Origin of the sequence: Paenibacillus tyrphae (genome assembly GCF_000722545.1) — a bacterium.
Lineage (GTDB): Bacteria > Bacillota > Bacilli > Paenibacillales > NBRC-103111 > Paenibacillus_G > Paenibacillus_G tyrfis.
The window spans coordinates 230,687-288,357 of the sequence record NZ_JNVM01000017.1; the positions used below are offsets into that span (position 1 = coordinate 230,687).

General features: G+C 54.4%; 44 protein-coding genes (2 of these 44 running past the window's edge). 14 read left to right on the top strand and 30 right to left on the bottom strand.

The window, feature by feature from the left end; all coding sequences use genetic code 11:
• The 7 genes from ET33_RS21475 to ET33_RS21505 all read right to left on the bottom strand — a co-directional run.
• On the bottom strand, nt 1-2,140 hold the 5' portion of the coding sequence (locus ET33_RS21475; protein ID WP_036686448.1) for an alpha-amylase family protein. Its footprint begins 974 nt before the window's first position; the window shows 2,140 of its 3,114 coding nt (coding positions 1-2,140); it begins with the start codon at nt 2,138-2,140; its stop codon lies beyond the left edge, outside the window.
• Nucleotides 2,137-3,456: a glycoside hydrolase family 125 protein gene (locus ET33_RS21480; protein WP_036686450.1), complete on the bottom strand. Its 1,320-nt coding sequence runs from the start codon at nt 3,454-3,456 to the stop codon at nt 2,137-2,139. The genes ET33_RS21475 and ET33_RS21480 overlap by 4 nt, the downstream gene beginning before the upstream one ends.
• Nucleotides 3,457-3,700: 244 nt before the next feature.
• Complete coding sequence (locus tag ET33_RS21485) at nt 3,701-4,627, bottom strand: carbohydrate ABC transporter permease (protein ID WP_174806914.1); 927 nt, start codon at nt 4,625-4,627, stop codon at nt 3,701-3,703.
• Nucleotides 4,628-4,648: 21 nt separating this feature from the next.
• Nucleotides 4,649-5,584: an ABC transporter permease gene (locus ET33_RS21490; RefSeq protein WP_036686454.1), complete on the bottom strand. Its 936-nt coding sequence runs from the start codon at nt 5,582-5,584 to the stop codon at nt 4,649-4,651.
• Nucleotides 5,585-5,698: 114 nt separating this feature from the next.
• A complete protein-coding gene (locus ET33_RS21495; RefSeq protein WP_036686456.1) occupies nt 5,699-7,174 on the bottom strand; it encodes an ABC transporter substrate-binding protein in 1,476 nt (491 codons plus the stop codon).
• 149 nt (nt 7,175-7,323) lie between these two features.
• A complete protein-coding gene (locus ET33_RS21500; RefSeq protein ID WP_036686457.1) occupies nt 7,324-8,847 on the bottom strand; it encodes a response regulator transcription factor in 1,524 nt (507 codons plus the stop codon).
• On the bottom strand, nt 8,840-10,648 hold the full coding sequence (locus ET33_RS21505) for a sensor histidine kinase (protein WP_036686459.1): 1,809 nt from the start codon (nt 10,646-10,648) through the stop codon (nt 8,840-8,842). The genes ET33_RS21500 and ET33_RS21505 overlap by 8 nt, the downstream gene beginning before the upstream one ends.
• 249 nt (nt 10,649-10,897) lie before the next feature.
• Here ET33_RS21505 and ET33_RS21510 point away from each other — a divergent pair, with 249 nt between their 5' ends.
• Genes ET33_RS21510 through cydC form a run of 4 tightly spaced genes read left to right on the top strand, consistent with a single transcriptional unit; the run spans nt 10,898 to nt 16,781 of the window.
• Entirely contained in the window at nt 10,898-12,307 is a 1,410-nt protein-coding gene (locus ET33_RS21510; RefSeq protein ID WP_036686461.1) for a cytochrome ubiquinol oxidase subunit I, read from the top strand.
• On the top strand, nt 12,291-13,307 hold the full coding sequence (gene cydB / locus ET33_RS21515; protein ID WP_036686463.1) for a cytochrome d ubiquinol oxidase subunit II: 1,017 nt from the start codon (nt 12,291-12,293) through the stop codon (nt 13,305-13,307). Before ET33_RS21510 ends, cydB begins: the two co-directional genes overlap by 17 nt.
• A gap of 1 nt (nt 13,308) precedes the next feature.
• Nucleotides 13,309-15,036, top strand: coding sequence for a thiol reductant ABC exporter subunit CydD (gene cydD, locus ET33_RS21520; protein WP_036686465.1), 1,728 nt, complete (start codon nt 13,309-13,311; stop codon nt 15,034-15,036).
• Nucleotides 15,033-16,781, top strand: coding sequence for a thiol reductant ABC exporter subunit CydC (cydC, locus tag ET33_RS21525; protein ID WP_036686467.1), 1,749 nt, complete (start codon nt 15,033-15,035; stop codon nt 16,779-16,781). Before cydD ends, cydC begins: the two co-directional genes overlap by 4 nt.
• Before the next feature lie 263 nt (nt 16,782-17,044).
• Here the strand turns inward: cydC and ET33_RS21530 are convergent, their stop codons facing one another.
• A complete protein-coding gene (locus tag ET33_RS21530) occupies nt 17,045-17,275 on the bottom strand; it encodes a cold-shock protein (RefSeq protein ID WP_025849018.1) in 231 nt (76 codons plus the stop codon).
• A gap of 86 nt (nt 17,276-17,361) precedes the next feature.
• Nucleotides 17,362-17,562: a cold-shock protein gene (locus tag ET33_RS21535; RefSeq protein WP_036686470.1), complete on the bottom strand. Its 201-nt coding sequence runs from the start codon at nt 17,560-17,562 to the stop codon at nt 17,362-17,364.
• A 223-nt stretch (nt 17,563-17,785) separates the two neighbouring features.
• Here ET33_RS21535 and ET33_RS37620 point away from each other — a divergent pair, with 223 nt between their 5' ends.
• Entirely contained in the window at nt 17,786-18,121 is a 336-nt protein-coding gene (locus ET33_RS37620) for a sugar-binding domain-containing protein (RefSeq protein WP_036686472.1), read from the top strand.
• Here ET33_RS37620 and ET33_RS36550 read toward each other — a convergent pair.
• Nucleotides 18,039-18,539 carry an NUDIX domain-containing protein gene (locus tag ET33_RS36550; protein WP_051775495.1) on the bottom strand — a complete coding sequence of 167 codons (501 nt, stop codon included), beginning with the start codon at nt 18,537-18,539 and terminating at the stop codon, nt 18,039-18,041. The two genes, ET33_RS37620 and ET33_RS36550, sit on opposite strands and share 83 nt — an antisense overlap.
• 119 nt (nt 18,540-18,658) lie before the next feature.
• Between ET33_RS36550 and ET33_RS21550 the strand changes: the two genes are divergently transcribed.
• From ET33_RS21550 to ET33_RS21565, 5 genes are all read left to right on the top strand, one after another.
• Nucleotides 18,659-19,516 carry an Rpn family recombination-promoting nuclease/putative transposase gene (locus tag ET33_RS21550; RefSeq protein ID WP_036686474.1) on the top strand — a complete coding sequence of 286 codons (858 nt, stop codon included), beginning with the start codon at nt 18,659-18,661 and terminating at the stop codon, nt 19,514-19,516.
• Between the two features lie 193 nt (nt 19,517-19,709).
• The gene (locus ET33_RS21555; RefSeq protein WP_036686475.1) at nt 19,710-22,298 is read left to right on the top strand and encodes a YhgE/Pip domain-containing protein; all 2,589 of its coding nucleotides are present in this window, start codon (nt 19,710-19,712) and stop codon (nt 22,296-22,298) included.
• Nucleotides 22,299-22,705: 407 nt separating this feature from the next.
• On the top strand, nt 22,706-23,407 hold the full coding sequence (locus ET33_RS37625) for an alpha/beta fold hydrolase (protein ID WP_051775496.1): 702 nt from the start codon (nt 22,706-22,708) through the stop codon (nt 23,405-23,407).
• Nucleotides 23,404-23,796 carry an alpha/beta fold hydrolase gene (locus tag ET33_RS37630; protein WP_051775497.1) on the top strand — a complete coding sequence of 131 codons (393 nt, stop codon included), beginning with the start codon at nt 23,404-23,406 and terminating at the stop codon, nt 23,794-23,796. Before ET33_RS37625 ends, ET33_RS37630 begins: the two co-directional genes overlap by 4 nt.
• 44 nt (nt 23,797-23,840) lie before the next feature.
• The gene (locus ET33_RS21565; protein WP_200879229.1) at nt 23,841-25,379 is read left to right on the top strand and encodes a hypothetical protein; all 1,539 of its coding nucleotides are present in this window, start codon (nt 23,841-23,843) and stop codon (nt 25,377-25,379) included.
• A 65-nt stretch (nt 25,380-25,444) separates the two neighbouring features.
• Here ET33_RS21565 and ET33_RS21570 read toward each other — a convergent pair whose 3' ends face one another.
• The 12 genes from ET33_RS21570 to ET33_RS21625 form a co-directional block, all read right to left on the bottom strand.
• Entirely contained in the window at nt 25,445-27,355 is a 1,911-nt protein-coding gene (locus ET33_RS21570) for a beta-N-acetylhexosaminidase (protein WP_036686479.1), read from the bottom strand.
• Nucleotides 27,356-27,429: 74 nt separating this feature from the next.
• Entirely contained in the window at nt 27,430-28,290 is an 861-nt protein-coding gene (locus ET33_RS21575) for a 3-hydroxybutyryl-CoA dehydrogenase (RefSeq protein ID WP_036686481.1), read from the bottom strand.
• A 239-nt stretch (nt 28,291-28,529) separates the two neighbouring features.
• Nucleotides 28,530-31,787, bottom strand: a complete 3,258-nt coding sequence (gene icmF, locus ET33_RS21580; RefSeq protein ID WP_036686483.1) for a fused isobutyryl-CoA mutase/GTPase IcmF — start codon at nt 31,785-31,787, stop codon at nt 28,530-28,532.
• Nucleotides 31,788-32,046: 259 nt separating this feature from the next.
• Complete coding sequence (locus tag ET33_RS21585; RefSeq protein WP_036686485.1) at nt 32,047-33,177, bottom strand: acyl-CoA dehydrogenase family protein; 1,131 nt, start codon at nt 33,175-33,177, stop codon at nt 32,047-32,049.
• A gap of 17 nt (nt 33,178-33,194) precedes the next feature.
• On the bottom strand, nt 33,195-34,373 hold the full coding sequence (locus ET33_RS21590; RefSeq protein WP_036686487.1) for an acetyl-CoA C-acetyltransferase: 1,179 nt from the start codon (nt 34,371-34,373) through the stop codon (nt 33,195-33,197).
• Between the two features lie 95 nt (nt 34,374-34,468).
• On the bottom strand, nt 34,469-35,590 hold the full coding sequence (locus tag ET33_RS21595) for an acyl-CoA dehydrogenase family protein (protein ID WP_036686489.1): 1,122 nt from the start codon (nt 35,588-35,590) through the stop codon (nt 34,469-34,471).
• Nucleotides 35,591-35,967: 377 nt separating this feature from the next.
• On the bottom strand, nt 35,968-36,243 hold the full coding sequence (locus ET33_RS21600) for a toxin-antitoxin system TumE family protein (RefSeq protein WP_036686491.1): 276 nt from the start codon (nt 36,241-36,243) through the stop codon (nt 35,968-35,970).
• On the bottom strand, nt 36,227-36,859 hold the full coding sequence (locus ET33_RS21605) for a helix-turn-helix domain-containing protein (RefSeq protein WP_152570679.1): 633 nt from the start codon (nt 36,857-36,859) through the stop codon (nt 36,227-36,229). The genes ET33_RS21600 and ET33_RS21605 overlap by 17 nt, the downstream gene beginning before the upstream one ends.
• Before the next feature lie 162 nt (nt 36,860-37,021).
• On the bottom strand, nt 37,022-39,268 hold the full coding sequence (locus ET33_RS21610; RefSeq protein ID WP_036686494.1) for a M56 family metallopeptidase: 2,247 nt from the start codon (nt 39,266-39,268) through the stop codon (nt 37,022-37,024).
• 35 nt (nt 39,269-39,303) lie between these two features.
• Nucleotides 39,304-39,702 carry a BlaI/MecI/CopY family transcriptional regulator gene (locus ET33_RS21615; protein ID WP_036686497.1) on the bottom strand — a complete coding sequence of 133 codons (399 nt, stop codon included), beginning with the start codon at nt 39,700-39,702 and terminating at the stop codon, nt 39,304-39,306.
• Nucleotides 39,703-39,886: 184 nt separating this feature from the next.
• Nucleotides 39,887-40,819: a phosphotransferase family protein gene (locus ET33_RS21620; protein WP_036686499.1), complete on the bottom strand. Its 933-nt coding sequence runs from the start codon at nt 40,817-40,819 to the stop codon at nt 39,887-39,889.
• Nucleotides 40,820-41,172: 353 nt separating this feature from the next.
• Nucleotides 41,173-42,009: a helix-turn-helix transcriptional regulator gene (locus ET33_RS21625; RefSeq protein WP_036686501.1), complete on the bottom strand. Its 837-nt coding sequence runs from the start codon at nt 42,007-42,009 to the stop codon at nt 41,173-41,175.
• A 219-nt stretch (nt 42,010-42,228) separates the two neighbouring features.
• Between ET33_RS21625 and ET33_RS21630 the strand changes: the two genes are divergently transcribed.
• Entirely contained in the window at nt 42,229-42,978 is a 750-nt protein-coding gene (locus ET33_RS21630; RefSeq protein WP_036686504.1) for an SDR family oxidoreductase, read from the top strand.
• A 24-nt stretch (nt 42,979-43,002) separates the two neighbouring features.
• On the opposite strand, the gene ET33_RS21635 is transcribed toward ET33_RS21630, so the two are convergent.
• Entirely contained in the window at nt 43,003-43,896 is an 894-nt protein-coding gene (locus tag ET33_RS21635; protein ID WP_036686505.1) for an AraC family transcriptional regulator, read from the bottom strand.
• Between the two features lie 133 nt (nt 43,897-44,029).
• On the opposite strand from ET33_RS21635, the gene ET33_RS21640 reads away from it, so the two are divergent.
• Nucleotides 44,030-44,794 (top strand): phytanoyl-CoA dioxygenase family protein, encoded by a 765-nt coding sequence (locus ET33_RS21640; RefSeq protein WP_036686507.1) that lies wholly within the window; start codon nt 44,030-44,032, stop codon nt 44,792-44,794.
• 313 nt (nt 44,795-45,107) lie between these two features.
• On the opposite strand, the gene ET33_RS21645 is transcribed toward ET33_RS21640, so the two are convergent.
• The 4 genes from ET33_RS21645 to ET33_RS21660 form a co-directional block, all read right to left on the bottom strand.
• The gene (locus ET33_RS21645) at nt 45,108-45,449 is read right to left on the bottom strand and encodes a DUF1801 domain-containing protein (RefSeq protein WP_036686509.1); all 342 of its coding nucleotides are present in this window, start codon (nt 45,447-45,449) and stop codon (nt 45,108-45,110) included.
• Between the two features lie 14 nt (nt 45,450-45,463).
• The gene (locus ET33_RS21650) at nt 45,464-45,865 is read right to left on the bottom strand and encodes a VOC family protein (protein ID WP_036686511.1); all 402 of its coding nucleotides are present in this window, start codon (nt 45,863-45,865) and stop codon (nt 45,464-45,466) included.
• Between the two features lie 137 nt (nt 45,866-46,002).
• On the bottom strand, nt 46,003-47,283 hold the full coding sequence (locus tag ET33_RS21655; protein ID WP_036686513.1) for an RNA polymerase sigma factor: 1,281 nt from the start codon (nt 47,281-47,283) through the stop codon (nt 46,003-46,005).
• Nucleotides 47,280-47,711, bottom strand: a complete 432-nt coding sequence (locus ET33_RS21660; protein ID WP_036686516.1) for a YciI family protein — start codon at nt 47,709-47,711, stop codon at nt 47,280-47,282. The genes ET33_RS21655 and ET33_RS21660 overlap by 4 nt, the downstream gene beginning before the upstream one ends.
• Nucleotides 47,712-48,061: 350 nt before the next feature.
• On the opposite strand from ET33_RS21660, the gene ET33_RS36565 reads away from it, so the two are divergent.
• Nucleotides 48,062-49,705: a glycoside hydrolase family 19 protein gene (locus ET33_RS36565; RefSeq protein WP_051775499.1), complete on the top strand. Its 1,644-nt coding sequence runs from the start codon at nt 48,062-48,064 to the stop codon at nt 49,703-49,705.
• Nucleotides 49,706-49,825: 120 nt separating this feature from the next.
• Here the strand turns inward: ET33_RS36565 and ET33_RS21670 are convergent, their stop codons facing one another.
• Nucleotides 49,826-51,619 (bottom strand): helix-turn-helix transcriptional regulator, encoded by a 1,794-nt coding sequence (locus ET33_RS21670; RefSeq protein ID WP_036686517.1) that lies wholly within the window; start codon nt 51,617-51,619, stop codon nt 49,826-49,828.
• A gap of 301 nt (nt 51,620-51,920) precedes the next feature.
• On the opposite strand from ET33_RS21670, the gene ET33_RS21675 reads away from it, so the two are divergent.
• A complete protein-coding gene (locus ET33_RS21675) occupies nt 51,921-53,090 on the top strand; it encodes a serine hydrolase domain-containing protein (RefSeq protein ID WP_036686519.1) in 1,170 nt (389 codons plus the stop codon).
• 60 nt (nt 53,091-53,150) lie between these two features.
• On the opposite strand, the gene ET33_RS38535 is transcribed toward ET33_RS21675, so the two are convergent.
• Nucleotides 53,151-57,542, bottom strand: a complete 4,392-nt coding sequence (locus tag ET33_RS38535) for a fibronectin type III domain-containing protein (RefSeq protein ID WP_051775500.1) — start codon at nt 57,540-57,542, stop codon at nt 53,151-53,153.
• An 84-nt stretch (nt 57,543-57,626) separates the two neighbouring features.
• On the bottom strand, nt 57,627-57,671 hold the final stretch of the coding sequence (locus tag ET33_RS21685; protein ID WP_036686521.1) for a TetR/AcrR family transcriptional regulator. The gene runs 528 nt beyond the window's last position; only the last 45 of its 573 coding nucleotides appear in the window; its start codon lies beyond the right edge, outside the window — the gene reads right to left on this strand; its stop codon occupies nt 57,627-57,629.

Genomic DNA, 57,671 nt, shown 5'->3' on the forward strand with positions numbered 1-57,671 from the left:
TGTCCATATAGAAATTGGTGTTCCAAATCCAATGAACCGCCCCCGCGCCGCCCGTCGAGAAAGCATAAGCGTATTTGCGCTCCAGAATGCTGCGCAACTCCGTCTCCGAACGCTTCGCCCGCCCGTCCGGCGTCTCCACGTACATGATGCCGGTCTCCTGCACAAGATTCGGCTTATCCGGCGTCTTCGCGAAGATGCCGTCCCAGACCAGGTGATCGTTCAGCCACCACGAGTGAACGGTCGTGTAATCCGACGCCTCTGCATAGAAGAACGGCGACGGACGCTGCGCGCCCAAAGCTTCGTCCTGTCCGACGACGACCATATGGTCGGGGCAGACGTCCTTGATCGCGTCGTAGAGCTGCTTCGCCCACCGGTTGTGCATCTCCATCGAGAACAGCGCGTAGTCAAGCCAGCGGGTGCCTTTTTTCCCTTGGTGCATATCCTGCACGTTGAAGTTGATCTCTTCCGGCTCCGGCGGTACCGCCGCTTCAAAATCCGGCAGCTGCACCGGCGATATGTTCCAGCGCTCCTGCAGCACGCCGATCGATCCGTGCCGCTGCTTCAGCCATTCGCGGTAAGCCGCCAGCTCGAACGGGTCGCGGCACGACCGCGGGCCGTCGGAGAAAATCTGCGGCGGATCGAACATCGACGGCTCGTTGATCAGATCCCAGTCGACATGCTTCGTATCCTTATGCCGCGAGACGATCGAACGCACGAATCGTTTCTGCGCTTCCACACTGCGCGGGTCAAGGTAAGGATTGAGGCCCTCCCAAGGCTCCGGCGTGAACGAAAAGAACGTGAAGGTGACCTGCAAATCATGCTTCTTCGCTGTAAGCAGAAAGGCGTCGATCGAACGCAGCACCTCTTCGGAAGCGTGCCCGTCGACCTGCATAATGTTGCGGTACGCCGTCCAGATGCCGGTCCGAATCCAGTTGATCCCGGCCTTCTTCATCTGCGCCATGTCACGGTCCCATACGGCCGCGTTCGGCAGGAATAGAAACTTACGTGCCACGTCCGAGGTCATGTATGTCATCCCGACAACCGGAAGCGGACGGCCGTTCTTGACAAAATAATCCCGGCCGCAGCTTACCGGCGTGCCCTCAGCCAGCAGCTTGGTGTCCAAGCCCCAGAAGCCCTGACGCAGGATGCGCGTCTCCCCGTCCGGCGCTTGTGCCTGACAGACGATATGATAAAAGCCGCTCTGAATGTCAAGCGGGACGGAAATGCGGTGAATATTCAGCTCCTCCGTGACGTCCGCCTCAAAGCGGTGCTTCCAGGAGGCTTGCCCTGCCTCGTGCTCCAGGGAAACCAAGAATTTCCAGGTCCCGTCGCCCGATCCGGTCCCGCGCCCGATCCGCTGCGTTTGCAGCGTAAGCATCGCCCGCTCGCCCGGCTCGTACGAAGCGTAATTCGGCTTGATCCACAGCTCTGTCACGCCTTTGGCGCAAAACGCGGCCCATTCCTTCAGCGCTTCGGCCCCGCCCTCGTTCCAGAATGCCGCGGTCAGCGGCAAGTGGACGAACAGCCAGCGGCCTCCGGCGAAGGGGCCCTTCGTTTGCTCCCAGAGCACGACTGGCGCGGCTACCTCCCGGCCTTCGGCCGAGATGCCCTTCAGCAGCGGATAAATATGCGTGTCCATCGGTCCGGCGGAGCCCATCTGATGCGGCAAATCGCTGCTCTTCGTCACATGCGGCACCATATTCCACGTGTCCGCTATGGTAAGCAGTGCTTCCTTGCCGCCCAGCAGCGGGATGTTAGCTGTGGCCGCCAGCTTTTCTATCGGCGCCGCATCGACCCAGAGCGCCTCATGAATATGGAGCTGCTGATGGTAGGCGGTTTGCTCGGCTTCGACATGCCAGCCCCCGTTCTCCTCCCGGACCGGGTGCTTGAACGGCGCGCCGCCGGCGCTAATGAGCCCGCCGCCCTGCCGGAGAAAGCCGAGAATCGCGGACCAAGCGTTTTTCGGAAAATACGGCGCATGCAGGTTGACGAAGCAGCCGCCCTCGGCGGAGCTCAGCTCCTCCGCCAAGCGGTCCGCCGGGACGACCTGCCCTATCCCCTGCAGCAGTCCAGCATCGACCTGCATCCCTTCGCCGAGCGGAAAGCCCGGATCGTAGAAAATGACGATCGGCCGTATCATACAATCCCTTCCTTCATCGCTTCGTATACAAGCAGCGAGAACAAGCTGTTGGACCATGCAAACCAGCTGCGCGTGAAGACAGTCGGGTCGTCCGCATGGAAGCCTTCATGCATAAAGCCGGTATCCGCGTCCGTCGCCTCCAGCATCGCAAGCATTTCCAGCTTCTCCTCTTTCGTGACCGCCGTCAGCCCCTGCATCGACAGCGCCATGTGCCAAATGTAATCCGGCGGCGTGTGCGGGCTGCCGATGCCTTTGGCTACCTTGCCCTCGTAATAGAACGGATTTTGCTTGCTTAGTGCAAACCGTCTCGTATTTTGGTAAATCGGGTCGTCCGGAGTCGTATAGCCGATATACGGAATCGACATGAGTCCCGGCGTTCCGGCGTCGTCCATCAGGCAGTAATTGCCGAAGCCGTCTGTCTCGTAAGCGTAAATCGGACCAAACTCCGGATGGCGGTAAATGCCGTACAGCTGAATGCCGTGATCGACATCCGCTTCCAGCTTCTTCAATTCGTCGACGAACGCCAGATCGCGGAACACCCATTCGGCCATCTCGCGCATCTGCCGCAGCGTCACGACCGCGAACATGTTCGACGGAATGTTGTAATGGAAATCGCAGGCATCGTCGCTTGGACGGAAGCCCGACCAGATCATCCCTGTGTAGTTCACCGGCATGCCCAGCCCGTTGTTGCGCAGCGAATCCGTCGGCACGTCATTATTACGCATGAAGCGGTACGGCGACAGCTCGAAATGGCGCTGCTCCGTTTTCCACAGGTCGACCGTTTTGCGCATCGCGGACTTGAAGTTCGTATCGAAAATGTCCGTCCGTTCCGTTTCCTTCCAGTACTTGTAAGCTAAACGCATCGAGAAGCAGATCGAATCGAGCTCGAATTTGCGCTCCCATACCCACGGGGACATTTCGGTCTCGTCCGTCGTATTCCAGTGCCAATCGTTGGCCGATTCGTTGAAGGCGTTGGCATACGGATCGATATGGATATATTGAATGTGCCGTTTAATCAGCCCGGCGATCAGCTGCTGCAGGTCTGGGTCGTTCTTCGCCAGCGGCACGTAATGAATCACTTGCTCTACGGAATCGCGCAGCCACATCGCCGGAATATCGCCGGTAATAATGAACGTTGTTCCGTCTTCCATCCGTTTCGTTGTCGTCGCCAGCGTGTTCGGGAAGCAATTTTTAAACAATTGCAGCAGCTTGGGACGATGAGCCAGCTTGACCTCCGCTTCCGCCAGCACGTCCTGCACCGCCCGCGGCAGCTCCATCGCAGGAATCGGAATTTTAGGTAATCTGAATTGTTCCATCTCGTCCGTCAACCTCCATTTTTTCTACTACTCACCGAAGGAGAAGGAATGTTTTTGGGGTCGGGTACTCACACGGCTGTAGTAGCACGCGGTGGGGTATCCACTGGAGGAGCGATAGCGTTCGCCTTTGTCCGCGGGAAATCTCCGCTATCCAGCGGCTTCAAATCAAAATTTCCCGAGGACCACAGCGGCCGGAAGTGGATACCCCACCGCCCGCCGCCGCCTCTTACCCGAAAAAACTTCCTTACTCCTTCACCGCACCAACCGTCAACCCTTGAATAAAATACCGTTGGAAGAACGGGTACGCGAACACAATCGGCCCCGTCGCCAGGACGACCATCGCCATCCGCGACGTATCCTGCGGCAGCGATTGCAGTACGGCTACGCCCATCGACGGATTGCTCGTATTTTGCAAAATAAACTGCATGCTCGTCTCGATCCGCATCAGCATGGATTGCAGCGGCACCAAGCTCGGCTTGTCAATATAGAGCAGCGCGTTGAACCAGTCGTTCCAGTACCCGAGGGTGCTGAACAAGCCGATCGTCGCGAGCCCCGGAAGCGATAAGGGCAGAACCAAGCGGAAGAAAATCCCGAATTCGCCCGCACCGTCGATTTTTCCCGATTCGATAATGGCATCCGGTACGCTCGTAGAGAAGAACGTCCGCATAATCATGATGTAGAAGGCGTTCACGGCCAGCGGCAGAATGAGTCCCCAGATGGAGTCCTTCAGTCCAAGCAGCTGCGTGACGACGATATAGGTCGGGACGAGCCCGCCGTTGAACAGCATCGTGAAGAAAGCGAAAAACGAGAAGAAATTGCGGTATTTGAAGCTTTTGCGCGAGATCGCGTAGGCGAACAGCGCAATCATAATCATGCTGAGCAACGTACCAATGACGGTAACGGCAATGGTGACACCGTAGGACCGCAGCAGCTGATCCCCGGCTTTAAACACGTAGCGGTAAGCTTCCAGACTCCATTTTTCCGGAATGATCCGGTAGCCGTTGCGCGCCAGCGTCCCTTCGTCCGTAAACGAAATGATCGTAACGAACACGAAAGGAAACACGCACGCAATAGCCAAAAAGCCGGCAATCAGGTTAAAAATTACGTTCCAAGCCGGAGACAAATGATGAAAATCCCGGCTTCGTTTCATCGTTCGCGCAGACACGGTCATCCCCTCCTTTTTCCATATGGATTAATACAATGCGTTGTCTTTATTGAATCTGCGAACAATGGCATTGGAGGTAATGACGAGCACGAAACCGACGAACGATTGATACAAACCGGCCGCGGTACTCATGCCGATTTCCCCGGTAAACTTCAGACCCCGGTACACATACGTGTCGATAACGTTAGTAACCGAATACAGCGTTCCCGAGTTGCGCGGCACCTGGTAGAACAGCCCGAAATCCGCGTAAAAAATACGTCCGATCGCAAGCAGCGTCAAAATGGTAATCAGCGGCGTCAGCATCGGCACCGTAATGTGGCGGATTTGCTGCCATTTGTTCGCTCCGTCGATCATCGCCGCCTCGTACAGCGACTTGTCAATCCCCATGATAGCCGCCAAATACACGACGCTGTTGTAGCCGATCGACTTCCACAGAAAGACGAGCGTCAGAATAAGCGGCCAATACGTCGGATCGTTATACCACTGTGTGGCGGTAAGCCCGAACGCTTTGGCGATTTGGTTGATCATGCCTTTGTCGAAGCTAAGGAAGCTGAATACGAAATACCCGACAATAACCCAAGACAAGAAATAAGGCAGGAACATCCCGGTCTGATACAGCTTGGCCAGCTTCTTGTTGGCGATCTCCGCCAAGATGATAGCCAGCCCCACGGCCAGAATCAGGCCAATTACGATGAATACGGCGTTATACATCAGCGTGTTCCGCGTAATGAGAAAAGCGTCCTTCGTGCTGAACAGAAATTCGAAGTTTTTGAGCCCGACCCACTTGCTGTTCACAATGCTGGCCAGAAACCCGTCGCGGTGGTACCGGTATTCCTTGAAAGCGATAATCGTCCCGGCCATCGGCAGGTAAGAGAAGAAAAGAAACCAGATCGTGGCGGGAAGCACCATGAGAAGCAAGGCTTTGTTCCGACTGAGATCCTTGAGCACACCCTTCACATTCATCACCCCTCGCGTTCAAAGAGACGGGGCGAATGAATGCCATTCGCCCTGAGTCCCGTTCTTATCGTTCACCGAGAAAGCTTCGGTCAAGAAGCTCTGTTGCCTTTTGAAGCTTGATTACTTTTTGGTTGCTTTCCACGCATCGATTTGACGCTGCGCTTCTTCCATGATTTTGTCGAGGCCGGCAGCTTTCAGCTTTTGGTTGGCCTGTGGAATAATTTGATCCGGATCGACCGTACCGGTCATCAGCGGCGCCCAGAATTCTTCTTTGACGTTCTGTACCGCTGCGATTTCGCTCGTCACTTTGGACGGATCGAAGTTGAAGCCGAGCAGCGCGGCAGGCTTACCGGTAGCGTTGAATTTCTTGAAGCCATCCCATTTGTCCTTCGGATCGGTCGGGTTCAGGTACGTGATCATCAGGTTACCCAGCGAGAATGTCGGCATATCGTAGTTTTTCGATTCCGGCAGGTTCTCCATCACGTTGTCGCCGACTTTTTTGTAGTGCACGCCTTCGATCCCGGAGTCGACCATGTTGCGCAGCACCGGATCGGTATTCAGCAGGTTCAGGAACTCCATCGCCTTCTCCGGATTTTTGGAGTTCGCCGAAATCGCTTGCATCGAGCCCATAACGGACCAGTTGTAGATGTAAGCCGGGCTGGCTGGCGTGGAGACGACCGGATATCCGTAGCTTGCCGTCCACAGATTGTCCGCAAACGGCTGCGTCGTCGCTTTGTCTGCAAACCATTTGCCGGTTTTTTGCACGTCCGTCGAGGAAACCATCGTTGCCGCTTCCGTAGGAATGTAGCCGGCTTTGTAATATTTGTGCATCGTTTGGAGCGTTTGCTTCATTTCCGGCGTGTCCAGAATGTTGACGACCTTGTAGTCTTGGTTATCGACTCTGACCGCCATCGGCATTTTCTCGATCACGTAGTCGTAAGGTACGAAGACGCCGTAGTTTTTGTCGACGGAGAACGGAATAACACCCTGTTCTTTTTCTTTAATCGTTTTCAAGAGCGGCTCCAGGCTTTCCAGCGAGTTCACGTTCTTGATATCGAGGTTGTACTTGTCGAGCAGCTGCTTGTTGAAGCGCCATACCTCTTGCGCCGGCAGCTCTTTGTTGGCCGGAATGCCGTAGTTGTGGCCGTCGACTTTGGAACCGCTTAAGAAGGCGGGATCAAGCATGTCCTTGATGCCTTTGCCTTGTTTCTCAAGCAGATCGTCGATCTTCATGAACGCGCCTTTTCTTGCGTTCTGAACATAGTCGAACGCCCAGGAAGACGTGAACATAATATCCATCGGCGTACCGGAAGCGGTCATGACCTGCATTTTTTGCGAGTAATCGCCAAAGTCGATCATGTTCATTTTGACGGTAACTCCGATTTTTTCTTTCGTATATTTGCTGACCTCTTCCATGACCCGGTCAACGTCCTTTTGAGGCGTGCCGATCGTATACCAAATCAGCTCAACAGGTTTGCCCGCGGCGCCTCCTGCGTCCTGCGCGCTGTCCTTGCTGCCTCCGCATGCGGTCAGAACGACCGAAGCCGACAGCATGAGCGCCAGTCCGGCAAACAGGCTTCTTTTTTTCATTTTCATGTTCGCAGATACCTCCCTTTTTCTTACAAGCAGCCGTTGAATCGTTTCAATGGCTACCTTTACATTAACTCAAGAAAGCATTTACAAATAGGCAAGAAACTAAAGGTATGCTGTACAAAATAAAGAAAGGGTCTGCCGGTTTTTACCCTTCACAGCAGCCCTTTGTAATCCGTCGGGGAAATCCCGACATATTTTTTGAATTGTTTGTAGAAATAACTGGTTTCCCAGTACCCGACGGTTTTGGCGATTTCCTGAACTTTCAGATGCGTCTCTTTCAATAACGTCTTCGCCTTCTCGATCCGGTACTTGTTGATATACTCCGTGAAGTTCTCGCCCGTTTCCTTATGGAACAGGTGGCCGAGATACACCGGATGAATATTGAACTGCCCACTGAGCGTCTTCAGCGACAGCTCTTCGGCATAGCTGTCGTGAATCAGCTTCAGCACCTGCTGAATGACGGGGCTGCGGACGTCCTGGATCAACGAATCGACGGTTAAGCCGGCCACCGTCTTCACGGCGTCGGCCATCCGGTCCACCGTTCCGGCATGCAGCACGCGGTCGAAGGCTTCCTGATACAGCTCGGACGAATCCGTATGCTTGATCGCTTTCAGCTCCATCTTGAACCGGATCATCAGCTCGATGGAGATTTGCTGGAGCCGGGCGGGCGTCATGCCCTCCTGCGCCAGGAGCCGTTCGTAATCCTGATCGATGCGGGCGAGCAAGCTATCTTTATCTTTGGCTAAAATAAGCTTGGAATATTCCGCCCACTCCAGCGGAAAATCGAGTCCGGCCGTCTCGCCGGAAACAGCGACCTCCTCGTAATCCAGAACGTCGCGGTCAGGATACAGCAGAAAAAACTCTTGCGCCTTCTTCGCATGCGCGTAGCTTTGTGCCGCCTCGTAAGGCAGCCGCTCCACGCTGCCGAGCGAAATGCGGCAAGACCGGGAAGCCGCGGCGCAATCCGCCTTCATCCGAGCCAGCATCTCCAGTGCGGCGCACTTGCCCTCCGCCGGCTCGTCCAGCGTAAAGACGACGACCAGCTCGCCGTCCATATTGTGATACGGAATGACCGACAAGCCCGGCAGCCTCTGTTCCGCAGCGAGGTTGGCATCTCCCTCGTCTCCCTCTGGAAAACGGACAAGCGCCACAAGCACATAGGGACGGTTCAGCTGCAATTGAAGCAGCTCGGCACGCTCGTCGAATTCGTTCGGCGCAATCTGGCCGGTCAACCACCGGTGCATAATGTGTTCCTTCAGAATGCGCATGTCTTGTTCGCCCAAGACGCGCTCAGCCTGCGCGGCGTTCAGCTTGTCCGTCGTCGTGGTCAGCGTGGAACGAAGCTCCTGCACGTCGATCGGCTTGAGCAAATAATTTTCGATCCCAAGCCGCATGCCTTCCTTCAAATAATCGAACTCGTTAAAGCCGCTCAGGATGATGACCTTGAGGCCCGGATTCCATTCGCGGACGGCGCGGACAAGCTCCAGCCCTGTCATAACCGGCATCGAGATATCCGTAATCAGAATGTCGGCGGGAGTATGCTTCAAGGCGTCCAGCGCCTTCTGCCCGTTCCCCGCGTGACCGACGATTTCGAGCCCCAGCGCGGCCCAATCGATAATATCGTACAGCCCTTCAATAATGAAAGGCTCGTCATCCGCCAAAAACACTCTATACATCGGATTCGCCTGCTCCTTCCTTTTCCGGGAACCACACGGTCACGGTCGTACCGACCCCAGGCTTGCTCTTCAGCTCCATCCCGGCCCTATTTCCATGCAGCAGCTTGAGCCGCTCGTAGACGACCCGCAGCCCGAACGAACCGCCGACCTCTTCCGGCGCTCCGAGCGCTTCCTTGATCTCCTCGAGCCGCTGCGGCTCGATCCCTCTGCCGTTGTCCTCCACCCGAACGCGGATCGTCCCGTTCTCTCGGGAGAACCGGATGACGGCGCGATTATCGTCCCGGTCCGCCTCGATGCCGTGAACGATGTAGTTTTCGATGATTGGCTGGAGGAACATTTTGACGACGGGAATCCCATACAGCTCCCGGTCGCATTCGATGGCGTAAGTAAATCTATCTTTATACCGGATACGGAACAGCTCCAAATACAGGCGGCACGCCTCCAACTCGTCCTTGAGCGTATAGAGGGCCTTCTGCTGAACCACGTTGCGGAACAGCGCCGACAAGCTGAAGATCATCTCGCCTACGTCATGGGCGCCTTGAGAGATGGCCCGCATCCGGATCACTTCGAGCGTGTTGTACAGAAAATGCGGATTGACCCTCGCCTGAAGCGCGGCGAATTCCGTATGCTTTTGCCGAATTTCCGCCTTGTACACCCGCTCGATATAGCGGTTCAGCTCGTCCAGCATATCGTTGAAGCTGCGGGAAATTTGGCCCAGCTCGTCTTCCTTCGGCTCGATGATGCGCGAGGTCAGGTCTCCGGTCTCTACCTTTTTCATGAACCGGATAATTTTGTTCGTCCGCTTGGCGAAATTGATCACGACGAGCGACGGAAACAGAATGGCAATCAGAATTCCCAGCACGCTGGCGATGATGATCGTCCGTCTCCAGCCTTGGGAGGCGGCCGCAATCTCTTGCTTCGGAATCGTACCGACCACGACGTAGCCTGCCTGGTTTTGCGCCAGCGTCGTAATATACGACTCCTGCTCCAGCATGCCTGTCTCTTGCTGAATTTGGTTCATATAAGGATAAGACTTCCCGTAATACGTGCCCGAGGAATCGAAAATCACATCCCCGTTCGGGGTCAGCACGAGAATGGTCCCCTTGAGCGTCTCTTTGTAGCTGGCCAGCGACTTCCAAATGCCGTCGGAATCGAAATAAATCAAAAGCTGTCCGATATATTTCAGCGAGTTCTTGTCGTTCATGACCGCCCGGACGGCAAACAGCCGGGGGTCCCATTGATCGATTTCCTTGCGGATCCACGGATTGGGGACGGAGACGTTCTTGTTGTCCAACGCCATCGCGTCCGGGACATACGAGTGGACGGCATTTGTCATATGAAGCTTCGCCGATTTTTGCCGGTTGTACACGTACAAGGACTGCTTCTCCGCGCTGTACAGCATCAGATTCCGGATATCGGGATCGTCCTCAAGCCGATTGGCAAAATAGGACAAGCCATACGGAGGGACATCTTCTTCATAATATCGGTTCAATCCGTGCTCGATGTAATCCCGAAAATCATGCTGCAGGAAATACGAAATGTCGGCAGCCAGCCTCGGATCGCGGTATACGCCAAGCACCATCGATTGCACCGACTCGTATTTTTCGCTCAGAAACGCGTTTACGCTTTCCATCGCCTTCTTCTGGTTGTCCATCTCCCGCTGTACGACAGATTGCGACATCACGTGATACATCAAGTACGAGAGCGTGATGATGGTCAGAATCGTAATAAGGGCAAACGAAAGCAGCAGCTTCATGAACAAGTTATTTTTAATATATCTCCGGTATACGCTTCCAATCATTCGTCCCACCCCCTGCTGCCGTTCCTATACTACGATCCCTAAATTATAGCATGTCTGAAAATGAATCGGGAAATGTTCCAAAATAGTTCAAAAGTTCGATTTTTCACAAACGAAAACCCGGGATGACTGTGATCTATATCATATATTCCGGGACAACCTTTCCTCACAATAGAGATAGACCATGACAATCCTCACAACAATCCGTGACGGTTTGCCAAAACAACAGGAGAAAGGTGGAATAGATGTCCCATGGATGTAGTGATGCTATCGCGGTTACAGTTTACCGCAACGACGATTTTTCACTTTATTTTCGTGCCCATCTCGATCGGATTAGCGCTGATGATTGCGATTATGGAGACGATGTACGTAGTCAAAGGCCAGGAAGAATATAAACGGATGGCCAAGTTCTGGGGCAAATTGTTTCTAATTAATTTTGCCGTCGGCGTGGTCACCGGGATTTTGCAGGAATTTCAGTTCGGCATGAACTGGTCGAATTATTCGCGGTTTGTCGGGGACGTCTTCGGCGCTCCGCTGGCCATCGAGGCTTTGCTGGCGTTCTTCATGGAATCGACGTTTATCGGCTTATGGATCTTCGGATGGGAACGGCTGTCGAAGAAGGTTCACCTGGCCTGCATCTGGCTGGTGTCCATCGGCACGACGCTGTCGGCGTTCTGGATTCTTGCGGCGAACTCCTTCATGCAGCGTCCGGTCGGCTTCGCGGTCAATAACGGGCGAGCGGAAATGAACGACTTCCTCGCTCTGATCACGAACGGCCAGCTGTGGTGGGAATTCCCGCATACGGTGTTCGGCGCTTTTCTGACCGGTTCCTTTCTGGTGGCCGGGATCAGCGCCTGGAAGCTGCTGAAGCGCCAAGACGTGTCTTTCTTCAAAAAGTCATTTCAACTCGCGATCGTGATCGCCTTGATCTCCTCCGTCGCCGTCGCGCTGTTCGGCCACCAGCAGGCGCAGTATCTGGTTGGTACCCAGCCGATGAAAATGGCGGCCAGCGAAGGCCTCTGGGAAACGAGCAGCGATCCTGCGCCTTGGACGGTCACAGCGTTCATCGATCCGGTGAAGCAGCAGAATACGATGGAAATCAAAGTGCCGTATATGCTCAGCTATTTGTCGTACAGTAAATTTTCCGGCAGCGTGCCGGGGATGAAAAACCTTCAAGCGGAATACGAGCAAAAGTACGGTCCGGGCAACTACATTCCGCCTGTGCGCACGACGTTCTGGAGCTTCCGCATTATGGTAGCCGCCGGCTCGGTCATGATTTTGCTGGGTCTATACGGATGCTATCTCGCGGCCCGCAACAAGCTGGAGCAAGCGGGCAAATGGTTCATGCACGCCATGGTGTGGGGGATCTCCATGCCGTTCATCGCCAATACTTCGGGCTGGATTATGACGGAGATCGGCCGTCAGCCGTGGGCCGTATTCGGGCTTATGCGCACTGAGGACGGGGTGTCCCCGAGCGTCAGCGCCGGGCAGGTGCTGTTCTCGCTGATCTCGTTCACCGCCGCCTATACGGTGCTTGCTATCGTCATGGCCTACCTATTCATCCGAGTGATCAAAAAAGGGCCGAATGCCGTCGATCATGCCGAAATCGCGCATGCGGACGATCCATTCGACAGGGAGGGACAACATGCTTTCTCTAAATGAGCTTTGGTTTATTCTTGTAGCGGTTTTGTTCGTCGGCTTCTTCTTTCTGGAGGGCTTCGATTTCGGCGTGGGCATGTCTGCGTCGCTGCTCGGCAAAACCGACGGACAGCGCCGCGTACTCATTAATTCGATCGGCCCGTTCTGGGACGCGAACGAAGTCTGGCTGCTGACCGCGGGCGGCGCGATGTTCGCGGCTTTCCCCAACTGGTATGCCACGCTGTTCAGCGGCTTCAACACGCCGCTTGTCGTTCTTCTGCTGGCCTTGATCGGCCGCGGAGTCGCCTTCGAGTTTCGCGGCAAGGTCGACAGCCAACGCTGGAAGAAGACATGGGACGGCGTTATCTTCATGGGCAGTCTGCTGCCTCCGTTCCTGCTCGGGGTCGTCTTCGCTTGCCTGCTGAAAGGCTTGCCGATCGACGGGCAGATGGAAATGCGCGCCGGATTGTTCGATATCGTGAACCTCTACAGTGTTATCGGCGGAGTGACGGTCACGGTGCTGTGCCTCGTGCACGGCCTGATGTTTACGACACTGCGGACGACGGGAGACTTGCAGGATCGCGCGCGCGCGCTGGGCGGCCGGCTGCTGATCCCGCTCGCAGGGCTGCTCGCGGTATTTGGGGCGATGACCTATGCGATGACGGACGTATTCCAAGTCCGCGGCGCAATTTTGGCGGTCATGGCCGTTGCCGGGGTTGCCGCCTTCATCCTCGCCGGAGCCTTTAACGCCAAGAAGAAGGACGGCTGGGCGTTCGGCATGACGGGCGCGGTGACCGCTCTGGCGATCGTTTCCGTATTCATCGGACTGTTTCCGAGGGTAATGATCAGCTCCATCGACAGTGCGTTTAACCTGACGATCCACAATGCCGCTTCCGGTCCGTATTCGCTAACCGTGATGACGTACGTCGCTTTGGGCCTGCTTCCTTTCGTGCTCGGCTATCAAATCTGGAGCTACTTCGTCTTCCACAAGCGCGTGCACGAAAAGCAGCACCTGGAGTACTAACATGGGAAAGGCGCTGCTCGGTTATCAAGGAATCAAGCCGGTTCTCGTCATCATGACCTTGCTGACTTTGGTGCAGAGCGCCGCCATCCTAGGTCAAGCGGCATGGCTGGCGGAGGTCGTCTCCGCCCTGTTTGCCGGCACGCCGCTGCAGGAACTTACAGGGACCGCGCTGCTGTTTCTGCTCGCATTTCTGCTCCGTCAGGCGTCGGGACTTGTCCAGCAAAAGATCGCGTATCGCTATGCCGAAAAGACGGGCGCGAGCTTGCGCAAGCAATTGATGGAGAAGCTGTTCGAGCTCGGGCCAAGGTTCGCCAAAACGGAAGGCACGGGCAATTTGGTTACGCTGGTGCTGGACGGGATCTCGCGGTTCCGCACCTTTCTCGAGCTGGTGATTCCCCGCATGCCTTCCGCGGGGGTTACCCCTGCGGTCGTGCTGGCGTACGTGTTCTGGCTCGATGCCGTATCGGGCGTCATTTTGCTCGTGACGATGCCGATTCTCATCGCGTTCATGATCTTGATCGGACTTGCCGCGCGGAAGCAGATGCAGCAGCAACGGCAGTCTTACCGCGTCTTGTCGAATCATTTTGTCGATTCGCTCCGCGGGCTGGAGACGCTGAAGGTACTCGGCCGCAGCCGCTCGCACAGCGAGACGATCGGGCGAGTTAGCGACAAATACCGCTCGGCGACGATGCGCACCTTGCGCGTGGCATTCTTGTCGTCGTTTGCGCTCGATTTCTTCACCATGCTGTCCGTCGCCTCGGTGGCCGTCAGTTTGGGGCTGCGGCTGGTGAACGGCGACCTCATGTTGGTAACAGGGCTCACGGTACTTGTTTTGGCGCCGGAGTACTTCCTCCCCGTCCGCTTGGCGGGGGCCGATTACCATGCCACCTTGAACGGCAAAGAAGCGGGCGAGGCCATCCGTGCCATTCTGGACCGGCCGTCCGGGGCAAAAACCGCGCCCGAGCTTCCGGCCTCGTTCGTCTGGGGCAGCGACAGCGATCTGACGCTTTCCCGGATTCAGGTGCAGCATGAGCCGGAAGGACCGCCATCGCTGCAGAACGTATCCGTGCGCATCCGGGGCTTGCGGAAAATCGGCATCGTCGGCGAAAGCGGCGCAGGGAAATCGACGCTGATCGACGTGCTGGGCGGGTTTCTGCATCCGACGTCCGGGACTATCGAGCTTGATGGGTTCAAGGTTGACTCCATGCACGCGGAGGCCTGGTTCAGCCAAACGACGTACATTCCGCAGCATCCGTATTTGTTCCACGGCTCCTTGGCGGACAATGTCCGCTTCTATGCCCCGGAAGCGCCGCAGGAAGAAGTTGACCGCGCGATCGCCGCGGCCGGACTTGCCGGGCTCGTCGCCGGCTTGCCCGGCGGTAGCGGGGAAATCGTGGGCAATGGCGGGCGGCCGCTGAGCGGCGGGCAGGAGCAGCGCGTCGCCTTGGCCCGCGCTTTTCTAAGCCGTCGGCCAATTATGCTGCTCGATGAGCCGACCGCTCATCTGGACATCGAGACGGAGTATGAACTTAAAGAGACGATGCTTTCCTTGTTCGAGAATAAGCTGGTGTTTCTGGCGACGCACCGCTTGCACTGGATGCCGGATATGGACTGGATCATCGTCTTGGATCAAGGACGTGTCGCCGAAACCGGCACGCACGAGGAGCTGCTGGCGAGTAAAGGTATTTATTACCAGTTGATCACATCACAGCGGGAGGGGATATCATGAAACGGGAAGCTTGGCTGCGCCCGGAGTCGCGGGCATTTTACTGGCGGTTCGCGGCGATTGTGGCATTAGGGGCGTTAACGGCCGGGTGCGCCGCTTCCCTGATGTTCACTTCCGGTTATCTCATCTCCAAGTCGGCGCTGCGGCCGGAAAACATCTTGATGGTCTACGTCCCTATCGTCTTGGTCCGAACCTTCGGAACGAGTCGGGCGGTGGTGAGCTATGTCGAACGTCTCGTTGGACACGATACGGTCCTGCGCATGATTTCGCACCTGCGCGTCCGGCTGTACCGGCTCCTCGAACCGCAAGCGCTGTTCATCCGCTCCCGCTTCCGCACAGGTGACATGCTCGGCGTGCTGGCCGACGATATCGAGCATCTGCAAAACGTTTATCTGCGCATCGTGTTTCCAGGCGCGGCCGCTTTCATCGTGTTCGTGTTGTCGATTGCGGCGCTGGGCTGCTTCGACGGAAGGTTCGCGCTGCTGACGGCCGTTTATTTGTTGATTCTCGGCCTCTTGCTGCCTGTCGCTTCCTTAGCGGTCACGCGGAAGAACCATACGCTGATCAAGCGGCAGCGCGGCGGCCTGTACCGGAAGCTTACCGATGCGGTGCTCGGGATGAACGACTGGGTCGTCAGCGGAAGAGCGGCGAGCTTTATTGAAAGCTACGAAGCCGACGAAGCGGAAATGGCGCGACTGGAGCGGCGAACGAGCGATTGGACCCGGCGAAGAAACGCGATCGCCCAAGGGGTGGTCGGCCTCATGGTCGTCTCCATGATCTATTGGGCGGGCCAGCAAGCCGCCGACCAGCACATCGCCGCGACCTTGATCGCCGCTTTCGTGCTCGTCGTGTTCCCTGTGGCGGATGTGTTCCTGCCCCTTTCGGAGGCTATAGAGAAGCTGCCGCAGTACCGGGAGTCGCTGAACCGGTTGTCGGGGATTGGCGAGCAGGCCGGCATCGCCCCTGCCCCGGTGCGGAATGACCAGAAGGCCGCGGCGGTCTGGACGACAGCACATCTTCAAGTCGACAACGCGTGCTATCAGTACGAGCCCGGAAACCGCCGGGAAATCGACCACGTATCTCTGGATCTTCCGCAAGGGAAGAAGATCGCGATCATTGGCCGCAGCGGCGCAGGCAAATCGACGTTGCTGAAGCTCATTCAGGGGGCGCTCGTCCCAGCGGAAGGCCAAGTTACGGTGAACGGTATGCCGGTACATTCGCTTGCCGACGACATCTCCGGCGTCATTTCGGTCTTGAACCAGAGCCCGCACCTATTCGATACTTCGGTGACGAACAATATCCGGCTCGGGAAGCCCGAAGCCTCGGACGAGGACATTCGCATGGCAGCCAAGCTCGTCAAGCTGGACGCCCTGATCGAATCGCTGCCCGCAGGCTATCGGACCCCCATGCACGAAACGGGACAGCGCTTTTCAGGCGGCGAGCGCCAGCGGATCGCGCTTGCGCGCATCCTGCTGCAGGACACGCCGGTCGTGCTGCTGGACGAGCCGACGGTCGGACTCGATCCCCGGACCGAAAGGGATCTGTTGGCCACGATTTTCGATACGCTGCAGGACAAATCCTTGATCTGGGTTACGCACCATCTCGTCGGGGCCGAACAGATGGACGAAATTATATTTATGGAAAACGGCCGCGTCGAAATGAGAGGTACGCACGTCGAATTAATGGAGCGCTATCCGCGCTATCGCAATTTGTACCGTCTGGACCGGCCAAGCGAGACGATTCTATAATTCCAGCCCGCCTTAAAAGGCGGTGAGCTACTGCTGCTGACAGCCATTGTCAGTAGCTTTTTTGCATGCTTTCAACTTTCGGTTAGATTTAGTTACTAACCATTAGGTACAAGCTTCAACCGCTAAAACGATGAGTACAACGGAAACAAGGACCACCTAAGAAAGGTCGTCCTTGTTCTTAAAACGATGGGAAAGGGAACCGTGACCGTTCAGATCTTCAGCTCTTGAGGAACGCTTGCATGCATGGATCATGTGGTCGCGGGCTACGAGATTTGTATGCCTTTCTTGAGCGACTTCGGGTCGCCATTCGGATTAACCAGCAAGGGCAGCATCTTCACACTACGAACCATCGGGGAGTGGCACTGCCGGCATACTGGCACATCCTCGAACGCAAAGTTGTCCCGCATCCAGCCCTTACATCCTTCCTTGCTGCAAGACCAGATCGTCGTGTTTTCCTCAGGGATATCCTCTAACGATTTCTTTTGAAAGTACACAGTTAACCCCTCCCTTGATTAAAAAACCCTTGATCCTAAAAAAACTGCCCTCAACACAAGTTAAGGGCAGTTTGCTTGGGCTTACATTACAGCTTTACAACATTTTCGGCTTGCGGTCCGCGGTTGCCTTGTACCACATTGAATGTGACACGTTGGCCTTCATCCAACGATTTGAAGCCGTCACCTGTGATCGCGCTGAAATGCACGAATACGTCGCCGCCGCCTTCCATTTCGATAAAGCCAAAACCCTTGTCAGCATTAAACCATTTTACTGTACCTGTTTGCATCGTATAACCTCCAAAATTTGATTTAACATGTCTTTTTTATCCTTCAAAGAAATAAAAAATTCACATATTGAAAAAGGTTCCATCACACAAATGATAACCCTTTGCAATATGTGAATTCATAGGTCAACTTTATGATTAGCCTAAGCTTACCATAATTAGATCCAAAAGACAAGTTTGTTATCGGAAATAACCCCTTTTCTTTTCAGACCTCGGGGCAGCCAAGTTGAAGGACACGGTCGGCAAAGCGGCGGCCGGTTTTGTGCTCAAGGCAATGAAGCAGGCCGAGCGCATCGGCGTATCGTGGGGAACGACGCTGTACCATGTCGTGAAGGAGTTTCCTTTTGAAGAAAAAAGAGAACCTCAAGATCGTCCCGCTTGTCGGCGGATCGGCAATGACAAGACCGAAATTCATTCCAACCAGATCGCGTACGAGCTGTCCAAGAAAGGTCTAATACAAAAAGAGCTCCATCATGACGTCATGACGGAGCTCCTTTTCGCTGCCGATCCGATTCGGATAACTGATAGTCAGTCCTTTGGGCCGTATTCGGCTCAGCCTTAGCTTGCCGTTTCTGTAAAACGACGTCCCCTTGATTGCGGGCGGCATCTCTTATCCGTTGCACGGTAAACTTGGAGATGGGCTCAGGGAGCTTATCGACCAAGAAAAATCCGACTTCGGCGATTTCTTTACCGTCCGGTACGGGCGTCCCTTCCCATTCCGTTATTTTAAAGTCAAACACATAGGCATTCCGCCCGGATAAATAATAGATGCCCGACAACGCAAAATCGGCGGGATGCATCGCCACCTGGATTTCTTCCTGGCACTCGCGGATGGCGGTTTCCCATGCCGCCTCTCCTTCCCTTTGCCGGCCCCCCGGCAGCCCCCATTTCCTTTTCCCGTCCGCATGACGGACCAGAAGAACCCTGCCGGCATCGTCGAAAATGACGAAGCCTGCCCGAATGCTTGTTTTTGACGGCATATCCGCTCCACCTCCTATGGGAGTAGTGTATGCTGCCAAGGTCCAAAAAGAGCGAGGCCGATTTGGATGTCTAACGAAATCGCAGCGTGGTATAATGTTAGTGATTGGAGATGATCCGAATGACGGAACTGCTGGACCCGCGGAACGACTTTGTGTTTAAACGAATCTTCGGCAGCGAAGAGAATAAAGATGTGCTGTTGGCCTTTCTGAATCATACGTTCGTGGAGGCGGGCGAGCCGCCGCTGACCGAGATCGTGCTGCTCAATCCTTATACCGAGAAAGACGCTCCATACGACAAGCAATCCATCTTTGACATCTGGGCCAAAACTGCCGAGGGCAAGCTGATTAATGTCGAAATGCAGCTGTTCAACAAATATGACAACGAAAAGCGCACCTTGTACTATTGGGGGAAACGTTACTCCAATCAGCTTCAAGAAGGGCAGACCTACAGAGCCTTGAAGAAGTGCGTCACGATCAATATCTTAAACTTTTCATTCCTGCCCAACGACCGTTACCACAGCGTCTTTCACCTGCGGGAGGATCATACGCTGATTCCCCTGATCGACGACATTGAGGTGCATTTTATCGAACTGCCGAAGCTTGACGATCGCGCTGTTTCGATGGAAGGCGGCTTGGTCAACTGGCTGTTGTTCCTGAAAGGCGCGAATAAATCCAACTGGGAGGTGCTGGCCATGAACGAACCGACATTGAAGAAGGCGATGACGACGCTCGAATTCCTGAGTCAGGACGCCGAAGCCCGCAGGCTGTACGAAGCGAGGCAAAAATATTTGCACGACGAAACTTCAATGATTGAAGGAGCGAAGACGGAAGGAAAAACGCAAGGTATACTAGAAGGAAAAACACAAGCAAAAACCGAAGTCGCCAAAAACATGCTGTCGATGGGCCTCGATATTCAACTGATCGTTAAAGCAACCGGATTAACGGAAGAAGAGATTCACGCCTTGAAACCGATGTAATCGCCTTCGGATACGAACGCCAGCCTTTCGAGGTTGGCGTTTTTTCTTGAAAAAAATAAACAAATGATCACCGCACGGAGAATTCTTCCTAATTATATCGCTTCAAATGCACCAGGAATGTTGTATAATACTATACTATACGTAAAAATATAGGGAGCTTGTTCTCCTGGCACAGTGAAAGGTACAGAAAACGATGCGAAAAGTTTCTCTACGGACGGTTTTGCGCATATATACTTACGATATCCGGCGTATTGTTACGAATTGGGTCACCCTGACGGTGGTCTGCGGGCTAATTCTTTTGCCATCGCTTTACGCCTGGATTAACATTTATGCTTCCTGGGATCCCTACTCCAATACGAAGGGCATCAAGGTCGGGGTCGTCAATAACGACAAGGGCGGCACGCTAAAAGGGGTTACCTTTAATATAGGGGACGAAATCATTCACTCGCTGCAGCAGAACGAGAAGCTCGGCTGGACCTTTTATAATACGAAAGACGAGGGCATAGCCAAGGCGGAAAATGGCGAGGTGTACGCCACCATTGTGATCCCCGACGATTTTTCGCTGAAAATGAGCACGATGCTCAGCGACCAACCGGTTAAACCCGAACTGGAGTATTACGTAAATGAAAAAGAGAATGCCATCGCCGCGAAAATGACGGATGCGGGCGCCTCGACGATCCAACGGGAGATCAGCACCTCCTTTATCGAAACGGTGACGGGGAAAGTGTTCGAAACACTGAATAAAGCCGGCGCCGAGCTGGATCAGCAGTACCCGCAAATCGAAAAATACAAAAATTTGCTCTACACCCTCAATGAAAATATGCCGAAGCTGAATCAAAATCTGGATGAGATGCTGAACCGGGCAGAGAACGGTTTTACCCAGATGGATAAGACGGCAGATCATGTTCCTGCGGTTCAGGATACGCTCGGCAAACTCATCGAGCTGAACGACGGATTAAGCAAGGATATGTATAAAGCCAGCGACGACTTAAAAGAAATCGCGCCGGATGTGAAAGAGAACCTGTATCGGCTTCAGACAATTTTCAACCGATTAACCGAGACGACCGAGGACGTGAACAACCAACTGACGGTGTATAAGCCGGAGGTTCTCACCCAGCTAGACAATGCCGTCACGGATCTCGATCAGCTGCAGCAGCGGGTAAAAGATACTTCGGAGCAGTTGGAAAAAGCGGGCGTAACGGTGCCTGAAGAGACACTCGCGATGGCGAGCGACATTGCAGTCGAACTGAACCAGTACCGGATACTTCTGTTAGACTTAAAGGCCAAGATCAAGGATGTTAATGCGGCAGAAAATATTTTAAATAAGCTGCAGCCGATCAATGACCGGCTTCTGGACAAAATCACCAAATTCCAGAATGCCGTCAATGCACTGCTGGCTCCGATCGATGAAGCCTTGAACATCCGGACATTTACCATTCTCCGCGACAATCTGGAAAAAATGCGGCAGTTGTCTGCCGGAATCAGCTCGTTCACCAGGAACTTAAGCACGACGCTGGCCTATAAAAAGTCAGACTTGGACGGCAAGCTGTCCAGAAATGTCGAGACGGTGAGCGACATGATCAACAGAATTCTTAAAAATGCAAATTCGTTGGCCCAATCCTCCTCTAAAGGCTCGTTTCAGCTTAGCAAGGACTTGAAAACCCTGGCTCAAAGGCTGGAGGAGTGGAAGGGCAAAACGGCCGATCTCCGGAAGAACATCGAAAAGAACCATAACCTGGAAAAATTACTGCCGGATCTGGCCCGGATGAACTTTTCGATTGCGGGAGATATCGGCAAGCTGTCACTTGCGCTCGATCAAACCCTGCTTCCAAAAACAGAATCCTATCTGCAAAAAGGCTCGTTCCTTCTCACCGATGTAAACGTGATTCTTGGCAATACACAGGAGGACTTGGCCGCGGCGAAGGATTTGATGGCAAGCATGTCATCCGGGGGCAAAGTGGCGGTGGACGATATCCGGAATTTCAAAGAGCGCGTACCGGATCTTCAGCAGCGCCTGAGCGACCTGACGGCGGTCTTCCAAAAAATCGACAGCACGGTTGATGTCAAGGACATGATCAAGCTGCTGCAAAACCGGGGCATCGCAGACAGCAACTTCCTTGCTCTTCCGGTGACGATGAGCACGCATCCGTTGTTCCCGATCGCCAACTATGGAGCAGGTATGACGCCTTTCTATACGACGCTGTGCTTGTGGGTCGGTTCCCTACTGCTTTCGTCTCTGCTCACCGTCAAGTTCCAGCCGGCAGATTTCAGCTTTACCTCGCATGAGGAGTACCTGGGCAAATACCTTTTATTTGCTACCTTATCCGTGCTGCAAGGACTTATCGTAGCGCTTGGAGATATCTTTTTGCTGAAGATCCACATTCAGGAGGCCGGATTGTTCGTCGGACTTACACTGTTTTACTGTGTTGTCTTTTCCATGATCGTGTACACGCTGGTCACGCTCTTTAACAATATCGGCAAATCGATCGGCGTTGTCCTGCTGGTGCTCCAGCTCGCCGGCTCGGGGGGCACGTTCCCGATTCAGGTGACACCGGCTTTCTTCCAAGCGATTCATTCGATGCTGCCGTTTACCTATGCAATCAGCGGGCTGCGGGAAGCGCTCGCCGGGGTAAGCTACCCGACGCTGATGAGGGATGTCTGGACGTTGGTCGGATTTTTCTTCGCATTTTTGGTCATTGGTTATATATTCAAACCTTCGCTCACGTCCTTCTTGGGCAAGTACTCCAAACAGCTGCATCATTCAGGGGTCATTGGACACTGATTTCCGAATAAATTCAATGGATACGCCAGCCGATGGAGGTTGGCGTGAGCTTGTTGAGAGAGCGTGGGTTAAGGTAATAGAGGTGTACGAGGGGGTGGGGTATCTACTTCCGGTCGCTGCTCCACCCCGCAAAGTGAAGTTGAATCAGGGAGCTTAGTCCAAGTACTTTGCGGGGACCCCGGGTCTGCTGGAAATTTTTAATTGAAGCCGCTTAGCAGCAGGTATTTCCCGCAGACAAAGGCGATCACTATCGCTCCTCCAGTAGATACCCCACCTCCGTATGTACCTCTATTTCAATCAAAAACCTCTTTCTCGACACTCTGACGCCAGTCTTCGAAGGTTGGCGTTTTTTTCTTGTGCGCCGGAATGGCCGCATGTATACTATCGATAAATAAGGGGTTCGCGAAGTGATTTCCATCCTGCAAGTCATTGGCAAACGTAGGAAGCTTCTACTGGGACTAGGCCTTCTCGCTCTGCTCGGGATCGCGTCCCTAGTGCCGGCACGGACTCCCTTGATCCGTGACCACCAAGGCGGCGTTGTTCCAAGCAGTGTGGCCATTCTTGAACAAGTGACGCTAGGCGGAATGGAGCAAAACATCCTTGTTCGCGGCCGCGACAAGCGGAACCCGGTTCTACTGTTCTTGCACGGCGGCCCGGGCTATCCGCAAATTGCATATGCGCGGCAATATCAACAGGAGCTGGAAAACCATTTCACTGTAGTCAACTGGGATCAACGCGGCGCGGGGAAATCGTATCGGTGGGGAATGACCGAGGACGATTTGCAGGTCAATAAGTTCGTTCAAGACACTCACGAATTAACCAACTATTTGCGTAAAACATTCAACCAGTCGAAAATTTTCCTTGCCGGACATTCGTGGGGAAGCCTGCTCGGGATATGGACGGCTCAAAAATACCCGGACGATTATTATGCATACATCGGGATCGGACAAGTGGCCAATTCCCCGGAAGGTGAGAGGCTTTCTTATGAATTCGCCCTTCGCGAGGCAGAGGCCCGCAGCAACGAAGAGCGGTTCAAGCCCTGCGATCGATCGGCTCCCCTCCCTATTCGAATCCCCGCAAAGATACGACGTTGGAGCGGAAGTGGGTGACCGCCTTCGGCGGCTCCGAGCGACAAATCGACTCGAATGCCGATCTGATCAAAGGCATCTTGTTCTCGCCGGAATATACCCTCTTGGACGGAATTCGGTTGGCCCGGGGAAATGCGTTGTCGCTTCGCGCCATCCGGCCTCAAACGGAAAATACGAATTTATTCGAAACGGTCCCGGAACTAAAGGTGCCGGTCTATCTGGCTATGGGGAGATACGACTATATGACGCCCTCGGAGGTGGCTTACCGGTATTACGAAAAGCTCCTTGCTCCGAAAAAGCAATTCGTCTGGTTCGAGGAGTCCGCACATTTCCCTCACTTTGAAGAAGCCGATAAATTTTCCAGGATGATGGCCGATATAAAAGAAGAAACCCGTAAGACCTCTCCCTAATGATACATTTCTCGTCTGAACTTATAGTTTACCAAATGGAAAGGATGATTGAATTGAAGCCGAATATCGGAGATATATATTGCGTATACGTCGAACAACTGCAGCGCTATGCCGCGTGTCAGGTCACCGGAATCGAGGAAAAGTCTAAGCCGCTGGCCGCTGTGCTGGAGCTTGACTGGACCGGGGACAAGCTGCCCACCGAAGAAGAGCTCGACAAGATGAAGCCGCTGTTCTGCGATTATTACTTTTGGAACAACCAGCTTGATCATTCGTACGTCACTGCCCAGGTCCCCAAACATTACATTTTGGCAGGAAACCGGCCCCCGCTCGTCACCGAAAAAACAAACAGCTACAGCGGCGGTTGGCATACAGGCAGCAGTGTGCTCAACCAATTGAAGTGGCGGAGTATTCCCGAAGATCGGCGACGCTCGTTCAAGGAAGCGGCAAAGGACAATACGCCGATTCCCGTGGGCGGTATACAGTTGACCCGCTCGGCCAGCGCAGTCAATCCCGTCGCGCTCCGGGAGTTCTCCGATTTGTCCATGCTGGAACAGTTGCCCTGCCTGACGCGCATCGCCGCCGACCGTCCCTACGAGTCATTGCTGCCGTATGTGAACGGCAATCCGTTTATTTACGAACTTCAGCTGGAGAACCACGGCTATACGTCGATCGACCTCCGAGGCAGCAGCTTGGAGCGCCTGATCCTTCAGGCGGACGGAGTGGAGGAGCTGTTTTTAAATAAAGGGTTGTCCTTTCTATCGTTAACGGGCGCCCCCTCGCCCAAGCTGAAAATCCATGCCGAAGACGGCGGACAATGGTTGACGGCCGCCTTTACGGATAACGTGCCGCCTATATGCGGTCTGGAACGTTTGTCAGGGCTGCACGTGACACAGGCGAAGGAGCTGGATCTTGGGCCGGTCGTCCGAAGTTACCCTAAGCTGAAGGATCTGCGTCTATGGGGCAAACCCGGCAACGTCGTTAATCTTCAACAACTCGAACAATTAACGAACCTTAGCGTATTCAGCACCTACGATATATTCGGCTTCTCCGGCGAACAATTTCCCGGTCCGGACCGGCTGCCGAACCTTACGTGGCTGTGGATGACCAGCCTGCCTGCGGACGCCGCCAAAACGATTAAAGACAAATACAAAAAAGAAGTCCCCAAAGGGCTGGACCTGTCGATCACCAAGCCGCGCAAGCCCGAATGGCTGGCCGAAAATCTCAACAACCCGTTCCGCGACTGGGACGGACGGGAGCACATCACGGCGGCCCAAGCCAAGAAAGCAATGAACCTGTACAAAAAGACGCTGGCAGCTATATCGGCGTTACCGGAACAAATCCAAGGCGGCGGCATGACGGCAGCCGAGGCGGAGTCCGCGCTGGACACGCTAGTGTCCGGTTACACCGAAGCGTTCAACAAAATGGACCGCAGCAGCGGCTTTATCGAAACGGTGGAGCGCGAGGAAATTTACACGGTGTTGGAGGACCTGCTCAGCGGAGCACAGGAGCAACTGTCTGCCGTGAGCGTGGAAGTGGGCATGAATAAGCTGTTCGGCACTTTCGATAAGCTGCGCGATTTTTAACAAGTAGTAAGCCAAAAAAGGGAAGCCCCGCTATAGCAGCGAGCGCTTCCCTTGCTTCATTCCGTTTAAAAAGGATTCATCACGTGGAAAAAGACATTCGGCGACGCCATCCGGTAATAATAGCTGCACCAGCCAACGCCGCGGTTGTTGAACCGGTTGGACGAGCTGTACACGAGCCGCTCCTGCTCCAGCTCTTCGATCTGTCCGATTCGGCCCTCCACATAATCAAGCAGCCTTAACGAAGCCGTATCCAGCCGGTTGACGACCCCGCCGTATCGGATATCGATGACTTCCCAGCCGAACGGCTTGAACATCCGCAGCCACTGGGCGCGATGGGCGGCCCGCAGCTCCCGTACCGCTTCCGCAATCTCCGGCAGCACTTCCGTCGCGATGCGCCGCAGCGTCCCCGTATCCTTGGCGTCGTACGCCCGCTTGAGCTCGATGCCGATCTCGCTCTTCCGCTTCAGCACGCTGCACAGCTTCTCCGGCACCTCGAACAAGTAATCCAGCTCGGCCTCCTTGACGCGCCGGCTGCGGATATCCTGCTCCACCTTCGTATAATGCGCGGACAAGTCCAGCCCTTCGATCTGCTTGTCGAACAGCCCGAGCAGCACGTCCTGGTACAGCAAAAACTTGGAAGGATTGCTCTGCATCCGGTTGTTCGGCTCGGAGCCGGGCACCTCGTCCAAATCCTTGAACGTCAGGAAGGCGTCAGCCTCAATGCCGGTGCAGAACTTGACCCGCTCCGCCAGCTTCGCCTGATCCGGCTTCGCTTCCGAATACGCGTGCTCCGCGTAGAGCTGCAGGCCGAGCAGCGCCGCAAAAGGATTGCTCTCCATACCGTCGTCGCCCCACATGGTCGCATAGACCTCGCGGATGCCTTCTCTTTTGCACACCTGCAGAGCAGCGTCCGAGGCATTCAACGACAGGCCGTAATTGACCCCGAACGTGTTAAACACCCAGACGGCGCCGGCAAATACCAGATTGCAGCCGAGCGGACGGTGCTTGGCAATGAGGTTCTCGTAGTCCTCCTGCTCCATATGGTTATAATCCCAGTACACCATGTCCACATCTTTCGGAATGCGGCGCGCCATCTCTTCCGGAATTTGCGTATCCTTGTCATAGTAATCGCTGCCGTTCTGCGAAGCGAGCTTCAGGAACATATCGCTCCACATCATCGCCTTCAAGCCGCGTCGGCGCGTCATGTCCAGCACTTTGTCCAGATGCGCAATCATAATCTCGAACCGGCTCGTGTAGCCATTATGGTCCAAATATTTGCCGCGGCCGAGCTCTTCCGCCTCGTCCATGCCGATGTGGATTTTGCGGCTGCGGAACGGAGCGCTGGCGGACTCGATCATATTTTCGACCAAGCGGTCCGTCCGCTCGTCCCCGACCAGCAGCGCGCCTTTCGTATCCTTGTAATGCTTCACCGGCTCCCACTTCAAGAACTCTTCCAGATGCGCCAAGCTCTGGATGCTCGGGAACGCCTCGATGCCGAATTGGTCGGCGTAGTCGTCAATCTCTTTCAGCTCCGCCTGTGTGTAGCGGCCGCGCATATAACCGAAATAAGGCTCGCCGCTAATTTCGTAGGTATCTTCCAAATACAGCATGACGCTGTTTAGTCCCATTAAAGCCATCTTGCGAAGCATGAATTTGAAGCTGTCGAGCGTCAATACCGCATTGCGGGACAAATCGAACATCGGCCCGATCGTATCGAACTGCTGCTGCTCCCGAAGGTGAAACGGCTCCCCATGAAGGCCGTGCTGCACGAGAAGCCCGAGCCCGCGAAAAAATTGATGCTTTTGACTGTAGCGAATGTAGGCCTTTCCCTGCTCCAAGCCGACTTCCAGCTCGCCGGACGACGGCTCGACCCGGACGACGATTCCATCCTCCGCCTCGGTAATCCGAAGCTCTTGCGACAATTCGCGAATTCCCGGCAATAAAACGTTTAAATTCCCTTCAAACCGCAGCTTCATCTCCTGCTTCCTCTCCTTGGTTAAGTATCCTATCTGCCTCTATTATAAGAGAAAGCTGCGGTTTAGGGAATGCGTTACAAGGATGAATCGTAGGTATAAAAGCCTCTGCCCGTTTTGCGGCCTAGCCGGCCGGCTTTGACGTATTTGCGCAGCAAGGGGCATGGACGGTATTTGCCGTCTCCGAAGCCGTCGTGAAGAATCTCCATAATGGACAAGCACGTGTCCAGCCCGATGAAATCGGCCAGCTCCAATGGTCCCATCGGATGGTTCATTCCCAGCTTCATCACCTTGTCCACCGCCTCCGGAGCCGCAACGCCTTCGTAGACGGTATAAATCGCCTCGTTGATCATCGGCATCAGGACGCGGTTCGATACGAAGCCGGGAAAATCGTTCACCTCAACGGGCGTTTTCCCCATGCGCTCCGCCAAATCGCGGATTTGCCCGAATACCTCGTCGGAGGTTTCCAGGCCCCGGATAATTTCGACCAGCGGCATGACCGGAACCGGATTCATGAAATGCATGCCGATCACCTGCGAAGGCCGTCCGGTCACGGCGGCGATCTCCGTGATCGGGAGCGAGGACGTATTCGTAGCGAGGATCGTATGCGGCCGGCACAGGTCGTCCAATCGCTTGAACAGCGTCGTTTTATGCTCCATGCTTTCAATAATCGCTTCAATGACCAGATCGGCCTGAGCGGCTCGATCCAGCTGGGCGCAAGGGAGAATCCGCCCTAGAATGCTTGTTTTCTCTTCCTCAGCAAGCTTCCCTTTCTCTACGCTCCGGCCAAGACTTTTCGTCAGCCGGGTGATGCCCTGATGAAGGGACACTTCGGCAATATCGTGCAGCAGGACGTTCAAGCCTGACGCTGCGGCGACTTGTGCAATGCCGCTGCCCATCTGTCCTGCGCCAATGACCATAACCGTCTGGATAGCCATGCTCTACACCTCCGATTCTTCTATTTGGAGAGTAATTTATTTCCATTATATATTATTTATGTCATTCAATAAATCAGGCTGTCTGAATCATAGCTTTTGCTTCCGAAATGCCCGCTCATCTGCCTTCAGCAGCGCGCCGAGCATAAGCTCCTTCAGGGTCATGCCGACGGACAAGACGAAGGCGTGGTCCCGGTAAAACGGCTACGGCAGAAAATAGTCGTGCCTCCGCCCAGCAGCGATCACATATTTCGGCGGTACTGCCCGCCCACTTGATAAAGCGCATGCGTAATTTGCCCCAAGCTGGCGGTCTTGACGGTTTCCATCAGCTCGACAAAAATGTTGCCCCCGTCCAAAGCTGTCTGCTGGAGCCTCGCCAAAGCGTCCGGAGCCTCGTCTTGATACTTCTCTTGAAAAGCGCGCAGATTGGCGATCTGCTGCTCCTTCTCCTCGGTCGTAGCGCGGGCCATCGGAATCGGCAGATCGTCCGTCGGCGGGTTCGGGTTCTGGAAGGTGTTCACGCCGATGATCGGGAGCTCGCCGTTGTGCTTTTTCGTCTCGTACAGAAGCGACTCATCCTGGATCTTTCCGCGCTGGTACTGCGATTCCATCGCCCCAAGCACGCCTCCCCGGTCGCTGATGCGCTCCAGCTCAAGCAGGACGGCTTCCTCCACCAGGTCCGTCAGCTCTTCGATCACGAAGGAGCCTTGGAGCATATTTTCGCTTTTGGCAAGTCCGAGTTCTTTCGTGATGATCAATTGAATCGCCATGGCCCGGCGCACCGATTCCTCCGTCGGCGTCGTGATCGCCTCGTCGTAGGAGTTCGTATGCAGCGAATTGCAGTTGTCCATGATCGCAAGCAGCGCCTGCAGGGTCGTGCGGATATCGTTAAAATCGATTTCCTGCGCATGCAGCGACCGGCCCGAGGTTTGAACGTGGTACTTCAGCTTCTGGCTGCGCTCGTTCGCCTTGTATTTCTCTCGCATCACCGTGGCCCAGATCCGTCGCGCCACCCGGCCGATCACGGTATATTCGGGATCGAGCCCGTTGCTGAAAAAGAACGACAGGTTCGGCGCAAAATCGTCGATGTGCATGCCCCGGGACAAATAGTATTCGACATACGTGAACCCGTTCGCCAAGGTGAAGGCGAGCTGCGAGATCGGATTCGCCCCGGCCTCCGCAATGTGGTAGCCGGAGATCGACACGGAGTAATAGTTCCGCACCTCGTGATCGATAAAATATTGCTGAATATCGCCCATCATCCGCAGCGCAAATTCCGTGGAAAAGATGCACGTATTCTGCCCCTGGTCCTCCTTCAAAATGTCCGCCTGCACGGTTCCGCGAACCTGCTTCAGCGCTTCCTTGGCGAGCTGCCGCCGTTCCTCGCCGGACGGCTCTCTCCCCTGCTCCTGACGGTATTGATCCACCCGGCCGTCGATCGCCGTATTCATAAACATCGCCAGAATGATGGCCGCCGGACCATTGATCGTCATCGAAACCGAGGTCAGCGGATGACACAAATCGAAGCCGGCGTACAGCTTCTTCATATCGTCCAAGGTGCAGATGCTGACGCCGCTTTCCCCGATTTTGCCATAGATATCGGGCCGGTAGTCCGGGTCCTCGCCGTACAGCGTGACCGAATCGAAAGCGGTGCTGAGCCGTTTGGCCGGATCGTTCTTCGACAAGTAATGAAACCGGAGGTTCGTCCGCTCCGGGGTTCCTTCGCCCGCGAATTGACGCTTCGGGTCCTCCTCCGTCCGTTTAAAAGGAAAGACGCCGGCCGTGTAGGGGAACGTTCCCGGGACATTCTCTCGGTACAGCCAGCTTACCAGATCGCCCCAGTCGTGGAAGCCAGGCAGGCATACCTTGGGAATCTTCAGCCCGGACAAGCTCGTGGTCGCAAGCTCGGTGACGATCTCTTTGTCCCGGACCTTGGTGACCAATTGCGTTCCGGCATAGCGGCTGCGCACCTCCGGCCAGCGGGCCAAGAGAGTCTGGGTCCCCGGATGCAGGCGCTGCTCGTACTTCTCTTTCAGCTCCTGCAGCATAGTTATGCTTTCCTCCGGTACATGCTCACGCTTCAGCGCTTGCATCGTCCCATCGATTTGGTAGCAGGCGCGCGCAAATTCCGCTTCCTTGTCGACGAAAGCTTTGTAGCTGCGGATGGTCTGCACGATCTCTCCCAAGTACCGGATCCGTTCGCCGGGAATGATGACCTGCTTCTTGAAGCTTTTCTCCGTTGAAAAATCCGGAACCGGCCAGCCGTTGCCGCATTTGCGGTTCATCTCGGAGATAAGCGCGGCAAACAGCCTGTTGACCCCGGCATCGTTAAACTGGCTCGCAATCGTCCCGTACACCGGCATCACTTCGTAAGGCTGCTCGAACCATCCGCGGCTTCGCTGCACCTGCTTTTTCACCTCGCGCAGCGCATCCTCCGATCCTCTTCGCTCAAACTTGTTGATCGCGATCAGATCGGCATAATCGAGCATCTCGATTTTCTCCAGCTGCGAAGGTGCGCCGAATTCGCTGGTCATGACATACAGCGTCACATCGGAGATTTCCGTAATCTGGTGATCCCCTTGCCCGATCCCGCTCGTTTCCACCAGAATCCAATCGAAGCCCGCCGCCTTAACCACCGCCAACGCTTCGCGGATCGCCTGCGACAGCTCCTTGCCCGAATTGCGTGTCGCCAAGCTCCGCATATAGACACGGTCCGAATGCACCGCATTCATGCGGATACGGTCTCCCAGCAAAGCACCCCCCGTCCGCTGCTTGGTCGGGTCAATGGACAGGATAGCAACGCTCTTGTCGGGATAATGCCGTAGGAAACGGCGGACCAATTCGTCCGTAAGCGAACTTTTTCCCGCGCCGCCCGTACCGGTGATGCCGACGACGGGAGCGTCGGACGGCCATTCCTTCATTTGCTCGAACGCGGCATGCAACTGGGAGCCGGTAGGAACGGACCCGCTGCTCAAGCTCTCAGCGGCCGTAATGCTTTGCGCGATCGCGCGGTGATTCCCCTGCTTCAGTTCCTCAAGATCAGGCACGTAGTCCGCAACCGTGGAGAAATCACATTCCTCCAGCATGACATTGATCATGCCTTGCAGCCCCAGCTTTCTTCCGTCCTCCGGCGAAAAAATACGGGCTACACCATAGTCGTGCAGCCGCTTCATTTCCGAAGGAATGATGACGCCGCCTCCGCCTCCGTACACCCGGATATGGCTTGCGCCTCTCTCCTTCAACAGATCGATCACATACTGGAAATATTCGACGTGCCCACCTTGGTAGGAGGAAATGGCAATGCCCTGCACGTCCTCCTGGATCGCCGCCTGCACCACCTCGTTCACGGACCGGTTGTGGCCCAGATGAATAACCTCCGCGCCGCTGGCCTGCAATATCCGGCGCATCACGTTGATCGAGACGTCATGACCGTCAAACAAGGCGGAAGCGGTAACGAACCTAGCCTTGTGCTTTGTTCGATGCACTCGTGCAGTTTCCAAACAAATCTCTCCTCATAGCGAAAAATCGAAGCATGCTAACGGCAAACGAAGCAAACCGTTCGCTTCAATCGGAGCCTTAAATAACACAAGCGCCCCTTCCGCTCCAGAACGATCAAGAAAATAGAATGAAATGCCCTAACGGCATGTGTACGCCAGATACGAAACGACGACGGAACCGTCCGACATCGAATCCGGTGTTAAATCGCTGCTTTCGGCCGAGGCAGTTTAGGACTTATTTTCATCAAACAACTACTGCTGCTTACGACTTCAACAGCTCGTTGGAAATGACGATCCGGTGAATCTGGTTGGTCCCCTCGTAAATTTGCGTCACTTTCGCCTCGCGGAACAGTCGTTCCAACGGATGTTCGTTCGTCCACCCGCTGCCGCCGAGCAGCTGCAGCGCGTCCGTCGTGACCGACATCGCGGTATCGCTGGCGAACATTTTGGCCATGGAAGCTTCCTTCGTACAAGGCTTGCCGTTCTGCCGCAGCCAGGCAGCCCGGTATACGAGCAGGCTTGCAGCTTCAACCCGAGCCGCCAGCTCCGTCAGAACGGGCTCTACCGCACGCCCCCGCTCTTTCGCATACCGTGCTTTCACCAAAAGCTCGGTATGCTCCAAGGCGGCTCTGGCAATGCCGAGCGCCTGTGCGCCGATGCCGATCCGACCCCCGTCCAGAATCGACTTGGCCATGACGAACCCCTGTCCTTCCTGCCCCAGCCGCTGTGCGGCAGGAAGACGGACCTGGTCAAAGGTCAGCTCGCACGTATTGGAGCCGCGCAGTCCCATCTTCTTTTCCTTCTTCTCTACCCGAAAGCCGGGCGCCGCTTTCTCAACAATGAAGGCGCTGACCCCGGAAGACTCTTGTCCCGGACCGGTCACGGCAAAAACGATATAAACGTCCGCTTCGCCCGCGTTCGTAATGAACACTTTCGACCCGTTCAGGATGTAGTCTGTGCCGTCCCAAACGGCGGACGACCTGATCTTGGCCGCATCGGAGCCGGCATGCGGCTCCGTCAGCGCGAACGCCCCGAGCCATTCCCCCGAGGCCATTCTTGGAAGGTATTTCTTCTTTTGCTCCTCCGTCCCGTAATACAAAATAGGCAAGGTTGCAACCGAAGTGTGGACGGACAGAATAACGCCAACGGTGGCGCTCGCTTTAGATATTTCCTCGATGGCGATCATATACGAAATCAAAACCGCACCGCTTCCGCCCCACTCCTTGGGAACGGGCAGCCCCAGAAGACCGAAGCCGCCCATTTCGCTGACGAGCGCACGCGGAAAAGCATCGGACTCCTCCATGGCCGGAACGGACGGAGCGATCCGGCTAACAGCGTATTCGCGCACCTTGCTCCGGAAGCGCTCCTGTTCGTCCGTGAAGCACAGCTCCATCAGGCGTCAACTCCTCCTTATTCGTCCACCCGAAGCAAAATCGCATCCCCTTGTCCGCCTCCGCTGCAAATGGCTGCGATACCGAGCCCGCCCCCGCGGCGTCTCAGCGCATGGATCAAGGTCAGAACGATCCTCGCCCCGCTGGCCCCGATCGGATGCCCGAGCGCGATCGCCCCGCCGTTGACGTTGACCTTCTCCTCGCCCCAACCGACGAGGCTGCCGCTGGCAAGAACGACCGCAGCGAACGCTTCGTTGACCTCGAACAAGTCAATCTCCCGCAACGATTTGCCGTTTTTTTGCAGCAGCTTTTGAATGACGAGCCCGGGCGTTATCGTATAATAAGGCGCTTCAGCGGCAACGGTCGTGTGCCCGATAATGGACGCAAGCGGCGAGTAGCGCTCGCGGACCGCTTTTTCCTCGGACATGACCACCAGCGCGGCGGCGCCGTCGCTAATGCCCGAAGCATTGCCTGCGGTTACGGTGCCTCCCTGCACAAAGGCAGACGGCAGCTTGGCGAGCTTCTCCGCACTCGTATCGGCACGCGGGGCTTCATCCGTATCGACATCCGCGTAAGAGCCCGCCCCGCAAGCGACGGGCACGATCTCGTCCTTGAACAGCCCTTGCCGGATGGCCTCCATGGCACGTTTATGGCTCCGCAGCGCCCATTCGTCCTGAAGCTGGCGGCTGATGCCTTTCTCGGTAACGATTCTTTCGGCGTACTCTCCCATATGGACATGCTGAAAAGCACAGTGCAGCCCGTCTCGCAACATCAGGTCCGTCACTTTCTTGTCTCCGAGGCGGCAGCCCCAGCGCGCATCCGCCGCCGCGTACGGCGCGTTGCTCATGCTTTCCATCCCGCCGGCTACGACCGTTTCGGCATCGCCGGCCCGGATGATTTGATCCGCCAGCGTAATGCTGCGCATGCCGGAGGCGCATACCTTGTTGATCGTCTCCGTCTGCACGCGCCAGTCCAATCCGGCCAGCCGCGCCGCCTGACGCGACGGGATTTGTCCCGCACCGCCCTGCAGCACCATGCCCATAATGACCTCATCGACTTCGGAGGGAGCCACCTTCGCTTTGTCCAAAGCCCCTTCGATGGCGATGCCGCCGAGCTCGACGGCCTGCTTGCTTTTCAATACGCCGCCGAATTTCCCGAATGCCGTGCGGGCTCCCCCGACAATCACAGATTCTCTCATCGCTTCTCCTTCCGGGCTTTCCGCAAGAAAGCCGCGTGATCATAAGAAATGGCTGCTCGTTAGCTTCACTCTTCCTGCCTTCCAGCTTCAAAAGATCATCCGCTTCCGGCCCATACATCCATGCCTTTGATCATGTGCACCGCTTTGGCATCGCGCATGTACCGCTCCACGCGGTACTCCTTCATATAGCCGTAGCCCCCGAGGATCTGCACCGCATTCGTCGTTGAGCTCATGGCGGCATCAGCCGCAAAAGCAAGCGCCCGGGCGGACGGCTCGGCATAGGCCAGCCCCTTGTCCTCATTCCACGCGGCCTGGCGGGCAAGGAGACTCGAAGCTTCGGCAGCCGCACACATCTCGGCCAGCATGAACGCCACCGCCTGATGCCGTGCAATCGGCTTGCCGAACTGCATCCGCTCCTTGGCGTAAGCCAGCGAAGCCTTCAAAGCGCCTTGCGCAATCCCGGCAGCCAGCGTAGCCAAGCCATACCGGGCGCTGGCCCACGTCTCCTCGGCGATGGCCGCCCCTTGTCCGACACTGCCGATCAGTTGGCTCCCCGAAATGCGGCAGCGATCGAAGGCCAAGTGAGCCATGCCGGAGGATCGAAGGCCAAGAGCTTGGGTGACGGGCTGTACCTGTAAACCGGTCATCCCCCGCTCAACGAGAAATGCGGCGGTTCGTTCGGATTCCTCCTCGCCTTTGCCTTCCACATTCGCATAAACCAAGAATAAGTCGGCTTCTTTGCCATTGAAAACGAACTCCTGCGTCCCGTCGAGAACGTACCCGTCCCCTTCCGGCTTTGCCGTCAGTGTAAAGTCTAGCGGCGAAATCCCACCGGGCCGCAGGGGAAGCGCCCCGCCCCCTAGCTTCCGGCCCTCGATCAGCGCCCGCAAATGCTTCGCTGTGCCATTTTGCCCGAACCTGTACACCGGCCGCGTCACAAGCTGAACATGCGTCCACAGCGACGCCCCTAGGGAAGCGCAGCCTCCGGACAGCTGCTCCAGCAGCAGGACGTAGCTTGCGAAGCCTCCCCCGGCCCCGCCGTCCGATTCGGGCCAAGGCAAACCGGTAAAGCCCAGCGCCGCCATCCGATCGAACAGTTCGCGGTCAAACGCTTCCGCTTCGTCCAACTGCTCAGCCTTCGTTTCCACTTCCCTGGCAACAAAATCGCGCACCACGTCACAGATCATTTCCTGCTCTTCCGTCAACTCGAACCTCATAAAATCTCTCCTTTGAACATACAAAGGGACTTACGGCAAAACGGCATTCTACCCCCATGTTATGAAATATTTGGGATAAATATGATGTCATAATGGAAATAAAACGTTCGATTGAGACAAGCATACTGAAACGACGCCTATAAAAAAAAGAAATTACGCAAGGCGCCTGCCTGCATAATTTCTTTCTCGGAAAACTACGGGCCCCGGAATCACTGGGACTGGTTCGCTTGTTTTTGCTTCTCAATCTCCGTAAACATAAATATGGTTTCCATAATCGTATATTGCTCATGATGGCCGAAATTCGGGTAACGCCGCTCTTCATGTATTCCAACAGGTTTATGGTGCATATGATCAGGTTCGGTTACGGTTTGATGCTGCTACTGATCGTGAGGCTCATTCTGCCATTTCCACAACTTCCCTCGCTGGTACTCCCAATCATACTGATACTTTTTCTTCTTCCCCGTCCTAGTTTCGATTAACTCAAACACCGTCATGTAAGTTCCATCCAAGAACTTTATCGTTTTACGCACAAAGGGTCCCTTACTGGGCTCATCACCGAAAAAACCGTCCTCGATCGAATCGATCAGGTCAGGGAAGGCACGCTTCAAAAACACAAAATTCGTACCGTGAAGATCGTCACTTTTTCGCTTCATTCATTTCCCTCAACTCGTCAAGTAGCAAAAGCCAAATCGACGCATCCCGATCCTCTTGGGTGGTCCGTTTTGTTTTCGTGCCAAGTGTCATCTCGTATGTCCCGCCGTATTTTTTCATCAACCGAGAAATTTCATCCAGTACGGCATCCCTATGCTGGTCTGGTGTCAGTTCCACTACTTCTTGTTCATGATTCTGTCGGTGGTACATGCCGACAACCTCTTGTACCGTAACCATTTCCCCTGTTCTCATGACAAAAGAGATCGTTTCAGGAATCCTGTTATGCCGCTTGCTCCCCTCACGCTTGTACCCCAGAAAACGTCCTTCATCGATCCATTTATTTATGGCTTGCACCGAAACACCGAAAACTCTAGCCAACTCACCTGTCGTATATGCTCTAACAGGCTGGGCATGGTTTACAACTTCCGCCATCAAACGGATCAAGTCCCCAAGGTCCTTACGGTATTCCATATTCTTGCGGGGGTTAGTCACCACAATATAGTCATGCAGCATGCTGCTAAATGCATGATAAAACTCCGGATCCATTTGCTTAATTGTACGTTCAAGTATTTGCTCGCTCTTTTCGACAACCAGTTGGCGTTCTTGTTTTGTAGACATGAGCATCACCTCTTACCTCCATCCTACCAAACGCAAACTCCAACTTCAACTGAACTTAAACCAAAGTTAAACTATTTTATGCACAAGTGTTTCCCGGAAACACCGAAATATTCATTTAGGCATTAAAAAAAAGCGCCTGAATTCAGGCGCCACAGTTACTAGCTATTTCAAATTGTTCAAATCCGCCGCTTTTTCGTTCATCAAATCAGCAACGATGTCCTCCTGCGGCACTCCTTCTCCCTTGAAGACGACTTGGAAGCAGACATCGCCCTCTTTCCAGTAATAACTGACGAAATCAATCTCATCCGGGCTGCTTAATTCCCCGTCGATCTTGTATTTCGCCGTTTTGAGCACCTCTCGTCCTCCCAAAACCATCGCACTGACCGGTGCCGTATGCTTCTTTCTATCGATACGGTAAAAAGCGGCGTTCCCGTTCTTCTTCATATCCTCGTACATCGTGCCGTTTTTAATTTGCATGAAAGGAAAGCCTTGTATGTTGCCCTGCTCATCCGTCCGATTGTATCTGATGTCCAGGAGCTTGCTCTTCTTGTCTTCGTCGTTGTCCGGATACCCGAAATAAAGCTTTTGTACCATGGAAGCGCCCGACATTTTAAACTGCCCGGCCACTTGCCGCGAAAACTTAGGCGTAAATCCGATGAGCTCCGCCGTCCGCCTCAGATCGCCGGTATCGTAAATTCCTACGTTGAGCAGGTCCAAGTTCACTTGGGTTTTATACATCTCTTGATCGGGATATTTCATGGAAGCGATGATGTCCAATTTCTCTTGATCCGAAAAAGCGCCTCCGTCAAACTGATACAGAACCCCGCCGTCCAACCAGAAATAGCTCCAGCCCTCGTGCTTTTTCGCATTGACTTTCGTAGTGACGATGACTTTGTAGGCTTGCATTCCATAAAGGGTTATAGGCTCTTTCCTGATTTCGGTTTCGCGTACCGCCGTCTTTTTTTCGTGCTGCTCGAACTCCGTATAAGCTTCGTCCAAACTAGTGCCGCTGGAATCGATTTGCAGCTTAAAGCTGCCGTAGTGCCTTTCCCCTACGCGAAGAACATAATTTACTTCCGCCTTGGTTAACTTAGCTTCATCCTTGGTTTTGGAACGGAGCTCGATCTCGTGGAACTTGTAGCCCTCCGGCAAAGCCGCCGGAGCCTTGAACTTGAAGCCGGCCACCTTAGCCGCCTTTTCCAAATTATCATAGCTTCGGGAAGAAGAATCAAACAGAATTCGGTCCTCGGTCTTGGCTGTTGCGATTGCGGGAGCTTGCTCCGTACTGCCTCCTGCTGCCGGAGCAGCCGCATTCGTCAGCGTCGCTGCGCTCAGAAGAACGACGCCCAGGACGGCAACCGCAGACAATTTATAGGAGCCTGCTTTGAACGATTTGATCATTTCAATCCTCCTCACGAGTTGATTCGTATTCGTCGATCCGTCAAAATACAGCAAATTCGGCTGATTACGCCGGGAAGAAAAGTGCTTTAGAAAACCTATAATCGTCATGCCGTACGGTACGGCCTCGGTTTCGCCCAGAACCTCCAATACACAGGCATCGCATGCAAGCTCTCTGTCAGTCTTCATTCTCTTGATGCTCATCCACACCACCGGATTGATCCAATGGACCGCCAGAACGAAGCTTCCCAGCAGGTTCCAGGCCACATCCTTCCGTTTATGGTGAGCCAGCTCATGCGAGAACACATGAATAAGCTGCTGTACGCTTAACTCCTTGTCGATGCCTTCGGGAAAATAAATCCACGGGCGAAACAGCCCGGAAATATAAGGACTTCTTGCATAGCTCCCCGTGTATACCGGTATCGGCCGCTTGATGCCGAATTTCCTGCGGCAATCGTCGACGACGGACAAGATCCGGGGATCGGTGACGAGCGTAAGTGTCTTGAACCTTCTGCGCATCTTCAGCATGTAGACGAACAAGTAGGTTAAGAGCGCAACCATTCCGGCAAGCCATACGGCTGCAATGATTTTTAGTCCCCAGGGATGGGAAAAATGCGCCGAATTTTCCACCCCAGCTGGCAATTGGGCATCCGGAACGGTGTCCTCTTCTGGACGAATCATGCTATAATCGTTATGAACATATTCTTTCTCTTGGCTGTTCCGGGATCGTTCCGCAGACGGGTTATTCTCTTTCTCCGTTAATGGGATGATCAGGGAAACAGCTTTTTTTATGTCTGTGCCGAAGTGCAGCATATGAAACAAGCTGACAGGACTATCCGGAAAAACAGGCAGCAGCAAGCGCACCAGCACGATGAGCCACAGCGCGTGCCGGATACGGGGGCTGATACGGTGGCGAAACAGCGCCAGAATCGCCATGACCAACAGCGCAACCGCGCTCGCCGCCAAGGTGGAATACCATAGTCCTATAAAAATCTCGCATAGCATCTCCATGATTTACCTCAATGAAATGATTTTCGGCGGCTCCGTCATGTCTTGGGGCGGCGATCCGTCTTCTCCTGCTTTTCCGTAAGAATCCTCTGAAGCTGCTCGATCTCTTTGTCCGACAAATGTCCGTCTTCCAAAAAATTGGTAACCATAAGGTCCGCAGCCCCGCCGAATACTCTTTTCAAGAACGACTGACTCTCCGCCCGGACGCATTCCTGTTCGGACACCAACGGGTAGTAGTGATAGCTTCTTCCGGATTTCTCGAACCCGATCGCGTTCTTCTTCAACAGCCGGTTAATAAAGGTTCGGACCGTCTGGTCGCTCCACTCGATGTCGACAGGCAATTGAAGCACGATTTGCTCCGCGGTTATCGGGTTGCTCCTCCAGATCACCTTCATGATTTCCCACTCCGATTCGGAAATTTTCGGAATACGCGGCATACGTTTCACCTCCTTTTGCACTTGTAAAATTACACTTGTAAATGAAAGTGGCCGTCCATTAATATTACAAGCGTAAAAGATAATTGTCAAATTGTAGTCGATAAACCGGAAGCCCGCCGCACCGCGTTCGGCACAGCAAGCCCGTTCCCCAATACAAGGTCTCAATAGTCCGCCCCGGCCATCATTATTCGGCTTGTTCCAACAAAGCGAAGAGATGATTTTTCGTGAAATCGTAGGCGGGTTTGTCTCCCTTCTTCGCGTAAAACCGCAAGCCGTCCAAGCCTTTGAAGAGCTGGTACCCGAGCAGTCTTTCTTCGAAATGAGGGATTGATCGCCCTTCTTCCGCCCATGCCTCGCGGACTCTGTGTGGAAATTGCGCTTTCGGTGCCCACAAATGCAGGACGGCCAAATCGAACATAAAATCCCCGTACATCGCCATCTCCCAATCGACAATCCCGGTTACGGCATGATTCTGCGATAACATATTCCCGAAGTGGAAATCGCCATGCACCAGGTAACGCTCCTCAGGCGCATAACCGATTCGTTCCATCATCTCGGCATGGATCCGTTCGAATACGTCTTTCTCCAGAAAGCCGCTTTCAAAAAGGGACATCCATCCCTGGTAAAAGCCTTCCTGCTGCTCATCGAAAGTCGAAGCCAGAAATTCCGTCCACGTCTTAGCCGAACCCTCTCCCGAAGGCCGTATCCATCCGTAGCCTGAACAGGGTTCTACCCGGATTTGGTTCATCCGAGTAAACTGGTGGACCAGATCGGGCAAAACGCCGCGGATATCCGGTCCGGCCTGGGAGATGATCGGGGTCCCTGCCACTTTTTCCGCAATCGAATAATGGGCGCTGCCGCAGGTTCCGACTTCGAAGATCCGGGGCATCGGTACCCCGCAAGAGGCATATTGGTCCGAAATAAACTTGACCTTCTTCAGCGTCTCCAGGTCGTTCTTAAAATGAATGACCAAGTCCCTGCCATTCTTCGTGTAGCTGTACACCTTGCTCAGCTCCCCCATGTCAATCGGAGTCACATCGTAAACGCCCTCCCCTTCGATTTGCCGCAAATAGCCGAGAGCCGCTTCGGTATTCATTTCCGGTTTGAATGAACGCATCGTCATTCCGCCTTTCTCACTTGAGTTATTGGGTTCTATAGCACGTAAACCAAAAAAAGCCGCAGATGAACATTGTCCATCCACGGCTTCCTATGCGTAAGAATGCGGAAACAAGACACGCCAAAGCGGCCTTGCCTCATCAATTCATGCATAGATGGTGATGATCGGGTTCATAACAGGAGTGCACAAGCGGACGCACGGCAAAGCAGCCCTGCCCCATCCGGCAGAGTGCCCCGGTCACGCTCATGGATATTCGGTTAAGAGTTAACCGTTAACTTCCGTCAGAAACACAGCCATCATCATCATTGCACGTATCCCACCATTTCCACGATTTGGTTTTATTATACTTTGCCTCAACAAGACTCGTACAGCAGCTCTTGCAGCTGCCGATCCGTACCAACGGCTTCGACCGGCGTGTACACCCGCATCAGAAAGTCGCTGTTTTCCGAGAGGGGAAATGTATTGTAACGAAATGTCAGCACGCCTGCTTTGGGGTGTCGGATCACTTTGTCCCCTTCCAGATTTCCGGAAACCTCATGGCGTCCCCACATCAGCCTGAACTCCTCGCTCCGGTCCCATAATCTGCAGACCAATTCCTGGTACCACGAATCGTTCATATACATGGCATAGCGGCTTCTGAAATGGGCCAGCATCGAGGTAGCGACGTTTTCCCAGTTGACAATGCGCTTTTTTTCATGCTCCATCGTGAAGACCCGCCAAAGAATATTGCGCTCGATCTCTGCCATCCGGTTAAAGTCTCCGCAAAGAGAACTGGTAATTTTATTCCAAGCGAGAACATTCCAGTGCTTGTCGATAATATACGCCGGGTAAGTTCCCAGCCTATCAAGTATTTGTTGAAGGGAAGGCGACAAGGTTTCATTCTCCGTACCTTTAGACACGGCGGAATGGTTAGCCAGGACGCGAAGATGGTTGCGCTCGTCCTTGCTCAGCCTCAGCGTCCGCACCAAGCTATCCAGCACTTGCTCCGACACTTGAATATCCCGCCCCTGCTCCAGTGCGGTATACCATGGCAAGGAAATGCCGGATAAGCTCGCCACCTCTTCCCTTCTCAGCCCCGGCGTGCGGCGGCGCGAGGTGTCCACCTGCAGCCCCAACTCCTGCGGAGATAAACGCAAGCGGCGAGTCCGAAGGAAATCCGCCAGCTCTTTACGTCTTCTTTCGTTATTCATCACGATGATACCACTCCATATCCTGATAGAATTTATAGCAGTATCCGTACGATTAGTATTTCGAATAGTACTACAAATGCAGACCTATTTGCCAGTGATAAAACTAATTATAATCGACTCATCGCCCGCAGTGAAGGAGGAGACGTACAAAACAAACAGCTATTCAGCAAGTCCCGGGCAATACCATTACCTAATCCAAAACAAAGGAGATCAAAACCTATGATAAAACCGGAACAAAACGAACGCCGAAGCACATTGAGAGGAAAACGGGTCATCATCCTCGGAGGAACGTCCGGAATGGGATTTGCGACAGCCGAAGCCGCAGCGCACGAAGGGGCGTCCGTCGTCGTCGTATCCAGCCGCAAAGAGAAAGTGGACGCGGCGGTCTCGCGTCTGCCCCAAGGCGCCGAAGGACACGCGGTCGACCTGACGAACGAGGCGCAGGTACGCGACTTTTTCAGCCAAATCGGCGAATTCGATCACCTGGTGTTCACGGCCGGCGATCCGCTGCAGCTCGCCAATCTCGGCGAAGTGGATATGGACGCGGCGCGTCAAATGTTCAACCTGCGGTACTGGGGCGCGCTCATGGCCGCAAAATACGGCAGCGTGAACATCCGGCCAGGCGGCTCGATCACGCTCGCTTCCGGTACGGCCGGCGTCCGGCCGCAGAAGGGCTGCACGGTCGCAGGCAGCGTCTGCGGCGCTGTCGAGGCGCTGACCAAAGCACTCGCCGTCGAGCTCAGCCCGCTTCGGGTCAACGCCGTTTGCTTTGGGCTCATGCGCACCGAGATGTGGAGCGGTATTCCCGAAGCAGACCGCAACGCAATGTTTGAAGCCGCCGGAAAATCCCTGCCGCTTGGCCGGATAGGCGAACCGGAAGATGCAGCAGAGGCGTTCCTGTATCTCATGCGCGAGAGACATTCCACCGGACAGATCGTTGTTGTGGACGGCGGCACGACATTGGTATAACGATTATGGAAAGGCCCTGTGCCATCATTCCGAAATCTTCTTTTCATGCATGGCCTCCCGGTATTGGCCGGGGGGCATTCCCATTTTCCGGGAAAAAGACCTTGTGAAGTAATGAATGCTCGAAAATCCGGATTTCTCGGCAATTTCAATCAAGGATAAATCGGTGTGCATCAATAAATACACGGCGCGGCGAATTTTTTCTTGTTGAACGAAGTTTATATAGCTCATCCCGAGCTCTTGTTGAAACAACCGGGACAAATGGCGGCTGGAGAGATGAAGATAAGCGGCCACTTCCGACAACGTCATCGAATGCGAAAGATTGTCTTTCACGAACCGGATCGCCCGATTCAACGCGTAGGCGGCTGGCTTATAACCGGAAGTGCCGAGGCCCGCAGACGGAGCTTCAGCTTGAAAGGCAGAGCAGAAAGAGAATAATAGCGACAGAGCAGCGCTCTTTACGTAGTGCTCTGTGATGGGGACCAGTTCTTGCAAATGCTTCAGAAGCGCGGTCCAGATTAGCGTCGTGGGATTCGCATATGCATCGTAGATCAAAATACGATCGGCAACCGCAAGCTGCCTAAAGTGCCGGACAATGGCAGGGTCCGTGTTCTCTTCGTCGACTTCGAAAGCGACGTACAGGAGAAACATCCCTTTCTTACTGCGAATTTGGTGGCGGATGCCAGGCCGCGATAAAAATAACGTCTCCTTGCGCAGCGGAAAGAGATCGTCACCGTCCATGTACATTCCCTCTCCTTCCCGGACGTAGCAGATTTCAAAAAAGGAATGCTGGTGCACGGGATTGTCAAAATGAGCGGGATCGATTCCCCAATAATGGATGGTGAAGGAGGCGGATGGGCTCTGGAGACGCGGGACGATTTCGTTTAAATAGGCTTGAATTTTATGTGGATGATCGAACATGATCCGGCTCCCCCTTGGCATGGATGTCCGAAAAGTGCAATGACTTGACTGATTTGATCAAATACAATCAGCCGGTTTCTCTCTACAATAACATCATGGATAGCGATCCATCAATTTGGGGGAGGCTGACAGAATGATTACCCAGGAGCAAGTTGATTTTTATCATGAAAACGGATATTTGTTGGTGAAAGGCGTATTCAACAGCGAGGAAGTAGAAGCGATGCGAATCGCAACGGATGCGATTATCGACCGCGCGGCCAAATCGAAGTTCGATCGAAGCGACACGTGGCAAGGCGATTATTTGCCTCCGGAGCAGTTGAAAAAACTAGTATTAAAGGGCTTCCACGATGTGCATTACCATGACGCGGTATTTACCCGGGCGCTGTGCCATCCTAACATAGCGGCCGTGCTATCCCGATTGATTGGCCCAAATGTGCAAGTCCACCATTCGAAAATGCTGGTCAAGCCCCCGGAAAAAGGCGCAGCGTTCCCGATGCACCAGGATTACCCGTATTTCCCGCATGCGAATCATTCGATGATCGCGGCAAGTATCCACCTGGACGATTCCGATATGGAGAACGGTTGTCTGTGCGTCATTCCTGGAACGCATAAAAACGGCCCGATGCCGCACGTAGGGGCCCACTATCTGAACCATAAAGAGTATCCGATCTCGTCGGGTACGCCTTGCCCGGCGAGCGCGGGCGATGTTCTGTTCTTCAATTACTTGACGATTCACGGCTCCGACGTCAATCGAAGCGCACGGCCGAGAAGAAACGTGCTGGTCCAATACCGCGATCCCGAGGATTTGCCGACGGAAGAAGTTCACGTGAACTGGGGGCAGGGGCTTATGGTTTGCGGTCATAATCCGATATTCAAGGAATATAAAGGGGCTCACTAGGTTAGTTTTTGCAAGCAAAGCAAGGGGCTGTCTATCTGGACAGCCTCGGATTGTTGAAAAGGTGGGCTTTTACAAAAATAGAGATACATACGGAGGTGGGGTATCTACTGGAGGAGCGATAGCGTTCGCCTTTGTCTGCGGGAAATACCCGCTACTAAGCGGCTTCTAATAAAAATTTCCTGCAGACAAGAGCGACCGGAAGTAGATACCCCACCCCCTCGTACACCTCTATTACCTCATTTGACCACTTTCTCAACAAGCTCGGCCTGTCCATCTGGACAGTCTATTGGCTCGACGCCTGCAACGGATTCGGCTACAGAGAAGCGGAAGCTTGACCTAACAGCGACGCTACTTGATCGTAATCCGCCGCTTGACCGCTGCGGAGCTTGATCGTTTTTCTCTCGGGAGGGCCGTCGAACTGGCCTTCGGGAAATTCAAGCCCGCCGGGATTAAAAATCGTAAAGCTGACCGCATCCTTCGACGTCGAGATCACGGCAGCGTACTTACCATTTTTCAAGAAGTGAGGCTTCTTGTATTGGATACGCTCTTGAACGTCCGGTATCGTTTGAAGGATCATCTCGCGGAGACGTGTAGACATTTCCGCCTGCCACGGTTCTTTGATCGCGTTGATAAATTCGATAACTTCCTGACTCATCCTATTTCCCTCCTTTATTGTCCCTGCTTCACAATCTGCCAAGTGATTCCGAACTTGTCAACGACCTCGCCGTAATATGCGCCCCAAGGCTGCAAAGTGAACGGATATTTGTCCGTGCCGCCCTTTCCTAAATTGGCGTAGGCTTCCCGCGCTTCGCCCTCATCGCCGAACGATAGCGCCATCGCGATTCCGCCATTCGTGCTTACCGGTCCGAAGGAATCGGACATAAACAAGACATTCCCTCCGGCCACCGTCATCGCCATGTACATCACTTTATCCTTATGTTCCTCCGGTGTACCGGGGATTTCGCCGAAGGTGATCGTGGATTGAATCTCCCCGCCAAGGGCCTGCAAATAAAGTTCGGCTTGCGCTCTGGCATCCTCTGAAGAAATGAATGGGGTTAGGTTAGCTTTCACATGCAACATCCTTCCAGTGATTGGTTGTGCCGGGATTCAAAATGGAACGTTGAAAACCGGCCTTTATTCATACGACGATCGGGATTCGACGAAATCGACACGATCGCAAAATATTTTTTAAAAAGGCATTTTCATCTCTATAGACGGCCTTCTTCCTCCGTGGCCGCAATGCAATCGGAGGCGCGCCCCAGAAGCAGTGCCTGCTCGCGTGCGTTATGGGTCAGCGATGCGGCATGCTTGAACTCCTCGCACGCTTCCTTGAACCGGCCCAGCTTGAACAAGAAATCGCCGCGGACGCTCGGCAGAAGGTGGTAGCCTTTCAACGACGGCTCCGATGCCAGCGCATCGACAATCTCCAGCCCCACCTCCGGGCCAAACGCCATCGCGAGCGAAACGGCGCGATTCAGCTCGACGACGGGGGAGGGCGCAACCTGCGACAGCGCTTCGTACAGCGCCGAGATACGCACCCAATCGGTCTCCTCCGGCGTACGGGCCCGCGCATGACACGCCGCAATCGAGGCTTGCAGCGCGTACGGGCCGAGCATTCCCCCGATCCGTTCGGCGCGCTGTAAGGCGGCGAGACCGCGGCGAATCAGAAGATGATCCCACAGCGCCCGGTTTTGATCCATGAGCAGGATCGGCTCTCCTGTAGGGCTTACCCGCGTCTTAAACCGCGAAGACTGAATTTCCATAAGCGCGACCAGACCGTGAATCTCCGACTCTCCCGGGACGATTTCCGCGAGGATACGTCCGAGACGCAGCGCCTCCTTGCAGAGCACCGGGCGAATCCAGTTCTCCCCGGAAGTCGCGGAATAGCCCTCGTTGAACATGAGATAAATGACCTCGTACACCGACTGAAGACGGGCTTTAAGCTCGGTCCCCTGAGGCACCTCAAAGGGTACGCGCGCGGCCGCAAGGGTTCTCTTAGCCCGGACGATCCGCTGGGCGACGGTTGGCTCGGGAATGAAGAACGCGTGCGCGATTTCTACGGTGGTCAGTCCTCCCAACAGCCGCAGCGTGAGTGCCACGCGCGCCTCGGACGAAAGCACCGGATGGCAGGTCGTGAAGATCAAGCGCAATAGATCGTCGCTGACATCGCCGTCTATAGCCGCCGCATCGAAATCGTCTTCGTGCCGGGACTCCATCTCGCGGCCCAGCTCCTCGTACTTGCGTCCGAGCAATTGCTTCCTGCGCAGCCAATCCAGCGCCCGGCGCTTCGCGGTCGTCATGAGCCAAGCCCCCGGGTTGTCCGGTATTCCCGTTTCTGGCCACTTTTCAAGCGCGACGACGAGCGCATCCTGTGCCAGGTCCTCGGCCACCCCAACATCCCGCACCATTCGTGCGAGGCCCGCGATGATTTTGGCCGATTCGATTCTCCAAATGGCATCGATCGTGCGATGGGTCGAGGACGGCTTCACGATCTCTCCGGCTTCCCTTGCTCCCGGATTATGGCATGTAAAGCCAAGGAATCCGGGTCCTGCGTCAATTCCGTCGTCTCGATCACCTGACGCAGCTCAATGACACCCTCGCCATTGCCGTGCGGATCCGGCATACGCATCGCCCATTCAATCGCCTCTTCCCTCGATTTCACCTCGATGAGCGTAAATCCGGCGATCAGCTCCTTCGACTCGGTGAACGGCCCGTCCACGACCTTGGGCTTGCCGCCGGGCTCCGGGTACGAAATACGGATCCCGTTCGAACTGCCGTGAAGACCTTCCGCAGCCAACAGCACGCCGGCCTTCACCAATTCCTCGTTATACTTCATCATCGCGTCAACGAGCTCCTGGCTGGGCATGACACCTGCTTCGGAGTCTTGCGTAGCCTTTACAATCATCATGAATCTCATGGATTATTCTCCTCCTTTTTTAGCTCAGGGACGTGATTAGACCTCCCGAATTTAGCCTCTATTTACACGACGAACGAATCTCGACCAAATCGACACTTCCCCAAAAAAATATTTTCAAAGAAGGTCGAATGTACCTCCACGAACTCCCTATATAAGATTTACTAAAGCAAACTACATTTTGATTCTATCAAATCATCGCTGGAAGTGTGAAGGGCTGTCGCGCTTGTCAACGAAGCTCCTATACTTAAGGGAATCTCTAAAATAAATAGTAAATTATATCTATATATAATAGTTTTTGGATTCAATATACTAGAAAGTGAAATTAATCCAATCGTAATAGGAGGTTAATTATGAAACCTAAGTTCACCCGCAAGAAAGCGGTGCGAGCAAGCGTCGCCGCACTGTCCGCCCTGTTGGCGCTCGCACCTTTGGAACCGGTTACAACTATCGTTTCCGCCAATGCCGGACAGCAAGCGGCCTTAGCCGCCTCGCCTTGGGTCGCCACCCAAGTGTACGTGTCCGGCAATGAGGTCAGCTATAACGGGAAGATCTACCGTGCCAAATGGTGGACGCAGGGCGACACGCCGGGCACGGGCGATCCGTCAAGCTCGCCGTGGCAGCTGGTTGGTTCGGACACGGGCGGCGGCAACGATTCTATCCCGCCGACGGCTCCGACGAATCTTGCATCGACGGGGCAAACCGCAGACATGATCACGCTGACTTGGACTGCGGCTACGGACAACATCGCTGTGGCCGGCTACGATATTTACCGCAACGGGACGAAGGTCGGCTCCTCGGCCAACGCTTCCACGCTGACCTATACTGATACAGGGCTGCAGCAGGATACCGAATATACGTATTACGTTGCTGCGAGGGATGGCGCCAACAACACGACGGCAAGCACGAGCATCAAAGTAAAGACGTCGCTGGGCGGTCTGAACGTCGGTCAAAGCCGCGTCCTGACCGATTCGCAAATTGCGTCGATCTGGGGCGGCATCGATCCGCAATATTCACCGTCCAATGCCGTTGCCGCCGTGCAGAGCGCGTTGCCGCAAGCAGAGTACGAAGCGCTGTTCCCGATCCGCATCGGCTCGCCGGAGTGGCATACGTTCGCCGCTTCCAAGCCGTATTACAAGCCGGGGCAAGGAGACTATTATTCGTACAACAACTTGATTGCCGCCGTATCCGAGGTGGCGAATATCAAGTACAAGCTCGAATACCGGCAGGGAGCGACTTGGAACCATCGTATATTCCGGCTGGACAAGGCGGCGAAGACGGAAACGCTCATCTATCAAAATGCCGATTTCAACGCTTCGTGGAACTTGACGGTGCCGATCGTCTCCAAAACCGTCGATTTCGGTTCGTTCCTCAAAGAAGGCTCTGCCGTGAACCGCAAGCGCGAGATGGCAGCCTTCCTCGCCAATATTGCGCATGAAACGGGCGGAGGCTGGGCGACGGCGCCCGGCGGCGAGCTTCGTTGGGGCTTGTTCTGGAACGAGGAAGTGGACTACATCAACAGCACCAACATCGGCTATGTGCAGACCCATGCCGATTACCCGCCGGTTGCCGGCAAATCGTATCATGGACGCGGGCCGATCCAGTTGAGCTGGAACTACAACTACGGCTTGTTCAGCGGCATCATCTACGGGAATAAAAACACGCTGCTCCAGCAGCCGGAGCACATCACAAGCGATGGCAAATTGGGCTTTATGACCGCCATCCTGTTCTGGATGACCCCGCAGCCGCCGAAGCCATCGGCCCACGACGTCATGGTCGGCAATTGGACGCCTTCGGCGGAGGAAACTGCCAAAGGGCTAACCCCGCCGGGGTTCGGGATTACGATCATGATCATCAACGGCAATCTGGAGGGCAATAAAGACGAAACCGACAACCGGATCGGCCGCCGGGTCGGTCATTATCGCGACATTACGACAAAAATGGGCGTCGATATTACGGGCGAGAAGCTGAGCACGCTCGGCATGAGTCCGTTCTAGCGCGCTCCCCTCTGCACAAGAGGCCAGCCTACACCCGAGTGTATTATTAAAAGAGCCGTCGCTATTGCGACGGCTTCCGCTCTTCTACAGACCCTTCCCTCCATTATCAGGAACGGGTGTTTATACGATACTCTCCACTCGCGCTAATTCAATTGCTTCTTCACGGTTGCTGACACCGAGCTTCGAATAGAGCGTCGAGCAATAGTTGCGTACCGTCCCCTCCGATAAGAATAGCTTGGCGGCGATGGACTTGTAGCGCAGTCCGTTCGACAGATGCTGTAAAATCTCCATCTCCCGTTTTGTAAGCCCGTACGGATAATTTTCTTGCCGCGGGCTGTACTTCTCCAACTGCTCGCGCTGACGCTTCATCTCCTCGAATACTCGCGTGGCGATCGACTGATCGATCCACGTTCCTCCGCTATAGATGAGCTTCAAGGCTTCGGTCATCTCTCGCGGATGAATCGACTTCAGCATATAGCCTTCCGCCCCGTGCTCCAGTGCGGTCGCTGCCTGTATGGAATCCTCAAACGTCGTCATGAGCACAACCTTCATGTCAGGCCAGCGTTGTTTCATCTCTAGCAAGGCTTCAAGTCCGTTCATCCCCTGCATCCGAATATCCATAAGCACGATATCCGGCCAGGATCGCTCGCAATGTTCCAATGCCTCATGCCCATCCCCTGCCGTACCGACGACGATAAAATCAGCATGCTGCTCTAAAATAAGCTGCAAGCTGTCGGCAATGATCGCCTGATCGTCAACAATCAGCAGGCGGATATGGCCATGCAGAGGCTCTGCCTGCAAAGGAATATTACATATGACGACGGTCCCTTGTCCTAATTGTGAATGAACGGACAGCGTGCCATGAAGTTGATCAAGCCGTTCCTTTATCCCATTTAGACCGAATCCGAGCCGGATGGATTCCGTGCCGATGCCGTTATCTTCGATTTGTAACCGGAGTTGGTGACTATCGAAATGCAGTTGAACGGATACCGCGCTCGCTTGACCGTGACGAACCGCGTTGGTGAGCGATTCTTGCAGGCAGCGATATAAACAAAAGTTCATTTTCTGCATCATAAGAGCCTCGTTGCCGATCACGCGGAAGCTGACCGTTACCCCTGTAGACTTCATAAATTCTTCGGTTAATTGCAGCAACGATTCGCTTAACGAATGGCTCAACGGACCATGAGAGAGCTGGTGCAGATGGTTTCGGATATCATTCAGACTGCGCTGTGCGATGCCGACAAGGGAATCGATCCGTTCGATCTGTATAGCGGGTACGGATGAGCGGAGTGATTCAACGCCGACGATCAGCGAGGTTAGCGCATGGCCAATCGTGTCATGCAGCTCGTGTGACAGCCGATGGCGCTCCTCCATCAGCGTAAGCTCCTCGATTTGTGTAATGTGCCGCTCCAGCAGTTGCTTCTGCTCTTGAATGATTTGGGCCTGCTTATGGGACTGAATTAATATGCTAAACGCGAAGCCGATGGCGAAACCAAAGCTGCAGCTAAACATAGACTCGTATGGGAGACGATCAGCGAGCCAACTGTTCAAAGCCGGAAAAACGAGGCCGCAAGGGATACCCGTCCACACGTACGTTCGCCGACTGCTGGCCAAGCCGATCATCATCGCGAATAAAACGAAAGACCACAACAGCCCCGGCGCTGCATACGCCAAATACAAATGGAAAAATCCGGCGGATAGAACTTCGACTGCCAGATACCAGCTTCTTTTCCGATATCGGACAATTGGCGGAATGACATAAACGAAGAGAGCAAGCATCCATACAATCCATAACGGTACAACGATCAGTGACGGGTTGATGAAACCGGAGATGACGATAATGGCGAGCCAAGCGGTCCGTACAGCAAGAACCACCCAATCATACCAAAACCATTTTTTTAGTATGGATAACACGGATCATGTACACCTGCTTGCTTTTTATAAGTAAGAATAGTTCCGGAAGATTCAGACCTATCATGCACCATATCTTCCCGACTCGTCAAGCGATAATAGAGGGGAGGGAACGTTTAGAATGTGGCCGTAGCAAGCACGTCACATGCGACAGTTGACAGTTTGTCATACGGTAAATGTGACAGGACCAAGTACGATGTCATTAGAAGCTTGGCGGTTTCATCACTGTTCAATTTAACAACCTCGGAGATAAGGTCAGGGGGTGAAGCAACACAACATTCCAAAATAATAGGAGCGATGCGTTATGAAATCATTCATCATTCAAAAAGGGACCGCACTTACATTAACAGCCATATTGGCGGGTACGCTGGTCTTCCCTGCTTATGGATCTGTAAACGCGGTACAGACTGAAGGCGCGGTACAAGTGAACACAGAGAAGGAAAAGAAAAGCAAGCATCGGGATGAAGTCGAACGCGTCATGGATGAGGTGGTAACCACCAAAGGAGTCCCAAGTGTCATAGCTGGCGGGCTACAGGACGGGAAACGCTGGTCTTATGCTACAGGTACAGCCAGTTACGAAGTACCACGCCCGGTGGAGTCCGATTTTTCATTCCGTATTGGAAGCATCACAAAGACGTTCACCGCCTCCGTTATATTGCAGTTGGCTGACGAGAAAAAATTGAATCTGGATGATTCGGTCGAAAAATGGCTGCCGGGGGTCATAAAAGGTGACGGGTATGACGGCAACAAAATTACGATTCGTCAGTTATTGAATCATACAAGTGGGCTTGCTAGCTATACAGATTTGGATTTCCGAGATATTACTTTGCCTCAAAATCCGTACCGTTACTATTCCGTCGATGACCTTATCAGCATGGGACTTTCAAAGCCGCCTGTATTTGCGCCAGGGAAGGGCTGGAACTATTCCAACATGAATACTGTATTAGCCGGTCAAATTATTCAGAAGGTAACAGGAGAAACGTATGCGGAGCAGATCAGGAAACGGTTCATCATACCGCTTGGAATGACAGGAACATTTGTGATGGGAAATAGTCACGAAATTCCGGGTAAGCATGCCACAGGATATAATATGGACAGATCGGGTCATTTGTATGATTTAACAGAAATGAATCAATCATGGGCAAATGCAGCCGGAGATATAGTCTCAACAGTTGATGATTTGACTACCTTCTTCAGTGCGCTGTTGGGCGGGAAGCTTCTGACTCAAGAGATGATGGGCCAGATGCACACAACAGTAGATGGACCTATGGGTAAAGTCGGACTAGGGATTTATGAATTTAAAACAGCGGACGGGCAATCCTACTGGGGGCATGCCGGCGGTACTTTCGGATATGAATCGAGAGCCTACGGATCCCTAGACGGGAAGCATATTGTGGTAACGAGCATCAACTCGGTAGGCCCGGAAGTGGCGCCGGCTCACGATAAAATAATCAATAAGGAATTTGGCCGTTAAGTTTAAAGCCGACATCGCGTTTATTTGAGGACGCGATGTCGGCTTCTTGCAGCTGTAAACTTATGAAATCAGATCGGACTTCTGTAGAAGCCGTTGCACAATAACCGCAACTTCCGCTCTTGTGATGAAGGCTTTCGGAGCCAGCTCCGTGCCGCTTCGTCCCGAAAGGAGCCCGGATTGCAAGGCGTCAGAAATTCCGCTCTTCGCCCAATCTGATACCGTCCCCGCATCGGCGAAGGAGTTCAGCAGCGGCTGCGCCGTTGGGGAAGTTTTCGCGCCAAGCCCTGTAATGGTCATCGCTCTTGCCATGATGGTCATCGCTTGTTCGCGAGTAATCTTCTCATTCGGGCGGAAGGTGCCGTCTTCGAAGCCGCTGATCAGGTTGTACGCATATGCCGTCCCAACCGCACCGGCGAACCAATCCTTCCGTTCAACGTCGGAGAAAGACTGTCCCCCTTCTTTTGCTTTTAATCCTAATCCGCGAATCAGAATAGCCGCAAACTCCGCACGCGTAATATCTTGATCGGGATGGAATGCGCCTTGACCGACGCCGCTCACGACCAGACGCGATCCCATGTCGTTCACGGCTTGCTGGGCCCAATGCCGCTCAACGTCTTTAAACGCAAGCGGATGCCATATGACGGAATAGACGCTATTCGTCAGACTGTTGATCTTGGCATAATACTTGCCGTTCGACAGCACGACCTTCGTCGGCACATGGCGCAGCGTGCCATCTGTCTCTATCGCGACTCCTGTCGTGATTTTGTTAGGGTCGACGCCGTCCGGAATGGCCATGGTGCGTTCGACATAAGCTTGGAACTCGGTCACTTCCACGGTTTTATCCTTATAAATAGCTCTTACCGTAAAATCAAGCGGCGGGACGACAATCGCAATCGTTCCTTCAGGCGCTGGAACCGGCGTTTTAGGTACGGCAATTTCGATCTGAACCTTAATATCTTGCAGTGCAGCCGATCCACCTACCTGATTGGAAATCGATTGGATGCTGATCTGACGAGCCGGCAAACGATAAGCCGCTCGATCCGTTTTGATCTCCAATACCGCTTGCTGCGCTTCCATGCCGCTCACCATCTGCCCGTTAAGCTCAGCGATGACGACATCGGATGCGGTATTTACCGGTATCGTCACCACCGCGGATTTGCCTTCCTTGGCGAGCCTCTCTTCGAGCTTATTCCGGTCAAGCGTGACAGTCGTTACTTTCCGCGAATCGACTGTCGTTACTTTTACCGTGCCTGCATTTACCGATTGTCCGTTTACAAGAACGACGGCACCCGTTTTATCGGATTCCGATGCTGCCGAAGGCCCCGACGGAGAAGACGTACTTCCGGAGGTCGGCGTATTGTCGCTGCTGCCGCTATCGGAAGAGCCTTCCGGCCTTACCGCGTTGGAAACGTCAGAAGCGGTACCGCTGCCGATACTGTTGGTCGCAATTACCGTAAACGTATAGGTTACGCCATTCGTTAAGCCGGTCACCGTGATCGGGCTGCCCGTGCCCGTTGCCGTTCTGCCTCCCGGACTAGCCACGACGGTATAGCTTACGATTGGACTGCCTCCATGGCTGGCTGGCGGAGTAAAGGTCACGGTCGCTTCCCCGTTGCCCGCAACGGCTTTTACGTTCGTCGGTATGCCCGGCACGGTCGCAGACGCGGTCGGCGTCACACCATTGGATGGAACCGAAGGGACCGAGCTTCCTACACCGTTGATGGCAACCACGGTGAACGTATACGCCGTGCCATACGTTAAGCCCGTCACCGTAATCGGACTGCCTGTACCGCTGGCCGTCAAGCCTCCCGGGCTCGAAGTCACGGTATAGCCCGTAATGACGCTGCCTCCGTTGCTGGCAGGCGGAGTGAAGGTCACGGTCGCCTGCGATTGCCCCCGCTCTACCACTGCCGTCACGGCCGTCGGCGCGCCAGGTACCGCAGCAGGCGCTGTCGATGCCGTAGGCGTTACGCTGTTCGATGGCAGCGAAGCTGTAGAATTCCCCACGCCGTTCGTTGCAACGACAGTGAACGTATACGCCGTGCCATACGTTAAGCCCGTCACCGTGATCGGACTGCCCGTACCGCTAGCCGTCAAGCCTCCCGGGCTCGAAGTTACGGTATAGCCCGTAATGGGACTGCCTCCATTGCTGACAGGCGCCGTAAACTTGATGGTTGCTTGCGATTCGCCATTCGCTACCTCTGCTGTTACATGGGTCGGCGCGCCAGGCGCGGTCGATGCCGTAGGCGTTACGCTGTTCGATGGCAGCGAAGCTGTAGAATTCCCCAAATCGTTCGTCGCAACGACGGTGAACGTATACGCCGTGCCGTACGTTAAGCCCGTCACTGTGATCGGACTGTCTGTGCCGCTTGCCGTCAACCCTCCCGGGCTCGAAGTCACGATATAGCCGGTAATGGTGCTGCCTCCGTCGCTAACAGGCGCCGTAAACTTGATGGTCGCTTGCGTTTCGCCATTCGCTACCTCCGCCGTTACATTCGTCGGTACGCCCGGAGGAGTGTTCTCGCCTTCCAGCTTTTGCACCCGATGATTGCTGGAATCGGCCACGTAGACATTACCGCTGCTATCCACCGCTACGCCTAACGGACTGTAAAACTCACCTAAGCCGCCTCCTGTCCCTCCGCCTCTTCTCTTCCACTCGCTCCACTTTCCTGTAGCTGCCGTCAGCTTCTGGATGCGATGGTTATTGGAATCAGCCACATAGACATTCCCGTCGCCGTTTACCGCCAAGTGATACGGTTCAGCAAACTCTCCGAGGCCGTTTCCCTCGCCGCCGCCGCTCTTCTTCCACTCGCTCCATACCCCTGTAGCTACCATCAGCTTCTGGATGCGATGATTTTTCATATCCGCCACATAGACGTTCCCGTTGCGGTCCACCGCCACACCGGTAGGATAATTAAACTCGCCCAAGGAGCTTCCGGGCTTTCCATCGCTCTTCTTCCACTCGCTCCATTTGCCCGTAGCCGCCGTCAGCTTCTGGATACGGTTATTGTCGGAATCGGCCACATAGACGTTACCGTCGCCGTCTACCGCCACACCGCTAGGATAGTTAAACTCTCCGGGGCCGCTTCCCGCCCCTCCGCCGCTCTTCTTCCACTCACTCCATACGCCTGTCGCTACCGTCAGCTTCTGAACACGGTGGTTATAAAAATCGGAAACATAGACATTCCCGCTGCCGTCCACGGCCACATCGGTCGGACCGTCGAACTCACCCAAGCCGCTTCCGAACTGTCCGTTGCCCTTCCCCCACTCGCTCCATACGCTTGTCGATACATCCAGCTTCTCGATGCGATGGTTGCCGAAATCAGCCACGTAGGCGTTGCCTTTGCTATCCACCGCCACACCGTTCGGATACTTGAACTCACCCGGGCCTTTGCCAATCACCCCTCCAATGTAGATCCACTCACTCCATGAATTGGATGAAATGTCTAACTTCTGGACACGCTCATTATTGGAATCGGCCACGTAGACATTCCCGCTATCGTCTACCGCCACGCCTTTGGGATTATTGAACTCGCCCAGAGCGCTTCCCGCCCCTCCAGCGCTGCGCTTCCACTCGCTCCACACGCCTGTAGCTACCGTCAGTTTTTGGATCCGATGGTTACCCGCATCGGCCACGTAGATATTGCCGCTATGATCGATAGCCACTTTGGAGGGAGAAGAAAACTGTCCAGGGCCGGTTCCTGCCCCTCCGCCGCACTCGCTCCATACGCCTGTAGCTGCCGTCAGCTTCTGGATGCGGTGGTTGCCCGTATCAGCCACGTAGATATTATCGCCGCCGTCTACCGACACGCGGGCCGGACCGTTAAATTCCCCAAGGCCGCTTCCCGATCCTCCCCCGTTCTTCTTCCATTCGCTCCATACGCCTGTAGCTGCCGTCAACTTCTGGATGCGATGGTTACCCGTATCGGCCACGTAGACATTCCCGCTGCTATCTACCGCCACGCCGCTCGGATTTTTAAACTCGCCCAAGCCGCTTCCCGATCTTCCATCGCTGCGCTTCCACTCACTCCACACCCCGGTGGCTGCCGTCAGCTTCTGGACACGGTCGTTCCCCGTATCGGCCACATAGACGTTCCCGCTGCGGTCTAACGCCACACTTGTTGGATTGGCAAACTCGCCCAAGCGGGTTCCAAATGCTCCATAGCCCTTTCCCCATTCACTCCACATGCCTGTAGCTGCGGTCAGCTTCTGGATACGATTGTTACTCGTATCGGCTACATACAAATTCCCGCTGCTATCTACCGTCAAGCCGCTCGGTTTCGAGAAGGCTCCGACAATATCGTTGCTTCCACGCCCTATTTTGGCGTATTGACTCCATTGTTCCACCGCATGCACAGGATAAGTAAATAAGGTTACAGAGACCATCATGATTGCAATGCCCCATACCCACAACTTCCCTGCAAACGAGTTGAAATACCCCCGATTCGTCACTTGTCCTTTCCTCCTCCGAAGCTTACCTCATATGTATAACCCCCTTGCATCGTATCAGACGCTTCTCTCAAAATTCTCACAAGCTCACCATCCATGACTCCGCCGAACCTGATCAAAAATAAACCGCTG

Excerpts from the sequence above, each read along its gene's own strand:
- ET33_RS21585 (WP_036686485.1), bottom strand. The coding sequence starts at position 33,177 with ATGGAGCTGTGCTTCACGGACGAACAGGAGCGCTTCCGGAGCAAGGTG.
- ET33_RS21675 (WP_036686519.1), top strand. The coding sequence starts at position 51,921 with ATGAAATCATTCATCATTCAAAAAGGGACCGCACTTACATTAACAGCC.
- ET33_RS21630 (WP_036686504.1), top strand. The coding sequence starts at position 42,229 with ATGATAAAACCGGAACAAAACGAACGCCGAAGCACATTGAGAGGAAAA.
- ET33_RS21645 (WP_036686509.1), bottom strand. The coding sequence starts at position 45,449 with ATGAGTCAGGAAGTTATCGAATTTATCAACGCGATCAAAGAACCGTGG.
- ET33_RS36550 (WP_051775495.1), bottom strand. The coding sequence starts at position 18,539 with ATGCCGTCAAAAACAAGCATTCGGGCAGGCTTCGTCATTTTCGACGAT.
- ET33_RS21550 (WP_036686474.1), top strand. The coding sequence starts at position 18,659 with ATGACGGAACTGCTGGACCCGCGGAACGACTTTGTGTTTAAACGAATC.
- ET33_RS21635 (WP_036686505.1), bottom strand. The coding sequence starts at position 43,896 with ATGTTCGATCATCCACATAAAATTCAAGCCTATTTAAACGAAATCGTC.
- ET33_RS21485 (WP_174806914.1), bottom strand. The coding sequence starts at position 4,627 with ATGACCGTGTCTGCGCGAACGATGAAACGAAGCCGGGATTTTCATCAT.
- ET33_RS21615 (WP_036686497.1), bottom strand. The coding sequence starts at position 39,702 with ATGCCGCGTATTCCGAAAATTTCCGAATCGGAGTGGGAAATCATGAAG.
- ET33_RS21590 (WP_036686487.1), bottom strand. The coding sequence starts at position 34,373 with ATGAGAGAATCTGTGATTGTCGGGGGAGCCCGCACGGCATTCGGGAAA.
- ET33_RS21640 (WP_036686507.1), top strand. The coding sequence starts at position 44,030 with ATGATTACCCAGGAGCAAGTTGATTTTTATCATGAAAACGGATATTTG.
- ET33_RS21610 (WP_036686494.1), bottom strand. The coding sequence starts at position 39,268 with ATGGAGATGCTATGCGAGATTTTTATAGGACTATGGTATTCCACCTTG.
- ET33_RS21480 (WP_036686450.1), bottom strand. The coding sequence starts at position 3,456 with ATGGAACAATTCAGATTACCTAAAATTCCGATTCCTGCGATGGAGCTG.
- ET33_RS21575 (WP_036686481.1), bottom strand. The coding sequence starts at position 28,290 with ATGGCTATCCAGACGGTTATGGTCATTGGCGCAGGACAGATGGGCAGC.
- ET33_RS21490 (WP_036686454.1), bottom strand. The coding sequence starts at position 5,584 with ATGAATGTGAAGGGTGTGCTCAAGGATCTCAGTCGGAACAAAGCCTTG.
- ET33_RS21625 (WP_036686501.1), bottom strand. The coding sequence starts at position 42,009 with ATGAATAACGAAAGAAGACGTAAAGAGCTGGCGGATTTCCTTCGGACT.
- ET33_RS21505 (WP_036686459.1), bottom strand. The coding sequence starts at position 10,648 with ATGATTGGAAGCGTATACCGGAGATATATTAAAAATAACTTGTTCATG.
- ET33_RS21495 (WP_036686456.1), bottom strand. The coding sequence starts at position 7,174 with ATGAAAATGAAAAAAAGAAGCCTGTTTGCCGGACTGGCGCTCATGCTG.
- ET33_RS21535 (WP_036686470.1), bottom strand. The coding sequence starts at position 17,562 with ATGCAAACAGGTACAGTAAAATGGTTTAATGCTGACAAGGGTTTTGGC.
- ET33_RS21600 (WP_036686491.1), bottom strand. The coding sequence starts at position 36,243 with ATGAAGCGAAAAAGTGACGATCTTCACGGTACGAATTTTGTGTTTTTG.
- ET33_RS21555 (WP_036686475.1), top strand. The coding sequence starts at position 19,710 with ATGCGAAAAGTTTCTCTACGGACGGTTTTGCGCATATATACTTACGAT.
- cydD (WP_036686465.1), top strand. The coding sequence starts at position 13,309 with ATGGGAAAGGCGCTGCTCGGTTATCAAGGAATCAAGCCGGTTCTCGTC.
- cydB (WP_036686463.1), top strand. The coding sequence starts at position 12,291 with ATGCTTTCTCTAAATGAGCTTTGGTTTATTCTTGTAGCGGTTTTGTTC.
- ET33_RS21570 (WP_036686479.1), bottom strand. The coding sequence starts at position 27,355 with ATGAAGCTGCGGTTTGAAGGGAATTTAAACGTTTTATTGCCGGGAATT.
- ET33_RS21510 (WP_036686461.1), top strand. The coding sequence starts at position 10,898 with ATGGATGTAGTGATGCTATCGCGGTTACAGTTTACCGCAACGACGATT.
- ET33_RS21660 (WP_036686516.1), bottom strand. The coding sequence starts at position 47,711 with ATGAGATTCATGATGATTGTAAAGGCTACGCAAGACTCCGAAGCAGGT.
- ET33_RS36565 (WP_051775499.1), top strand. The coding sequence starts at position 48,062 with ATGAAACCTAAGTTCACCCGCAAGAAAGCGGTGCGAGCAAGCGTCGCC.
- ET33_RS21620 (WP_036686499.1), bottom strand. The coding sequence starts at position 40,819 with ATGCGTTCATTCAAACCGGAAATGAATACCGAAGCGGCTCTCGGCTAT.
- ET33_RS21565 (WP_200879229.1), top strand. The coding sequence starts at position 23,841 with ATGATTGAATTGAAGCCGAATATCGGAGATATATATTGCGTATACGTC.
- ET33_RS21595 (WP_036686489.1), bottom strand. The coding sequence starts at position 35,590 with ATGAGGTTCGAGTTGACGGAAGAGCAGGAAATGATCTGTGACGTGGTG.
- cydC (WP_036686467.1), top strand. The coding sequence starts at position 15,033 with ATGAAACGGGAAGCTTGGCTGCGCCCGGAGTCGCGGGCATTTTACTGG.
- ET33_RS21500 (WP_036686457.1), bottom strand. The coding sequence starts at position 8,847 with ATGTATAGAGTGTTTTTGGCGGATGACGAGCCTTTCATTATTGAAGGG.
- ET33_RS21605 (WP_152570679.1), bottom strand. The coding sequence starts at position 36,859 with ATGTCTACAAAACAAGAACGCCAACTGGTTGTCGAAAAGAGCGAGCAA.